Origin of the sequence: Reella acinonychis, assembly GCF_052384575.1 — a bacterium.
Classification (GTDB): Bacteria; Pseudomonadota; Gammaproteobacteria; order Enterobacterales; family Pasteurellaceae; genus JBQSUQ01.
The window spans coordinates 1-57,671 of sequence record NZ_JBQSUQ010000001.1; the positions used below are offsets into that span (position 1 = coordinate 1).

Here is a 57,671-nt window from a genome sequence, read left to right on the forward strand (position 1 = left end):
TTTAAAGAACAATTGCATTCAGCAAGGTTTGAAATAATATCTTTTTCAGATTTTCTCGTCAAGAAAAAATTAAGCTTTTTTTTCACTTAATTTTTCAACATTGCTTACCTTGCGTTGCGGAGGTGCATTATAGGAATATTTTTGTTCCTTGCAAGTGTTTTTTATTATTTTTTTAGGTTTCACTTACCGAATGATGGTTTTTTAATCTTAACGATGGAAATCACATCAAAACGAGGTGTATTTTTAACTTTTTAAGATGTAGTCTGAAATTTTACCTAAGGCAAAAAATGAGTAAATTTATACCGCGCTTTTTTTATGTTATAAAATCAGATGAAATGATTGATTTAGATTTTTGATTAGCTTGAAGAAATGAAAGAAAGTGGTCGGCGAGATAGGATTTGAACCTACGACCCACTGGTCCCAAACCAGTTGCGCTACCAAGCTGCGCTACTCGCCGATAAGATGGGGTGGCTAATGGGACTTGAACCCACGACAACCGGAATCACAATCCGGGGCTCTACCAACTGAGCTATAGCCACCATTGAATTGGCTGTTTGCATTGTCTCCTGGCGCGCTCGACAAGATTCGAACTTGCGACCTTTGGCTCCGGAGGCCAACGCTCTATCCAACTGAGCTACGAGCGCACATTGCGTCGTTGCGGGGCGTATATTAATGATTTCTCGAAATCTTGTCTAGTACTTTTTTTACTTTTTTTAACTTTGCGCACTCATTAGCTGCTAATTTGTTCGATTTGTTTAGAATTTATCTTCTCAATGCATATTACTTCTTTTTACGAAGAAAAATAAATAGCAATCCAAATAATAAACCAATACCAGCGCCAGCTGCTATCCACAAAATGCCATCAAATACCGGCTGGATGGGTTGAGTTGGCGATTTAATATAATAATAAGCAACTAACTTATCATCTAAAGGTGAAACAGACTTCATCATATTTAATTTTGCTGACCAGTTCTCTGCATCTTGAGAGGAATTATTCTGGTTTGCTTTTACAGCTAAATTAATCTGATTAAATAAATTCTTCCATTTAATAATTAATTCATTATAAAGTACAGATTTTGCAGTCGAACTAGTATAGTCAACAAAATTTGCGAGTACTTCCACTGCTTGCTTAGGATTATCTAAAGTAATCTGAATACTATCTGGAATATGTTGGCCTTCATCACCTGCGATAAATTTTGTATTTTCAATTAATTCCTGTAATAAAGCCGCATCTCTTTCTGGCATATTCGTTTGACGTTGTTTATAAAATTCCTGATTTTGCCAGAAAGTTTGGAGATGGTCGTAGGATTGCGCTTGTTTTTTGAAGGCTGAATACACCAAAAGTGCGGTGTCTTTTTCTGTTGTTTTATCTTCTGTTAACGTTTGATACATAGAAGAAAGCGAATAATATGTACCTAATTGCTCAACTCTTGGTTTTTCAAGTTGCACTTCTGCTTGCCACTGCTCTTTTTTCAGCGAATTTACGCCATAACCAATGCCTGCACCAATAGCCGATAATAATAAAATCGTTAAAATATTCTTCAAAAACGTCATATTAATTTTTCCTTAAAATTATTGCGCCATTTTCGCTTTACGTAATGCGCGACGGCGTTGACGTCGAACCCAACGCGTAATTTTCCATGCTTTTGTAATGGAATAAGAATAGAGTAAGAATAAGCCAATAAACAAAATAAACATTAGCCATTCATTAATATAATAAATTTCCCCTAAAATACCAAAACCTGCACAAAGTGCCGCCATAAAAGTAATCACTAAGAATGCTTGTCGATGAGTAAGTCCTGAACGAACCATTAGATGATGAACATGTAAACGGTCAGGTCGGAAAGGGCTTTTCCCTTTACGGACTCGTCGAATAATAATCGCCACCATATCAATTAATGGAATAGCAATAATCCACAAAGCAGTTACGGGATTCATTGGATGCCCTTTACCTTGGGTACTCAGGAGCAGAATCCAAATAATAGTAAAACCAATGAGCGTACTGCCACTATCCCCCATAAAAATTTTATATTTTTTACCAAAAGGGATACAAAGATTAAACATCACATAAGGGATAATCGCGACAATTAAGGCTAAACACCATAGTGCTAAATCTTTTTGTCCATCCAAGTACATCAAAATTCCGACACCAGCAAAAGTCACGCTGGAAAGTCCACCTAATAAACCATCAATGCCATCAATCATATTAAATGCATTAATAATGGCAATGGTGGCAAATACTGTAATAACTACGCCAATTGAACCTAGCGTGAATTTGAATGGCCCCACAATTTGTCCTAAGTGATCCAGCGACAAACGTCCATAATAGATCATTAATACGGATAATATTGCTTGAATTCCAGCGCGCAAAAATGGACTTATATCAAAACGATCATCTAATACCCCAATGGCTAATAAGACGAAAACACTAAACAAATACAGTTGAGGGAGCTTTGTTTGATCCCATTGCAAAAGGTAGAAACAAAGATTACCGACAAATAACGAAATTCCCCCAATTAATGGAATTGCGCCTTGGTGACGTTTACGATAATTCGGCTTATCCACTAAACCAACGGCAATTGCAATTGGACGCATAATGAGAATTGTGCAGAAAGCCGCTAAAAATGTTAATCCTAAATCTAGCCACATACCTTATTAATGCCTTAAAAATAAACATAAAAAATTCTTGCAAAGAATATCACTAATCAAATTGAATTGCAGAATATTTTTTATAAAACAGCAAAATATTCATAAAATTACAGTACAATATGACCATATTTATTGAACATACGCAAAAAGAAGGAAAAACAATGTCAAATTCAACCGCACTTTTTAGTCGTGCTCAACAGGTTATTCCTGGTGGAGTAAATTCGCCAGTTCGAGCCTTTAAAGGCGTAGGCGGAACACCTGTGTTTATTCAAAAAGCGGAAGGCGCTTATATTACAGATAGTGATGGCAAACAATATGTTGATTATGTAGGTTCTTGGGGACCTATGGTTTTAGGTCATAATCATCCAGCGATCATTAAAGCGGTTCAAGATGCTATTCCTAACGGTTTAAGCTTTGGCGCACCAACTGAAGGAGAAATTACATTAGCCGAATTAGTTTGTAAGTTAGTACCATCTATTGAATTAGTGCGAATGGTCAGCTCTGGAACAGAAGCAACAATGTCCGCTATTCGTTTAGCAAGAGGATACACGCAACGAGATAAAATCATTAAATTCGAAGGTTGTTATCATGGCCATTCCGATTCGTTATTAGTCAAAGCAGGATCCGGCGCGTTAACATTGGGGCAACCTAGTTCCCCTGGGGTGCCAGCTGATTTTGCTAAGCACACTATTACTTGCACCTATAACGATATTAATTCGGTTAAAGCCGCTTTTGAGCAATATCCAGATGAAATTGCTTGCGTCATCGTTGAGCCTGTTGCAGGCAATATGAACTGTATTCCGCCTAAAAACAACTTCCTTCAGGGATTACGTGAACTTTGCGATCAATATAAATCAGTATTTATTATTGATGAAGTAATGACGGGCTTTCGCGTTGCTCTAGGTGGCGCCCAATCTTATTATGGCGTAACGCCAGATCTGACTTGTTTAGGTAAAATTATCGGTGGAGGAATGCCTGTTGGCGCCTTTGGTGGTAAACGAGAAATTATGCAACATATCGCACCAACAGGTCCTGTTTATCAAGCGGGTACTCTGTCCGGTAATCCAATTGCAATGGCTGCTGGTCTAGCTTGTTTAACTGAATTATCTAAAGCAGGCAATCAAGAAAAATTAGCTGCACAAACCGAAAAACTGGCTTTAGGTTTAAAAGCACTCGCAGATAAACATAATGTACCATTTACCGTACAATACGTAGGCGGCATGTTTGGTTTATTCTTTACCGAGCAAACAGAAATTAATAATTTCCAAGATGTGATGAAATGCGATGCAAATAAATTTAATCGTTTCTTCCATTTAATGTTAGAGCAAGGTATTTACCTCGCTCCATCAGCTTACGAGGCTGGCTTTATGTCTCTTGCTCATTCCGAACAAGATATTGACCGCACTTTAGCGGCTGCGAATAAAGCATTTGCAGCTTTAACTTAATAACAATTTATCAACCATAAAAAAATCCAACCACAACAGGTTGGATTTTTTATTTACACATTTACTTAGCAATACGTTTGTATTTGATACGATGTGGCTGAGTGGCATCAGCACCAAAAGTTTTCTTTTTCCACTCTTCATAGTCTGTGAAGTTACCTTCGTAGAAGGTCACTTTGCCTTCATCGCCGTAGTCTAAAATGTGGGTAGCTATACGGTCTAAGAACCAGCGGTCGTGGGAAATCACCATCGCACAGCCTGGGAATTCTAAGATCGCATTTTCCAACGCACGCAAGGTTTCCACATCTAAATCGTTGGTCGGTTCGTCCAGTAGCAATACGTTTCCGCCCACTTGCAACAGTTTTGCTAAGTGTAAACGACCACGTTCGCCGCCCGATAATTCGCCGACGCGTTTTTGTTGATCCACGCCTTTGAAGTTGAAACGTCCTACATAAGCACGACTTGGGATTTCAAAATTGCCGATTTTCATAATATCTAAACCGCCAGAAACTTCTTCCCATACAGTTTTCTTGTCATCCATTGCGTCTCTAAATTGATCCACCGATGCCATTACAACAGTTTCGCCCAAGGTAATTGAGCCTGCATCTGGTTTTTCTTGCCCTGAAAGCATACGGAATAAGGTGGATTTACCTGCTCCGTTCGCTCCGATAATACCCACAATCGCTCCTTTCGGAATGCTGAAAGAAAGGTTGTCGATCAAGGTGCGGTCGCCGTAAGATTTGGTTAAATTCTGCACTTCGATCACTTTATCACCTAAGCGTGGGCCAGGTGGAATAAAGAGTTCGTTGGTTTCGTTACGTTTTTGGTATTCGCCACTGTTAAGCTCTTCAAAGCGTGCCATACGGGCTTTGCTTTTCGCTTGACGACCTTTTGGATTTTGGCGAACCCACTCCAACTCTTTCTCAATGGATTTTTGGCGTGCCGATTCAGCAGCCTGCTCTTGTGCTAAACGTTTTTCTTTCTGTTCTAGCCAAGAGGAATAGTTGCCTTCCCAAGGAATACCCTCACCGCGGTCAAGCTCTAAGATCCAACCTGCCACATTATCTAAGAAGTAACGGTCGTGGGTAATTGCCACTACAGTACCTTCGTAGTCATGCAAGAAACGCTCTAACCAAGCTACCGATTCTGCATCTAAGTGGTTGGTTGGTTCATCTAATAACAACATATCCGGTTTTTCAAGCAACAAACGGCACAGTGCAACTCGGCGGCCTTCGCCCCCTGATAAATGTTCAATTTTAGCGTCCCAATCTGGCAAACGTAACGCATCAGCAGCACGCTCTAATTGGTTGTCTAAATTGTGTCCATCATGAGCTTGAATAATCGCCTCAAGCTCTGCTTGTTCCGCTGCTAATTTATCAAAATCTGCATCAGGATCAGCATATAATGCATAAACTTCATCTAAACGTGTTAGCGCATTTTTTACTTCATAAACGGCTTCTTCAATAGCTTCACGCACCGTTTGCTGAGGTTCTAATTTTGGCTCCTGTGGTAAATAACCAATTTTGATCCCCGGTTGCGGACGCGCTTCCCCTTCAATATCTTTATCAATACCCGCCATAATGCGAAGTAAAGTGGATTTACCTGCACCATTTAGACCAAGCACCCCAATTTTTGCACCAGGGAAAAAGCTCAGAGAAATATCCTTTAAAATATGACGCTTCGGTGGCACGACTTTGCCAACTCGGTGCATCGTATAAACAAATTGTGATGACATAATCAATCTCTCAATAATAAATAATGGAAAAAGTGCGGTCTTTTTCACCGCACTTTTTAATGAAAATTGGTTATCGGTTACTTACCAATGACTTCCAAACCGCCCATATATGGACGTAATACTTCAGGCACCGTAATGCTGCCATCTGCATTTTGGTAGTTTTCTAAAATAGCTACCAAAGTACGACCCACCGCTAATCCAGAACCATTTAAGGTATGTACTAAACGAGTTTTCTTGTCAGTTTTTGCACGACAACGCGCTTGCATACGGCGTGCTTGGAAATCCCACATATTTGAACAAGAAGAAATTTCACGATACGTATTTTGTGCTGGTACCCAAACTTCTAAATCATAGGTTTTGCAAGAACCAAATCCCATGTCGCCAGTGCAAAGTAAGACTTTGCGATACGGAAGATTTAATAACTGCAATACTTTCTCTGCATGACCTGTTAATTCTTCAAGGGCTTGCATTGACTTCTCAGGTTCAACAATTTGCACTAATTCCACTTTATCAAATTGGTGCATACGAATTAAACCGCGCGTATCACGACCATAAGACCCCGCTTCAGAACGGAAACAAGGAGTATGTGCCGTCATTTTGATTGGCAATTGCTCCACATCAATGATTTCATCACGCACTAAATTGGTTACTGGCACTTCAGCAGTTGGAATAAGCGCATAAGGCACTTCACCTTCTAATGGTTTAGTATGGAACAAATCTTCGCCGAATTTAGGTAATTGACCTGTTCCATATAAGGTCGCGTGATTAACTAAATAAGGCACATAGGTTTCTAAATAACCATGTTGTTCAGTGTGTAAATCAAGCATAAATTGCGATAAAGCGCGGTGCATTTTAGCAATTTGTCCTTTCATAACCACAAAACGTGCACCACTTAATTTCACACCAGCCGCGAAATCTAAACCACCCGCTAATTCTTCACTAAGGCTAACATGATCTTTAATCTCAAAATCAAATTGGCGAGGCGTTCCCCAACGTAAAATTTCTTTATTTTCTGAGTCATCTTTACCTAAAGGCACTTCATCGGCTGGTAAATTTGGGATAGTCAATGCAATTTTCATTAACTCTTCTTGCACGTCTTCTAATAAGGCTTTTGCTTGGGTTAATTCAATACCCATGCTGTCTACATCAGCTAATAGCACTTCAATATTTTCGCCACGAGCTTTGGCAGCACCAATCACTTTGGAACGCGCATTACGCTCAGCTTGTAAGGTTTCTGTTTTGATTTGTAATGCCTTACGCTGTTCTTCCAATTCAGTGATTTTAGCCACATCTAACTCAAAATTACGTTTTAATTTTAGCTGTTGTGCCACTTCCTCAAGATTATTACGCAATAAATTTGGATCGATCATATACTGTTCCTATTCATAATTAACGCTATATTCGCGTTATTTTATAACGTATTACAAAAATAAACTAGCTAGAATACGGACTATTTCCACCGCACTTTATGACTTTTTTGATCTTGTTCGCGTAGCCAATCTAGTTTTTCTTTGATTTTTATTTCCAAGCCACGATCTGTTGGGAAATAATATTGGCGATCTTTTAATTCAGGAGGGAAATAATTTTCACCAGCAGCATAAGCATTGGGCTCATCATGTGCATAACGATATTCAGCACCATAACCAAGTTCTGCCATTAATGCTGTTGGTGCATTACGTAAATGTAATGGCACATCAAAATCAGCACTTTGTTTAGCTTCTTGCTTCGCCGCATTAAAAGCCTTGTATACGGCATTACTTTTCGGTGCTACAGCTAAATACACGATGGCTTGAGCAATGGCTCGCTCGCCCTCTGCTGCTCCCACTCGCGTAAAACAATCCCAAGCAGCTAAAGCGACTTGCATTGCGCGAGGATCTGCATTTCCCACATCTTCCGAGGCAATAGCAAGCAAGCGTCTTGCGACATAAAGTGGATCGCCACCCGCAGTAATAATGCGAGCATACCAATATAATGCTGCATCTGGCGATGATCCTCGAACAGATTTATGTAGGGCTGAAATCAGATCATAAAAGCGATCGCCTTGTTTATCAAAACGAGCTTGCGATTCACCTAAAATTTCGGTTAATAAAGTGCGGTGCAAAAATTTCACTTTTTGCTCATTTTCATCCGCCATATCCACCATTAATTCTAAGCAATTCAGTGCTAAACGAGCATCACCATGCACATAATCTGCCAAGCTTTGCAATAAATTCTGCTCAAAATCCAACCGCACTTTTCCTAAACCACGTTCATTATCCGCAATGGCTTGTTGTAAAACCTGAAGAATTTCCGCAGAACTCAGCGGTTTCAGCACATATACTTTCGCGCGAGAGAGTAAAGCGCTGTTTAATTCAAAAGAAGGATTTTCTGTTGTCGCACCAATAAAAATAATGGTGCCATCTTCAATATGTGGCAAAAAGGCATCTTGTTGGCTTTTATTAAAACGATGAACTTCATCAACAAACAAAATGGTTGAACGTCCTGCGAAACGATGTTGCTTGGCTCGTTCTATGGCATCGCGAATTTCTTTCACGCCACTGGTTACCGCCGAAATGCGTTCCACTTCAGCATTAATATGGTGAGCAATAATTTCAGCTAAGGTTGTTTTGCCTGTTCCCGGAGGTCCCCAAAAAATCATTGAATGAGGGTGCCCCATTTCAATGGCTTTACGTAATGGCTTACCCACGCCAATTAAATGCGATTGTCCGCAATATTCCTCTAAATTCCGCGGACGCATTCTAGCTGCCAGTGGACGAAAATCATCTTCACTAAAATCTAAGCTGAAATTTGGCATTTCACTTCCCTATAAAATAAAAATGGCAGAGAAATCTCACACCATTTTTATTGTTCTATACGATATTATTTTTTCTTGCGCTGATCATCAAACTCTGCACCTTTCGGCACTGTGAATTGGAAAATGTTGTCAGCAATATTATCATTACGAATATTTCTTAAAATATACAAATTAGATTGTCCATCTTTTTCGATAGTACTAAATCCTTTTAATACACCATTGCTATCAATGCGAATATCAAATTGTTTGATATTGCTTTTTTTAGATTTTGGTTTGAGGACAAAGGTATCCATATTTTGTGTTACAGAATATTGATTCCAATGACTCGCATCATTACTGGTTAATAGCACGAATGGCGTATTATTGACCGCGTCTTTTACCCAATTCGCTGTAACTTGCTCTACAAAAGGATCGTAAAACCACAGCGTTTTACCATCTGAAATAATTTGGCTTTCTTGTGGTGATTTATTATCCATTCTAAACAAATTAGGGCGTTTGATTTGAATTTTACCAGCACCTTGTTGTACTTGCTTACCATCTGCCGAGCTAACATTCTGGTTAAAATCCGCACTAAACACCGACACTTTTTGCAAACGCATTTGCAATTCCGATGCAGCATCCGCTAAAGCCAAAGGTGCTGCTAAAGCAAGAGCTAAAAGTGCGGTGCATTTTTGTAATGTTTTTTTCATTCTACTTTCCTATTCATTAAAAATCAGGACTACGTGAAAGTAATTCACGTTTACCATTGCGCATTTCAGAAACAATACCTTGTTCTTCTAATTGCTCCATAATATTTGCTGCGCGGTTAAAGCCAACTTTTAAACGACGCTGAATAAAAGAGGTTGAGGTCATGCCCGTATTCACCACAATTTCTACAGCGCGGTCAAACAAAGGATCTAATTCATCGGAATCAATACCCAAATCATCGCCTGAATTTTCGTTGTCATCTGCGCTTTCCAAAATAGCAGAAATATAATTTGGTTTTCCTCTGGCACGCCAATCATCTGCAATTCTTGCCACCTCATCATCGGACATAAAGGCACCATGTATACGCACCAAATCCGTTGTGCCATTGCCGAGATACAACATGTCCCCCATTCCAAGCAAAGCTTCCGCACCATTTTGATCCAAAATAGTTCTGGAATCATTACGCTGAACAACGGTAAAAGCGATACGACTTGGAATATTCGACTTAATCAACCCCGTAATCACATCGACAGATGGGCGCTGTGTTGCTAGGATCACATGGATACCAACTGCACGCGCTTTCTGGGTTAAACGAGCAATCAATTCCTCAATTTGTTTACCCACTTGCATCATTAAATCAGCAAACTCATCCACTATGACAACAATATAACTCATTCGTTCTAAAATTGGTGCGGTGGCATCAATGGTATCGCCTGGTTTCCATAATGGATCTGGAATCGCAATTCCCTCATTACGATAGCTATCAATGCGTTCGTTATAGCCTTCAATATTACGCACACGCAAACAAGAAAGAAGATGATAACGTCGCTCCATTTCTTCAACACACCAACGCAGTGCATTTGCTGCTTTTTTCATATCCGTCACAACTTCAGTTAATAAATGCGGAATATGATTGTAAATGGATAGCTCCACAACTTTCGGGTCAATCATAATAAATTTCACTTCTTCAGGCTTCACTCTGAAAAGTAAACTTAAAATCATGGTATTAATCCCTACCGATTTCCCCGAACCTGTCGAACCGGCAACCAATAAGTGCGGCGTTTTGGCTAAATCAATGACGATCGGACGACCGCTAATATCTTTCCCTAATGCCAGTGGCAATAATGCCTTGCTTTGTCGAAATTCTTCACTATCCAACACATCACGTAAAGGCACAATTTGACGGTTTTGATTTGGGGTTTCAATACCAATGTAAGGTTTACCCGGAATAGATTCTGTAACACGAACAGCTTTAAATGTTAACGCGCGAGCAAGATCCGTATCAATTCGACTCACAGCTGACGCTTTTACGCCTGGTTGCAATTCCAATTCATAACGAGTCACCACAGGACCAATCAAAACATCTTTCACAATCGCTTTGATTTTAAAATTCTGCAACTGTTGTTCAATGCGTCTTGAGGTTTCTTGTATCCGCTCTGGTGAAATATTTTGTTGTTGAACAACACGCTTATCCAATAAATCTAATGTTGGTAAATCAGTTAGTGGCTTTTGTTTGGATTGATGATCACCAAACAATTCTGTTAATTTATCAATTGGAATTGTACGCAAACCATTATTTGTCGGTTCAGGTTCAATAACAGGCTCTGCCACATCCAACTTAATGCCCATTTCTTCTGCGCGTTGTAAACGAGTTTGTTCTTTCTCAGTTTCTTGTTGAGCAAATTGTGCGGCTAAATCACGAGAAAGATCATCAAGTGCGGTGGAATTTTCGTTAGTTTCCAGCGGACTAAGCGGCTTGGTTGGCGCTAATCTCACTTCAGGAATTGGATTATCTTGTTCAACCTCTGTTTCTGTCTCTATTGGTAGCACTGGAACAAAAGTAGATTGCGGCGTGTCTTCCAAAGGTTTCATCCAACTTGGTGCCAGTGCTGATGAATCACTGACTTCTGCTGTTGAAATACGTACTTCAGGCAACTGATTTTCTGTAATATCAATCGAAGAAAAATCGTGCAGTTTAATATCATCATATTCCGTATTCACCACTTCTGTTTCCTGCTGTGGATGAATGTTCTCTGGTTCAATATTTTCTACATGATATGTTGAAGGTTGAGTATCAAATAAATCTTCTTGCACCGGTGTTTTGACTTCAACTATTTCTGCTTCTTGTGGCAACACGTCATTCTGTTCAATTGGATCTTCATTTTTCAGGGTGAGCCAATTATAAAAACGGACAATGAGACGGATTAAAGAAGCACCTGAACAAAAGATGAAACCCACCACACTAAATACAATCGCCAATAAAAGCAGACCGAATTTGCCTAAACTTGGCAAGATAGACTTAACTAAGTAACTACCAAGCACACCGCCAGATAAATGAATATTGGTATTTTGAAACAACAAACTAGATAGCGTAGTTAAGCCAATCATTAACGCCACAAAGCCAAACATACGCAAGAAAAAGCGCGTCCAAGTCAAGCTGTCCACACGTTTGGTTCGAATAAAATAAATTGGGGCAATGGTCAATAAGAAAGGCAATAAATTTCCCACATAACCAAAGAGCATGAAAAAGAGATCAATCAACCATGCACCTAATTTTCCTGCTTTATTCTGCACCTCTAATTGATAGCTAGATACAGACCATGCACTATCAAAAGGGCTGTAACTAGACCAAGCAATAATTAAATAAAAGCCGAAAAGTGCGGTTAAAAAAAATAAAAATTCCACCAAATATTGCCTTGGTGTAAAGCCCTCTGTTATTTTTCTGATCATATTATTTCAATTGTAAATAATTGGTTTGTTTCACTTCTTCCATGACGACATAAGTTCTTGTGTCATTTACTCCAGGTAAACGCAACAGGGTTGTACCCAATAATTTGCGGTAAGCCGCCATATCAGCCACACGCGTTTTTAACAAATAGTCAAAATCACCTGACACAAGATAGCATTCATGAATATCATCTAATTCTTGCACCGCGACATTAAATTCTTCGAATACATCAGGTTTACCACGTGTAAGTGTAATTTCAACCAACACTAGCAAAGGCGCATTTAATAATTCTGGGTTTAATAAAGCACGATACCCCATGATAACACCTTGTTTTTCCAAGCGTTTTACTCGTTCCAAACAAGGTGTTGGCGATAAGCCCACTTTTTTGGATAAATCAATATTAGAGATTTTCCCATTACGTTGTAATTCATCAAGAATTTTCAAATCAATGGCATCAAAAGCCTTAGGCAATTTTTTTTCCATGAAAGTTCACCTATTATTCATTAATTGTAAAATAGCCATATAATACACTATTTTAAGATAAAATATCAGCATATTATAAAATCAATTATTGGCTAAAAAATCACTGATAATAACATTTGATCCCACATTACAGTTTCTCTATAATGCCAATTTTCTGTTGGAGTTATTATGTCAAACCTTATCTTATTACATATAGCAAGTGCTTTCTTATGCTTATTGCTATTAATTATTCGCGGCAGTATGCAACTGTCTAAACAAGACTGGCGTGCAATAAAACTATTGAAAATATTACCGCACTTAGCAGATACCTTATTGCTAACTACCGCTGTCGCTTTAGTTTATTTCTTTGGCTTTAACTTGTGGATTGCAGCTAAAATTGCTTGCTTTGTTGCCTACGTATTTTTTGCTGTGAAATGGTTTAGCAAAAAAGCGGTACAACCTAAACCTATTTTCTTTTTATTAGCAATCCTCAGTTTGATCAGTGCTATTTATCTTGGCTATTCACATTAATTACACATAAAAAGAAACCGCACAATAAAAGTGCGGTTTCTTTTTCTCTCTTTTTAGCCTCCAGCCAATTTGACTTTGAACCCTTTGGCTTCCAGTAATTGTTTTAATAATTCACGTTTATCGCCCTGAATTTCAATGTTTCCGTCTTTGACTGCTCCACCACATCCACAGCGTTTTTTTAATTCGGCAGCAAGCAATTTAAGTGCATTATCATCAAGATCTAATCCTGTAATAACAGCCACACCCGCTCCCTTACGTCCACTGGTTTGGCGTTGAATGCGTACAATACCATCACCCTTCGGTCGCTCCGTTTGAGGTTTTTCTTGCTTAATCCGCCCAACTTCAGTGGAATAAACTAAATTATTCATAACAATTAAACATTTGCTAAAGAAGCATTAATAGAACGTAATACTTCTGCAGGGTTTTCAGCTTGTGTAATTGGGCGACCAATTACTAAATAATCGGATCCAGAACGAACTGCCGCAGCAGGAGTCATAACACGACGTTGATCACCAAATTCACTACCAACAGGACGAATTCCCGGTGTAATAAGTTTGAAATTTTCACCGCAGTTTTTACGTAAAATTTCCACTTCTTGTGGCGAACAAACCACGCCATCTAACCCAGCACGTTGAGTTAAATGAGCTAAACGAATCACTTGCTCCATTGGCGATGCATTAATCCCAATTTGCAGTAAATCCAAATCTTCCATACTGGTTAATACCGTTACACTAATCAATAAAGGCGCATCTTTACCATAAGGTTCTAAGATTTTCTTTGCATCTTCCATCATGCGTAAACCGCCACTTGCATGCAAATCAACCATCCACACGCCTAAATCAGCCGCAGAACGCACTGCTCTTGCAACAGTATTTGGAATATCATGGAATTTCAAATCAAGGAATACATCAAACTGACGTTCATGTAATTGTTTGACAAAGTTTGTGCCTAAAGTAGTAAACATTTCTTTACCTACTTTTAAACGGCATAAGCTCGGATCAATTTGATCTACCAAGCTTAATGCTTCACGTTCAGTTTCATAATCAAGTGCAACAATAATTTTGTTATCCATACTGAATATCCTTTATGATAAATGATAAGTTTAATTTAAATTCTCAGTTCCTCGCGTTGGTTTAACGCTTTCCCATTGGCGACAAGAAGGGCAACACCAAATTAATTTGTGACTTTGATAACCGCAATTAGTACAACGATAATCAAATCCTTGCTTAATATGTTCTCCCACCATTTTGTGTAATAAGGTCAAACTGTCTTTGGCTCGTCCTTCTTCTGCATCATCAATTTGATATTGAATAAAACGATGAAATAAAAACATATTTGGGTGAGTTGCCATTCGTTGATAAATTTTGCTTTGTGCAGTAGCTCGACTATCTTTTTGCTCAATTAAATCAGCAAGAGCTAAATCAACACTGCTACTGGCACTCAATTGATTCGCCCGAATTAAAAATAATTCAAAAGACTCTAATTGCTGTAATTGTTGATAACAATGTTTGAGAGCTGGTAATACTTCGCCAATATAATCAGGATTTTGATGTAATACATTTTCTAAAATAGGCACCGCACTTTGCCAATTTTTCTCTTGAATAAAGAGATCGCCCAGCATGATAGAAGCTCGAACACAACTTGGTGAAACCTTTAATGCTTGTTCAAGGATAGCTTGGCTTTTTTCTTTATTCTCTGACATGATGCTACGCGCATATTCACAATAATATTGCGCCAATTCCATATTATCTTCTTTAGGCGATATTTTCGCTAATTTTTCAGCGACATTTACCGCTTTTTTCCATTCTTTCGTCTTTTGGTAAATAACAGCTAATTGTTGTAATGCCCCCTCTGCAAAATCAGGTTCATCAACTAACATAATATATAGACTTTCAGCACGATCAAAAAAGCCTACCGACATAAAATCTTTTGCTAATTGTTGTTTTGCCAGTAATTTTTGTTCAAAAGAATAATTAGGACTACGGTCTAGTGCTTGATGAATACGTAATGCACGATCAACTTCACCACGCGAACGGAATAAATTACCTAAGGTCAATTCTGCCTCAAACTGAGAACCTTGCTCAATGTCATTTTCGGTTTCCTGCTTTTCCAGCATGTGCAAAAATAAATCGACGGCTTTTTCAGTTTGATTTGATAAAAGAAAATTAACACCCGCGACATAATCGCGGGAGAGTTTATTACTCACATCTTCCTGATCTTTTTTTGCACTACGATGTCCCATATACCAGCCATATGCGGCAGCAATAGGTAAAAGTAGGAAGAGTAATTCAATCATTATTAAGCAGCCTTATTAAGACTTGCTGTTAATTCATTAATTTGTTGAGTTTGACGCTTAATTTGGCGAGATAATGCCATATTTTTAATTCGAATTTTTAGGTAGAAAATACCGGTAATTAACCAACCTAAAATTAATCCTAAGCCAAACAAAATCGCTACGAGTGTTGATAGCTTAAATTCATTTTCCGCAATAATATAATTAAAGCTTATGACTTGATCATTATTCGCTCCAACCGTTATAGCAACAAGCACCACTGCTAAAGCAATAACAAATCCTAAAAGATATTTAAACATAACATTCCCCTTTGTTAAATCTGTTCCATTATGCCAAAAATAAAAACAAAAAACGACACTTTAATAGTGCCGTTTACCATTTATTTTTGAGGGTTCTTATTTATTTACGCGTTCTCTTAATTCTTTACCCGTTTTAAAATGTAATACAGACTTCGCTTGAAGTTTAACACTCTCGCCTGTTTTTGGGTTACGTCCCATACGCGCTTTACGAGAATGTAATGAAAAACTACCGAAACCACGAATTTCAATGCGATTACCTTCTTCTAAGGTTTTGGAAAGCTGCTCTAAAATTTCTTTTACCGCACTCTCAACCACTTTTACACCAATAGAAGGATGCTTTTGAACCAATACTTCAATCAACTCTGATTTTGTCATGATATGTTCCTTGTTTTCATCAATAAAACAACGTAATTATTCTTAAGATAAGAAAATGTATAATTAAGTTGTTCAACTGCGGTGTCTTTTTTAAGACTTTTAGTATAAGAGTGGTGTGCTTTTGCACACCACTTTAATTTATGTAAGTGAATTATTCACCTTTTGCAGCTTGGAATGCCGCTGCCATTGCATTTGGAACTGCAACTTCTTCTTGTTTGCTGTTCACACTTGCAACTGCTGCTGCTTCTTCAGCTTGATCTTTCGCTTTCACTGATAAGTGAACGATACGCGCTTTACGATCTACACCAGTGTATTTCGCTTCAACAACATCGCCTTCTGCAACTTCGCTTGTTAAATCTGCTGCGCGGATATAACCTTCAACGCCACCAGCTAATTCAACTTTAGCGCCTTTTGCAGTTGCTTCAACTACAGTTGCAGATAATACTGCACCTTTTTTGTTTACTGCAACAAAGTTGTTGAATGGATCATCTTCAAGTTGTTTGATACCTAAAGAGATACGCTCTTTCGCAGAATCAACTTGTAATACAACTGCTTCTACTTCGTCACCTTTTTTGTAGTTACGTACAGCTTCTTCACCTTGAACATTCCAAGAAATGTCAGATAAGTGAACTAAACCGTCGATACCGCCTTCAAGACCGATGAAGATACCGAAATCAGTGATTGATTTGATTTTACCTGAAACTTTATCACCTTTATTGTGAGTTTCAGCGAATTGTAACCATGGGTTAGGTTTGCATTGTTTTAAACCTAAAGAAATACGACGACGTTCTTCATCGATTTCTAATACCATTACCTCAACAACATCACCTAAGCTAACTACTTTAGATGGGTGGATGTTTTTGTTTGTCCAATCCATTTCAGAAACGTGAACTAAACCTTCAACGCCATCTAAAATTTCAACGAAACAACCGTAATCAGTTAAGTTAGTTACTTTACCTGTTAATTTGCTATCTACTGGGTGATTTTGAGCGATTGCAACCCAAGGATCTTGACCTAATTGTTTTAAGCCTAAAGAAACACGAGTACGATCTTTATCAAATTTTAATACTTTAACAGTGATTTCATCGCCAACATTCACGATTTCGCTTGGGTGTTTAACACGTTTCCAAGCCATATCAGTGATGTGTAATAAACCGTCAACGCCGCCTAAATCAACGAATGCACCATATTCAGTTAAGTTTTTAACAACACCTTTAACTTCTGAACCTTCAGCTAAGTTCGCTAATACTTCATCACGATCTGCACTGCTTTCTGATTCAATTACTGCACGACGAGAAACAACAACGTTATTACGTTTTTGATCTAATTTGATAACTTTGAATTCTAATTCTTTACCTAATAAGTGATCTGCTTCACGAGTTGGACGAGTGTCAACTAATGAGCCTGGTAAGAATGCACGAACGCCGTTTAACTCAACTGTGAAGCCACCTTTAACTTTACCGTTGATTAAACCAACAACACTTGCTTGTGCTTCGAATGCTTTTTCTAATTCAATCCAAGATTCGTGACGTACTGCTTTCTCACGTGAAAGTTTAGTTTCACCGTAACCATCTTCAACAGCATCAAGCGCAACGTTTACTACGTCGCCAACTTTAACGTCAACTTCACCCTGTGCATTTGCGAATTCTTCAGCTGGGATACGTGCTTCAGATTTTAAACCTGCGTCTACATATACAAAGCCTTTTTCGATAGCAACAACAGTACCGTTGATAATTGCACCTAAACGTTGAGTTTCAAGGTTTTTTAATGATTCTTCAAAAAGTTGAGCAAAAGATTCTGACATATTTAATCTTCTTTAATTTAAGTTAATAACGTCCACCTATAAATCCATCACAAGTGGGGTTGATAGTAAAAGCCTATTCATCCTTGAATAAACCAATGAAATAAAACCGAAATACTTTATTTATCAATACGTTGATGAATATAATTCAACGCTTTTTCAATGACCTCTTCGATACTTAACTGCGTACTGTCTAGCAACAACGCATCATCAGCTGGTTTCAATGGCGCAACTGCTCGATTTCTGTCACGAAAATCACGATCTTTTATCTCGGTTAAAATCTGGTCAAAGTTACCATTAATTCCTTTATTTTGCAACTGTTTAAAGCGTCTTTTTGCACGTTCTTCTGCACTTGCGTCTAAAAAAAGTTTAACTTGCGCATTTGGGAATACCACAGTACCCATATCACGACCATCCGCAATTAAGCCTTTATCCGTCGCAAAATCCTTTTGTAATTGTAAAAGTGCGCTGCGAACCAGTGGAAAAACCGCAATTTTTGAAGCAGCTTCAGCCACTTCTTGTGTACGAATTTGTCCGCTGACATCTTCGCCTGATAGCATAATTTTAACTTCACCACCCTGTGGTAAAAATTGCACATTAAGCTGACTTGCTAATTGTGCTAAAGCTAATTCATCAGATAAATCCACCGCACTTTTTAATGCAGCAAGCGCAGTTACGCGGTAAATGGCGCCACTGTCTAATAATGCGAAACCTAATCGCTCCGCTAAGGCGTAGCATAATGTGCCTTTACCTGCGCCACTTGGACCATCTACAGTAATAATCGTTGACATATTTCCCCCATAAAAACCTGAGTATTATAAAGGTGCACTCTTCTTTGTCAATTTGATAAAAAGGCACCGTTTAACGATGCCTTATTCAATTTAAATTGCCCAATCACTTGCGTAGAATGCAACCAATGCAATCGCAATAATGACCGTACCTAAATTTAATTTTTTGACTTCTCCGCTAATGACTCGTCCAATCACTAATGTTGCAAAACCAAGCATAATCCCTGTTACGATATTTGCAGTTAATACAATAAACACCGCACAAACAAGTCCACTCATTGCACCAATAAAATCATCAAAATCTAATTTGCTCACATTACTTAACATAAGCAAACCAACGTACATTAAAGCTGGTGCTGTTGCATAAGGAGGAACTAAAGAAGCTAAAGGTTGGAAAAATAACATCAATAAGAAACCGATCCCAACCACAACTGCTGTTAAGCCAGTTTTGCCACCAACAGCTGTTCCTGCTGCAGATTCAATATAAACGGCTGCAGGTGCAGTACCGAATAAGCCTGACAAAATAGAACCTAATGAATCTGAGGTTAATGCTTTACCACCATTGATAATTTGCCCCTCTTTATCTAATAAATTCGCTTGTCCCGCTACTGCGCGAATGGTACCTGTTGCATCAAAAATCGCTGTCATAACTAAAGCGAAAACCGCAGGTAAAATCACCATATTTAAACCGCCTTCAGCAGCAAAAATGGCTCCCATAATATCAAGATTTAAAAATTGTGAATTCTCACCAAAGGTTGGCATTTTGAAGAAACCTGAATAAGTCACTTCAGGATCAAAAATTAAACCAATAATCGTGATTGCAATAATCACCCATAAAATGCTGCCTTTGATTCTTAAACGTTCTAAACCAATAATCGCCGCTAGACCTAATAATGCCATTAACACAGGGAAAGAAGTAAATTGCCCCATTTTCACCGGCAATCCTGCTTGGTTACTTACTACCAATCCCACACCATTTGCTGCAATTAATAATAAAAATAAACCAATACCAATACCTGCGCCTTGTGCAATACTTTCTGGTAGATTACGCAAAATCCATGCGCGAATCCCCGTCACAGAAATCACTGTAAAAATCACACCCATTAAGAAAATAGCACCTAATGCCACTGGCACTGGAATTTGTTGACCCAATACCAAACTAAATGCAGTAAATGCGGTTAAGGAAATTGCACAACCAATTGCCATGGGTAAATTTGCCCATAAGCCAATTAAAATGGAACCCAATCCCGCCACTAAACAAGTCGCAATGAAAACAGATTCTGCAGGAAATCCTGCTTTGCTTAACATTCCCGGTACAACAATAATGGAATACACCATTGCAAGAAAGGTGGTTAAACCCGCAATAATTTCTTGACGAACACTTGAACCTCGCGCGGAGAGTTCAAAAGTTTTCTCTAAAGACATAGATTTTCCTTCATATAATGAAATAAATTAAAGTGCGCGTATTTTACCTCAATCATTGAAATAGTAAACGTTTGCGTAAAAATTCTGTTGAAAAAAATAGGCGGATTTTAACCGCACTTTTATTATTTCTTTGCCAAAAAGCACAAAGGTTTTTATACTACCGCTAATTCATCAACGAATAAGGAAAAGATTATGGCAATTTTAGTCACTGGCGGTGCCGGCTACATTGGTTCACATACAGTTGTAGAATTATTAAACGCAGGCAAAGAAGTTGTGGTATTAGACAATCTTTGCAATTCATCAGCGAAATCTCTGGATCGTGTTGCGCAAATTACAGGAAAATCCGTTACTTTCTACTTAGGTGATATTTTAGATACCGTATTACTACAAAAAATCTTTGCAGAGCATAAAATTGAAGCTGTCATGCACTTTGCTGGCTTAAAAGCGGTTGGTGAAAGCGTAAAAAAACCGGCTGAATATTATTTAAATAATGTTACTGGTTCGCTATTGCTCGTACAAGAAATGAAAAAAGCGGGCGTATATAATCTGGTTTTCAGCTCATCTTCTACTGTTTATGGTGATCCTGAAGTTATTCCAGTGACAGAAGATTGCAAAGTGGGCGGCACAACCAATCCTTACGGCACATCCAAACTTATGGTTGAGCAAATTTTGACAGATATTGTGAAAGCCGATCCGCAATTTAGTATTACCTTATTACGTTATTTCAACCCTGCTGGTGCCCATGAGAGCGGTTTAATTGGTGAAAACCCAAATGGTATCCCAAATAATCTCATGCCATATATTGCTCAGGTCGCTGTGGGTAAATTACCGCAATTATCCATTTTTGGTAATGATTACGATACGCCGGATGGTACAGGCGTACGTGATTATATTCATGTGGTTGATTTAGCTATTGGCCATGTCAAAGCACTTGAACGTCATGAAAACGACGGCGGATTACATATTTACAATTTAGGCACTGGTGTAGGCTATTCAGTGTTAGATATGGTAAATGCCTTCGAGAAAGCCAACAATATTAAAATTCCATACGTCTTTGCACCACGTCGTGCGGGCGACATTGCCATCAACTATGCTGATGCATCTCGTTCTGCCAAAGAATTAGGTTGGAAAACAGAACGTAATTTAGAACAAATGATGAAAGATACTTGGAATTGGCAAAAAAATAACCCTAACGGTTATCAAGACTAGCTTACAAAAGTGCGGTAATTTTGACCGCACTTTTTATTCCTTTTGTGCTCACTAAATTTACATCCAATATGACGTCAACAAAAACAAGCTTATTCAAACAAATTTTCAGCCGTAATATGCTGATTTGTATCTTTACTGGTTTCAGTTCGGGGCTACCATTATACATTATTGCCTCATTACTCCCCGTTTGGCTGCGTTCTGAAAAAGTTGACTTAGAAACTCTCGGTTATTTCACCGCAGTTATGCTGCCTTTCACTTGGAAATTTCTTTGGGCGCCGTTGTTAGATCGCTATATTCCGCCATTTTTAGGACGTCGTCGCGGTTGGATGTTCATTTCACAAGTTTTACTTATTATTTCCTTAGCTTCCTTTGGGTTGATTTCACCTCAATCACAACAAGGATTAACCCTCATCGCAGGATTGGCAACGTTATGTTCTTTTTTCTCCGCCAGTCAGGATATTGTGCTAGATGCTTATCGTCGAGAAATATTATCCGATGAAGAATTGGGTTTAGGTAATTCCATTCATGTTAATGCTTATCGTATTGCAGGTTTAGTGCCAGGGTCGTTGTCGCTGATTTTGTCAGATTATTTACCTTGGAAAACAGTGTTTATTATCACCGCACTTTTCATGTTGCCTGGTATATTGATGACATTATTCCTTAGTAAAGAACCGCAAATTGAATTAGGCAAGCAACGAACATTAAAAGAAAATGTCATTGAACCTTTCAAAGAATTCTTCACCCGTAAAGGTATTTGGGCTGCGATTGGCATACTGGTATTTATCTTTTTATATAAACTGGGTGACAGCATGGCAACCGCGCTTATTTCACCATTTTATTTAGACATGGGTTATAGCAAAACACAAATTGGTATTGTGGCTAAAAATGCGTCCTTATGGCCAATGGTCGCCGCCAGTATTGTTGGTGGAATTATTATGTTACGCATTGGCATAAATCGAGCACTATGGCTGTTTGGTTTTGTGCAAATCATCACCATTCTTGGTTTTGCTTGGTTAGCGAAACATGGACATTTTGACCAAATTGGCACTTATGAAATTACCGCATTAAGCCTTGTTATCGCCGCAGAATACATTGGCGTTGGATTAGGCACTGCTGCATTTGTTGCTTTTATGGCAAGGGAAACCAACCCACTTTACACCGCTACACAATTAGCGCTTTTAACCAGTTTATCTGCATTGCCAAGAGTCACTTTTAATACTCAAGCTGGGGCTTGGATTAAGGCGCTTGGTTATTATGATTATTTTTGGCTTTGTTTCTATTTAGCCATTCCAGGCATGATCTGCTTATTTTGGGTCGCGCCTTGGAATGAGAAAACAGACAAATAAAATCAGATTTATCAAACTGTATTTATTGACTTAGCAAGCTATGCTATTTATGATCCAGACTTTGTTTATTGATATGAGGTTCGTATGAAAATTATTCTTTTGGGGGCACCTGGTGCAGGAAAAGGAACACAAGCACAATTTATTATGAATAAATTTGCTATTCCACAAATTTCAACAGGTGATATGCTACGTGCAGCGATTAAAGCAGGAACAGAATTAGGCAAACAAGCAAAAACCTTGATGGATGCAGGACTGTTAGTACCAGATGATTTAATTATTGCATTAGTAAAAGATCGTGTATCACAAGAAGATTGTGCAAAAGGTTTCTTATTAGACGGTTTCCCTCGCACCATTCCACAAGCAGACGCATTAAAAAATGTCGGCATTAAAATTGATTATGTTTTAGAATTCGATGTGCCAGATGAAGTGATTGTAGAACGCATGTCAGGTCGTCGTGTACACCAAGCTTCAGGTCGTTCTTACCACATCATTTACAACCCACCAAAAGTGGAAGGCAAAGACGATGTAACAGGCGAAGATTTAATTATTCGTGCGGATGATAAACCAGAAACCGTATTAGATCGTTTAAAAGTGTATCACAACACAACAAAACCATTAGTAGATTACTACCAAGCTGAAGCGAAAGCAGGCAACACACAATATTTCCGCTTAGACGGTACACAAAAAGTGGAAGATGTTAGCAAAGAATTAGACAAAATCTTATCTTAATTCTCTCTCAAACAAAAAGTGCGGTGAATTCCACCGCACTTTTTTATTGCTCAGCAAACTCAAGATTGATGCGTTACAAGCCAACAGTTATGAATTTGTTTATTACGTTCAAAATCGAGTGGCAAGGTTTGCGCTGAAATTTCCACCGCATGCAATCCTAATTCAGCTAAACCATCAAAATTCATTTTAAATCCACGTTTATTGTTTGAAAAAACAATAGTGCCATTTGCACGTAAAATGCGTTTTAATTGCTTCATTAATTGAATATGATCGCGTTGTACATCCCAGCTGTCTTCCATTCGTTTAGAATTAGAAAACGTTGGCGGATCAACAAAAATCAAATCAAATTGACGATCACATTTGGCTAACCATTGCAAACAATCTGCTTGTATCAATTTATGTTGCTTGCCTTCAATATCATTTAACAATAAATTTTGTTCCGCCCAGTTTAAATAGGTGTTAGACATATCAACAGTCGTGGTTGATTTTGCGCCACCTAATGCAGCATGAACAGTTGCAGAACCCGTATAAGCAAATAAATTAAGGAAATCTTTTCCTTTTGCCATTTCGCCGACCATTTTACGCGTAATGCGGTGATCTAAAAATAATCCTGTATCCAAATAATCCGTTAAATTCACCCACAATTTCGCACCATATTCATTGACGTAGAAATAATCGCCTTTGTTGGCTAATTTTTCATATTGATTGGTGCCTTTTTGTTTTTGGCGCACTTTTAAAACAAGCTTATTCGTTTCAACACCCGTTACTTGTAATGTTGCTGTTACCGCGTCCAATAAACGTTGGCGCGTTTTATTCTCATCAATATTTTTCGGTGCTGCATACTCTTGCACCACGATGTGATCGCCATAACGATCCACCGCTAAATTATAATCAGGTAAATCAGCATCATATAAACGATAAGCGTCCAACCCTTGCTGCTTCGCCCATTTTTCAATTTTCTTGATATTTTTTTGTAAGCGGTTAGCAAAATCGGTTGCCACCATTAAAGTGCGGTCAAATTCTACCGTATTTTGCACCGCACCTTGCGCTGAAGTTTGCTGAGCAGAGCGAGACGAGATGTGATAATTCTTCTGCACACAATCAAGCGGACCATTTTTCGCTTTAAATTGACGATGGGAACGTAATCGCAAACAATCCAATAACGCTGGCTCGCCACTAAAAATAGACACATTCCAATCGGAAAATTCCATTTTTAATCGTTGACCTAACACTGAATACAATGCAATTAACGCTGGCGTTGTGCCTAATCGTTCACCATAAGGCGGGTTACAAATTAAAGTGCCTTGTTGTTCTGGACTAGGATTTTTTAATGCCGCCACATCCTGTTGCTGCCATTGAATTAAATGTGCCACTCCAGCATTCTTGGCATTTTGTTTGGCTTTTTGCAACACTCGATGATCTAAATCAAAACCAAAGAAATTTTTTTGAATTTGTTGATTCGTTTGCTGTTCTGCTAGTTCTATTGCTTCCTGTTTGACTTTATCCCAAGCTGCTTGATTATGCCCTTGCCATAAATCAAATCCCCAATGCATACGATATAACTGCGGTGCAATTTTCGCTTGCATTTGTGCTGCTTCAATTAACAAGGTCCCAGAACCACACATAGGATCAACTAATACCGTACCTTGTTGCCATCCTGAACGCAAGACAATTGCCGCTGCTAAAGTTTCTCTTAAGGGTGCTGCACCAGTATCTTCGCGATAACCACGCATATGTAATGCATCACCGCTTAAATCCAGGGAAATCACCAGTTGTTCACGATTTAAATAAGCATGAATACGAATATCAGGATTATCCTTATCAACATTTGGGCGCGCTTTACCATTGCGTTCAAAATAATCCACAATCCCGTCTTTCACACGCATCGCACCAAATTGGGTATGACGAATATCTGCATTTGTTCCATTAAAATCCACCATAAAGTGAACGCGCTCATCAAAATGCGCTAACCATTGATAGCTAACCACTGCAGAATACAAATCTAAATCGCTATAAATTTTGGTATTAATTAAGGGCAACAAAATGCGAGAGGCTAAACGCGACCACAGTAAGGTGCGATATAAGGTTTCATCGTCTGCATAAAAATGCACACCACCTTGACTAATTTGACAATCTTTAGCACCAAGATCTATTAGTTCGACTTTTAATAATTCTTCAAAACCACGAGCAGTTGTGGCAAAAAGTTGTTTCATTGAGTAGATTCTCTATGATAAGGAAAATTTGCGCGATTATAGCATAGATTACGCTGTTCTTGTTGCATAAACGCTGTTTGCAATAATTCCTTGGTATAGATAAAGAAAAAGGGACATAGTAACCATGTCCCTTGTTCGCAAAGATGAATATTATTTCAAACAATCTTTGTAGCTATCTGCTGTAAATTGTAAGAAATTGGTATAAGCATTTTTACCTAATGAAATACTGTCACCCATTGGGTCTAAACGACCAACTTTAACGCCAGTTCCTTTGCTTAAGGTATCAATCACTTTTGGTGTAAATTGCGGTTCAGCAAATAAACAAGCCACTTTATGTTCTTCAATTTCTTCTTTGATTTTTGCTAAAGTTTTCGCACCCGGAGCCACTAATGGATTAATAGTAAATGCGCCAGCCTGTTTTAAATCATAGGCATCATTGAAATAACCATAAGCATCATGGAACACGTAGAAACCTTTACCTTTTACTGCTTCAAGTTCAGCTTTAATTTTGCTGCTTTTTTCAGCTAAAGTGCGGTTAAAATCCGCGTAGTTTTGTTCAATTTTCGCTTTTTGCTCTGGGTAGATTTCCACTAATTTATTTGCTAGTTGTTTAGCAACTAATTGGCTAATTTCAGGTGAATACCAAACATGCCAGTTTACCGTTAAACCATTTTCATCTACTTCATGATGATGGCCATGATGGTGGTGCCCATGATGTTCATGTTTGTGGTCATCATGCTCGTGTTTGTGCTCATGATGTTCATGGTCATCATGTTCGTGATCATCTTCATCATCGTGATGATGGTGTTCTGACTTAGATAATAACTCAGTTACGCCTTCAATCTCAGCAATGGTAACACGTTTATTTGGCGCGACTTTTTCAACACTTTTACTTAAGAAACCATCTACATCTTTGCCAATCCATAATAATAAATCTGCTGATTGAATTTTTTCCACATCAGAAAGTTTTAAATGATAATCATGTGGTGAAGCGCCTGCTGGCACGATGATTTTAGTATCAGTAACACCATCAGCGATGGAAGAAGCAATAAAACCTAATGGTTTAACAGAAGTCACAATGCTCGCTTGTGCAGTTGCAGATAAGGTAAATAATGCTACTGCTGCAGCAACTTTGTTCAATTTAGACATAATATTTTCCTTATAGATAAAATAAAGTGCGGTTAGCTTACTCCGATCCTTTATAAAAAGCCATCTTTTTTTTTGATAAAAAATAAGAGCCTAGCGCAATAATTTATCTATCACTCTGGAAACCGCAAAGAAGCCAAATGTCGCAGTAATCATAGTTGCAGCACCAAAACCATTACTGCAGTTCATAGTGGCAGAGATTTCACAATTCTCACTCATCTGAGGAAAAATCAACGGTTGTGTTGAGAATACGCAGTCAATACCAAATTTACGCTTAGGATTTTGGCTAAAATGATATTCTTTGCGTAAAATTGACCGCACTTTTGCAGCTAGCGGATCTTGAATTGTTTTACTTAAATCAGCAATCTGAATCTGAGTAGGATCGGTTTGCCCACCCGCACCACCAATAGTGATTATTTTGATTTTATTCCGTTTACAATAAGCAATTAAAGCCGCTTTTGTTTTCACCGAATCAATGGCGTCAATCACATAATCATATTGCTGATTGAGATAACTCGTTAAATTTTCACTAGAAAGGAAGTCATCAATAATCTGTACTTCACATTCAGGATTAATCAGATTAACACGCTCTTTCATCGCTTCGGTTTTTAATTTGCCAATATTGCCACTCAGCGCATGAATTTGACGGTTAATATTGGTGACACAAATATCATCCATATCAATCATGGTAATCTTGCCAATACCAGAACGGGCGAGCGCTTCCACCACCCAAGAACCCACGCCACCAATACCTATGACGCAAATATGCGATTGGCGTAATTTCATTAAACCTTGTGGCGTATATAAACGTCCAATGCCGCCGAAGCGTTGTTCATAATTATCTATTCGTTGCATAATCGTTATAAAAAATGAGCACGAGAAAACTCGTGCTTATTCTGTTATCTTAAAATCCAAACGCGGCCATAATGTTTGGATAAACCTGAAATATGTCCTGCTTGGTCACCAATTCCACGATATAAGTCAAAATGGTGTCCTTTTACTGCGCCGCCTACATCTAAAGCAACCATTAAATGTAGTTTATGCTCTCCTGTCCAATTACCTGCATTATCCATTTGCGGAACTTCTACTAATAATACAGACCCCATTGGCACTAAATTACGATCTGAAGCAACAGAGGCCATGGTTACTAAAGGCACACCAGCCGCCCCTTTCACTTTACCTGTTGGATCATTTTTAAAGAAAACATAGGATTGGTTGCGTTCTAATAAAGATTGTAAGCGTGATGGATTGCGTTCTCCCCAGTCACGAATGGCTTGAATGGACATTTTCTCTTTCGGAATTTCTCCATCTTCAACCAACAAACGACCTACCGCTGTGTAAGGGAAACCATTTTGTCCTGCATAAGCAAAATAATTTAAATTGCCATCACCAAAATCCACATATCCACTGCCCTGAACACCTAATAAGAAATTCTCTAACATGGAATCTGTATAAGCTAACTCAAGCCCTTTTCCTTCCAAAGCGCCGGCATAAATTTGTGAGCGTGTAAAACGCTTATGTTTTGGCATAGCATAAATTGGATTCACATATTGCCCTTGTGGAGAACGGCGTGCATGAATCACAGGTGAATAATAACCTGTCATTAACACATTTTGGTAGCCATCTTCCCCTGACATAATTTGCGGTCGAATACCAAATTGAGCAAGCTCATTCACATTGGCACCTGAAATAACCCATTGCTGAATTTTACTGTAATTCTGAGCAAAATTTGCGGTAATACGACTTGAATAGTTGCGTACATTAGAAAGCTGAGTTAGAAAATCGCCTTGATTTATCACCGCACTATTATTTTCCACACGAGCAACTGAAGTAAAAGGCGCACTACTATAAGTGCGTCCTTGATATTTCGCACCAAATTGTTGTAAATCGCCATTCCCAACATTCGTCTTTCTTGTTTTCTGTGATGGAGACGAAGAACAAGCGGCTAATAAAACCGCACTTAACATCGTTACACCGATTCTCAATGCCGTTTTTTTATTAAAAAATTTCATAAAATGCCCAAATTGATAAACTTAAAAATGAATTGGCTATCCTATCAAACTTTCGCCCTGTCCCCTACTATTTTTTAAGCTTTTCGTTTATTTTTAAGGCAAACAAAAAGCCTCAACATAATTTTTTGTTGCATTAAATTTTTAAACGAGTATATTACGCCAAATCAGACGCGGGGTGGAGCAGCTTGGTAGCTCGTCGGGCTCATAACCCGAAGGCCGTCGGTTCAAATCCGGCCCCCGCAACCAGAATTTAAAAAAGGCGTTAATCAATGATTAACGCCTTTTGTTTTTATACGAACGCCTGTAAAGTAGCGGATAATTTTTCCATTCCTTCCCTAATCTCTTGCTGAGAAATATTTAATGCGGGAGCAAAACGCAATACATTTGGTCCTGCGACTAAAATCATTAAACCATTCTCCGCAGCTACTTTAACAAACTCCGCCGATTTACCACGATATTTTTCCACCAATTCCGCGCCAATCAATAAACCTTCGCCACGAATTTCATTAAATAGTGCAAATTTTTCATTTAATTTGACTAATTCGGCTTTGAAGAAAGCAGAAGTGCGGTCAATTTCTGATAAGAATTTTGGATCCGCAATGATATCAATAACTTTCTCAGCAACAGCGCAAGCCAAAGGATTTCCCCCAAAAGTCGTGCCATGCACACCAGGGGCAAAACTTTTGGCAATTTCTGTTGTTGTCAGCATGGCACTGATTGGAAAGCCATTTCCTAATGCTTTGGCAGTCGTTAAAATATCTGGCACCACACCATATTTTTGATAAGCATATAATGCACCAGTACGCCCAACGCCCGTTTGTACCTCATCAAAAATCAGCAATGCTTGATGTTGATCGCAAAGTTCTCTTAACCCTTGTAAGAAGTCTTTTGTCGCAGGGATAATGCCACTTTCGCCTTGAATTGGTTCAACGATAATCGCACAAGTATGGTCGCTAATGACTGATTTCACACCGTCTAAATCGTTAAACTCTACATGAATAATATCCGCAGGTTTTGGTCCAAATCCGTCTGAATATTTAGGTTGACCAGCAACACTCACAGTAAAAAAGGTGCGACCATGGAAACTTTGTTTAAAGGAAATAATCGTGGATTTTTGATAACCATAATGATCCACTGCGTAACGACGAGCTAATTTCAACGCCGCCTCATTCGCTTCAGCACCTGAATTAGCGAACATAACACGCTCAGCAAAAGTATGCTCAACCAACTTTGATGCCAATGCCAATGTAGGTTCGCTAGTAAACCAGTTGCTTGAATGCCATAATTTTTCGCCTTGTGTTTTTAATACCGACACAATCTCATCAGGGCAATGTCCTAATGAATTCACCGCAATACCACTGGTAAAATCAATATATTCTTTATTATCTTGATCCCACACTCTGCTTCCTTTGCCTTTTACTGGGATAAAATGAGCAGGGTTATAATTTTGGATCATCACTTGCTCAAAGTGTTGGCGAGTATAGCTTGCCATATTGCGTTCCTTATGAATTTATTGATTAATCATTCAATGATTATGCATAAGAATTCATTTTAAGTAAATAAAAAACCAAAACTTGCTAAAAATCCACCGCGCTTTTCGTTCTTCATCTATTACATTGCACAAATAAGCTCATAAAATTATCAACCCAGAATAGAAAATCATTCAACATGAACGGGATTTATCAATGAATAGAAAAAAGTATAATGAGACCATAACAAAATAAAGCAGTTATGTTTCACAATTAACAAAGGATTTAAAAATGAAAAAAGTAGCAAATATTCATAATGCGCCACCGAAACATTGGGTCGGTAATGGTTTCCATGTTCAATCTATGTTCAGTTATGGAGATAAAGATAAAAATCTTGATCCATTTCTACTAATGGATTACAACCCACCACGCTATTTTGATGGTGGACGAAAATCTGATTTTCGTGGTGTTGGTGAACATCCACATCGTGGATTTGAAACCGTTACTATTGCTTATCAAGGCGAAGTAGCACATGCTGACTCTTACGGTGGCGGCGGTATTATCGGCACTGGAGATGTACAATGGATGACCGCTGGTTCTGGTTTAATGCATGAAGAATTCCATTCGGAAAATTTCTCTCAACAAGGGGGGATGTTCGAGATGGTACAACTTTGGGTGAACTTGCCTAAAGCCCACAAAATGACAACGCCAAAATATCAGGCTATTAAATCAGAAAATATTCCAGTGCTTGAATTAGCTGATTCCGCAGGAACCGCCCGTATTATCACAGGTGAATTAGAAGGCGCTATCGGTCCAGCAAGTACTTTCAGCCCAATTAATATGTGGGATGTTCGTATGAATGCAGGTAAAAGCCATACTTTCGCAGTACCTGAAAGCCATAACCTAATTGTGTTGGTATTGGAAGGTACAGTGCAATTTAATGGTAATGAAATTGCTCATCGTGGTGAATTAGTTACCTTTGAAAAAGGCGGTGCAGATGTGCAAATAGAAAGCAACAATGAATCTAAATTATTGATTTTAACTGGAGAACCATTAAATGAACCTGTGGTAGGTTATGGGCCATTTGTGATGAATAGTAAAGAGGAAATCTTACAAGCTATCAAAGATGTGCAAATGGGCACTTTCGGCAAAATCGAACATAGTAATGCTCATCAAAGCTAAACCAAACAAAAGCCCAGCTAAATGCTGGGCTTTCCTCTCAATTTAATTAGTACCACCGACGGTAATTTTCTCGATTTTACAAGCGGGTTGTCCCACACCAACAGGCACACTTTGACCATCTTTACCACAAACACCAATGCCATGATCAATTTCCATGTTGTCTGCCACCATAGAAATTTGTTGCATAACTTCAATGCCATGTCCAATCATGGTTGCGCCTTTGATTGGTTTGGTAATTTTGCCTTTTTCAATTAAATAGGCTTCTGACATAGAGAAGGTGAATTTACCCGATGTAATATCCACTTGCCCACCACCAAAGTGCGGTGCAAAAATGCCTTGTTCGACAGAAGCAATTAGATCCTCAAATTTACTCTGCCCTGCCAACATATAAGTATTTGTCATTCGAGGCATTGGTAAATGCGCATAGGATTCGCGGCGACCATTTCCCGTTGGTGCAACGCCCATTAAACGCGCATTCATTTTATCTTGCATATAACCTTGCAAAATGCCTTCTTTAATCAAGACATTATATTGACCAGGCACGCCTTCATCATCAACAGTCAATGAACCTCGACGGTTAGGTAAGGTACCGTCATCCACAATTGTACAAAGTGGCGATGTGACTAATTCGCCAATTTTCCCCGTAAATAAAGAACTTTCTTTACGATTAAAATCACCTTCTAAACCATGACCGACAGCTTCGTGTAATAACACGCCCGGCCAACCGGCACCTAACACCACTGGCATTAAACCTGCAGGTGCTGCAACGGCTTCTAAATTCACTAAGGCTTGACGTACGGCTTCTTTAGCAAAATAAATCGCGCGTTGCTCGCCCATATAGGGTTCAAAGAACCAATCTAATCCGACTCTCGCGCCAACACCTGCACTGCCTCGCTCACGTTTACCCTCTTTTTCCACCATAACAGAAATAGATAAACGAATTAAAGGGCGAATATCTGCCGCTAATGTACCATCTGTTGCAGCAACCAACATTTCTTCATAAAGTGCGGTCAAATTTGCGGTTACTTTGGTGACATAAGGGCTTTCAGCTCGTGCAGTACGATCCACTAAATGCAATAACTCAATTTTTTGTTCTTTTGTTAACGTATTTAATGGATTAATCGCCCCATAACGCTGAATGGCATTCACTTCATTAAAAGTGAGTGGTTTAATGATATTGCCTTGGCTTGCTGCTGCAATACCTTTTACTGCATTAGCACATTGTTGCAAATTAGCTAAATTAATTTGATCCGAATAAGCAAACCCTGTTTTCTCACCACTGATCGCACGTACGCCCACGCCTCGATCAATATGAAAACCGCCTTCTTTGATAATGCCATCTTCTAGTACCCAGTTTTCATCTTGGCTTAATTGAAAGTATAAATCCGCATAATCAATTTGACGGTGCGACATTAAGTCAAAAATATTGGGCAAATCATTTAATGAAAGATTGCTTTGTGTCAGTAAACTTGCCTGAACCTGATTTAACATATAATTCTCATTGTATTCATAAAAAAGTGCGGTGGATTTTAGCACAGTTTTAAAACTTTGTTAAAATCCACCGCAGTTTAAATGGCTAAATGTATAAGGCTACATCACAACCACATCGAATTGGTCCTGATTATAAAATGCTTCAGGACGAACCTGTACTTTTTTACCAATAAAGACCTCAATTTCTGCTAGCAAACCATGGCTTTCTTCCTTGATCAAATAATCAGCAACCGCTGGCGAAGCATAAACCGTAAATTGTTCACTGGAAAATAAATGATGAACCCGAATAATTTCACGCATAATTTCATAGCAGACCGTTTCAACGGTTTTTAAATAGCCACTTCCTTTACAAGCAGGGCATTCGCCACAAAGCACATGCTCCAAACTCTCGCGCGTACGCTTGCGCGTCATTTCCACTAAACCTAATTGAGTGAACCCATTAACATTGGTTTTCACTGGATCTTTCGCTAGCGCTTCTTCTAAAGATTGCAATACACGTTGTCGATGTTCTTCAGATTGCATATCAATAAAATCAATAATAATAATACCGCCCAAATTCCGCAATTGAAGCTGTTGTGCGATGGCTCGAGTGGCTTCAATATTGGTATTGAAAATAGTTTCTTCCAAATTACGACTGCCGACAAATGCGCCAGTATTAATATCAATGGTGGTCATGGCTTCTGTCTGTTCAATAATAAGATAGCCACCAGATTTTAGATTGACCCGCTTATCTAAAGCCGTATTAATGGCAGCTTCTACACCGTACACATCAAATAAAGGCTGATTACCCGAATACACTTCTAATTTATCCGTTAATTCAGGGATAAATTCTTCCGTAAATTCTTTTACTTGAGCAAAACAAAGCTTGGAGTCAATATGAATTCTCTCAATGCCCTGACCTATAAAGTCGCGTAAAATACGTTGTGTTAACGCAAGTTCGCCATAAATCATTGAACGCGTAGGATATTTTCCTTTACGTTCCATTACTTTACGCCATACACGTTTTAGAAAATCGGCATCTTGTTTTAATTCTTCTTCAGAAACGCCTTCTGATGCGGTACGAATAATATAGCCACCTAATTCATCACAATAAGGCTCTACCAAGTTTTTCAAACGAATACGTTCTTCTTCACTTTCAATACGTTGTGAAACACCCACATGACTATTTTCAGGCATAAATACGAGATAACGTGAAGGCAAAGTAATATCTGTTGTTAAACGTGCACCTTTAGTACCAAGGGGATCTTTCACTACCTGTACAACAATATCCTGACCTTCATGAACTAATTGACCAATATCTTTGACAATAAATTTCTTTTTCTCGTTTTCATCCACACATTCTGTGTGCGACACAATATCCGAAGCGTGCAAAAAAGCGGCTTTTTCTAACCCAATATCCACAAATGCAGACTGCATACCAGGTAAAACGCGAGTAACGCGTCCTTTATAAATATTCCCCACAATGCCTCGTTTCGCTTGACGCTCAATATGAACTTCTTTGAGCACGCCCATGCTAATTAAGGCAATCCGCGTTTCGTTAGGAGTAACATTGACTAACAATTCGACAGAATTCATTAAAACACCCAAATTTTTAGTTAAATTCAATTTATGCATAGGATAACTAAAAGCAAAATAGAAAAACAAGCACAAATAATGTAAAATGTGCGTTTCCTCAAATTTCTTATATTTTTTATTTGTTACTGTGTAGTATTTGGAGAATAAACATGTTTGGATGGGATCCAACTTTAGTCACATTTACCATTTATATTGTCGGCATGTTAGCCATTGGCTTACTTGCCTATCGCTATACTAATAACTTATCGGATTATATTTTAGGCGGTCGCCGTTTAGGTAGCTTTGTTACCGCAATGTCTGCTGGAGCTTCAGATATGTCTGGTTGGTTATTAATGGGCTTACCTGGGGCCGTTTATGCAGCAGGTTTAGTTGAAGGCTGGATTGCAATTGGCTTAACCATTGGCGCTTATTTAAACTGGCTGTTTGTTGCTGGTCGCTTACGCGTTCATACAGAATTTAACCATAATGCCCTAACTCTACCGGAATATTTCCACCACCGTTTTGGTACGCGATTTTTAAAAATTATCGCTGCAACCATTATTTTAGTCTTCTTTACTATTTACTGTGCGGCAGGCGTTGTTGCTGGAGCTAAATTATTCCAGAATCTCTTTTCTGTGCCATATTCCACCGCACTTTGGTATGGTGCTTTAGCCACAATTGCTTACACCTTTATTGGTGGTTTCCTTGCTGTAAGCTGGACAGACACCATTCAAGCAACATTAATGATTTTCGCCCTTATCCTCACACCCGTTTGTGTCGTGTATTCATTAGGTGGCATGGATAATCTCTCTGTGGTGTTAGCACAAGCGGAACAAACATTAAACAAAGATTTCACTGATTTATTCACAGGGCAAAGCCTACTTGGCTTATTAAGTTTATCCGCTTGGGGTTTAGGCTATTTTGGTCAACCACATATTTTGGCACGCTTTATGTCAGCAGATTCAGTAAAATCTTTAAATAAAGCGCGTAGAATCAGCATGACATGGATGGTGCTATGCTTAGTGGGTGCTATTGGTATCGGCTTCTTTGGCATCGCTTACTTCCATGCAAATCCTCAAGTAGCTGGTGTTGTTAATCAAGAAAATGAACAAGTCTTTATTGAACTAGCAAAATTATTATTCAACCCTTGGATTGCGGGCATTTTACTTTCAGCTATTTTGGCAGCGGTAATGAGTACATTAAGTGCTCAATTACTCATTTCCTCTAGCGCAATTACAGAAGATTTTTACAAAGGCTTTATTCGTCCAAAAGCAAGTGAGCGAGAACTCGTTTGGTTAGGTCGTGCAATGGTATTAATTATCGCAGCTATCGCTATCTGGATTGCTCAAGATGAAAAAAGTGAAGTGTTAAAAATCGTTCGCTTTGCTTGGGCTGGTTTTGGTAGTGCATTTGGTCCTGTGGTGTTACTCTCATTGTTCTGGAAGCGAATGACTGCTGCTGGCGCAATGGCAGGGATGTTTACTGGCGCAATTATTGTATTCCAATGGAAAAATTGGGTACCAGAAGGCAGTACTTGGTATTCTGTATATGAAATGATCCCCGCATTCAGTTTAGCCACTCTTGCAGTTATCATCGTTTCATTGTTATCAAAACAACCTGATGACAGCATTATGGAAACCTTTGATAAAGCAAACGAAGCTTACAAAAATGCTCATTAATCACTTAACGGGAGCCATTGGCTCCCCTTTTATTCAACACACAATATGATTGATTTTCGTCCTTTTTACCAACAAATAGCCACTTCGCCATTATCTTCTTGGCTAGAAACTTTGCCTTTGCAACTCAAACAATGGGAAAAACAAACCCATGGTGATTATGCAAAATGGGCAAAAATCGTTGATTTTCTACCGCAGTTATCCGCCGACCAAATTGACTTAAAAAGTGCGGTGAAATCGGAGCAAGTTTTACCTTTATCTGATGGTGAAAAGCAACGCTTAGTTTATCATCTTAAACAACTCATGCCTTGGCGAAAAGGCCCTTATCATTTGTTCGGTGTGCATATTGATACTGAATGGCGTTCCGATTTTAAATGGGATCGAGTCCTCCCACACTTATCACCTCTTAAAGATCGCCTGATTTTAGATGTAGGCTGCGGCAGTGGATATCATATGTGGCGCATGGTGGGCGAAGGTGCCAAAATGGTGGTTGGCATTGATCCAACAGAATTATTCCTTTGTCAATTTGAAGCCGTGCGCAAATTACTGAATAACGATCGCCGCGCGAACTTAATTCCTCTTGGCATTGAGGAAATGCAGCCTTTAGGTGTCTTTGACACCGTTTTTTCCATGGGTGTGCTTTATCATCGCAAATCGCCATTAGATCATTTAACTCAACTCAAAAATCAACTTCGTAAAGGCGGAGAATTAGTGTTAGAAACGCTGGTGATTGATGGCGATATAAATACTGTTTTAGTGCCAATAGATCGCTACGCTAAAATGAAAAATGTTTACTTCATTCCTTCTGTGCCTTGCTTAATTAATTGGCTTGAAAAGTCAGGTTTCCAAAATGTACGTTGCGTTGATGAAGCTATTACGACTTTGGAAGAACAACGTAAAACCGATTGGTTAGAAAATGAAAGCTTGGTGGATTTTTTAGATCCACAAGATCATAGTAAAACCATTGAAGGTTATCCAGCTCCCAAAAGAGCGGTTATTATTGCCAATAAATAGACAACAAAAAATCCTCCAATTTGGAGGATTTTTTATCGCCTTAACTAAATAAAGGTTATTTGCTATAACGTTTGAAAATAAGGGTTGCGTTAGTACCGCCGAAACCAAAGCTATTTGACATTACCGTTTGTAAACCTGCATTTTCTACGGTTTGTGTCACAATATTTAAATCTTGAGCTTGTTCATCAAGAGTTTCGATATTGATACTTGGTGCAATAAAGTCGTTATCTAACATTAATAATGTGTAAATCGCTTCATGTGCACCCGCAGCACCTAATGAGTGACCTGTCATTGATTTAGTTGAAGAAATGGCTGGTTTTTGTTCGCCAAATACATTACGAATTGCACCTAATTCTTTCACATCACCAACTGGTGTTGAAGTACCATGTACGTTAATGTAATCAATTGGACTATCTACTGTTGCTAGCGCTTGCTTCATACAACGTTCCGCACCTTCACCACTTGGTGCTACCATATCATAACCGTCTGAAGTTGCACCATACCCAACAATTTCCGCGTAGATTTTAGCACCACGTGCAAGTGCATGTTCTAATTCTTCAACCACTACCACTGCACCGCCACCAGCGATAACGAAACCATCACGATTTGCATCATAAGCACGTGAAGCTTTTGTTGGTGTATCATTATATTTAGAAGACACTGCACCCATTGCATCAAATTCAGTCGCACATTCCCAAGATAGTTCTTCTGCACCACCGGCAAAAACCACATCTTGTTTGCCTAATTGGATTAATTCTAACGCGTGACCAATACAGTGAGCTGAAGTTGCACAAGCAGAGCTAATAGAATAGTTCACACCACGAATTTTATAAGGTGTTGCCAAACAAGCTGACACACTTGATGCCATGGTTTTAGTTACTGCGTAAGGACCAACACCTTTTACGCCACGTGGACCTCTTACGGCATCACATGCTACTAATTGGCTGTGAGCAGAACCAGTACCCGCACCAATAACTAAACCAGTGCGATCATTAGATACTTGATCTTCCGCTAAACCAGAATCTTCAATCGCTTCTTTCATAGCTAAATAGGCATAGGCTGCCGCATCGCCCATAAAACGATACACTTTACGATCGATAAGTTCTGCTGGATTTAATTTAATCGTACCGGCAATTTGGCTACGCATACCCATTTCCGCAAACTCAGGCACAAACTCAATACCTGATTTTCCTGCTTTTAATGAAGCAAGTACTTCTTCTTTATTGTTACCGATACTCGAAATAACGCCAAATCCAGTGATTACCGCTCTTTTCATATTCTTTTTTCCTTACTCAATGAGAATGCTATTTTTGTTGGCTAAATTACTATGAAATAAAAATATTTCAAGCAAAAATTGATTTGTTCGACCAGTATATAAATTTCAGCTATTATAGCAAATCACCACATTATAAAAAAGGAATAAAACATTATGCTGCTTGTGCGTCCCGCGGAAATTCATTTTAATCAAGACAATACCCCTGTATCGACTTTTTTTGATGATGTGTATTTTTCCAATCAAGATGGTTTAGCAGAAAGTCGCTATGTGTTTCAAGAAGGCAACCAACTCTGGCAAAGATGGGTAGATTCAACACAAACTCATTTTACTATTGCAGAAACTGGCTTTGGTACAGGATTGAATTTTTTTGCTGTTACCTCCTTATTTCGTCAATTCCGTCAACAACATCCCGAGGCAAAATTAACGCGCTTATTTTTTATTTCTTTTGAAAAATACCCTATCCCATTACAACAATTAAAACTTGCACATCAAGCTTATCCTCAATTCCAAGCACTTAGCCAACAATTGCAGCAACATTGGGTTGAGCCTATTGTGGGTTGTTACCGTTTTCATTTTGAAGAAACCAGTTTAGATCTTTGGTTCGGCGATATTCAACAAAATCTACCGCAGTTAGGCGACTATATGTTGAATAAAATCGACGCTTGGTTTTTAGATGGCTTTGCACCAAGTAAAAATCCTGATATGTGGAATGAACAACTTTATCAACAAATGTTTGCTTATACTCGCCCACAAGGTACTTTTGCGACCTTCACTGCAGCAAGTGCGGTGCGAAAAGGCTTAGAATCCGCAGGATTTTGCGTGCATAAACGCAAAGGCTTTGGTAAAAAACGAGAATGTATTTGGGGCATAAAACTCGATGAAAATGCACCGCAGTTTTCAGCACCTTGGTATTTGCCCCAATCAGTAAAAAACAATGAAATTGAAGATGTTGCAATTATCGGTGGTGGTATTGCCTCTTTATTTACCGCACTCTCTTTATTAAAACGTGGTGCCAAAGTCACCCTTTATTGTGAAGATGAACAACCTGCACTCAATGCTTCAGGTAATAAACAAGGTGCCTTTTATCCACAATTAAGTGATGACGATGAGCGAAACATTCGTTTTTATATTCATGCCTTTGAATACGGTATCCAACAATTACATTGGGCAATTTCACAACAGATTGAATTTGAACATGATTTTTGTGGCGTGGCATTGTGCGGATATGATGAAAAAAGCATGAAAAAATTAGACAAAATCGCGCAATATGGTTGGCATTCTAATTTATATCAACCACTTAATGCAGAACAATTAAGTGAAGCTGTCGGTTTACCCGTCAATTGTCATGGTGGCTTTATTTCTCGAGGTGGGTGGTTAGCTCCCCGCCAATTTGTACAAAATGCCTTTGCTTATTTACAACAATTAGGACTTGTCATCAAAACTCAACAAAAAATCACCGCACTTTTACAACAACCATCAGTGTGGATATTGGAAAATGATCGCAATGAACAATTTACCCATCAAGTTCTCGTGTTAGCAAATGGTCATCAACTCACTGAGTTTGAACAAACCAACGATTTACCACTCTATCCAGTGCGTGGGCAAGTCAGTCAAATTCCTACTTCTGAAAATTTATTGAAGTTAAAATCAGTGGTTTGTTACGACGGCTATTTAACGCCCGTAGATCAAAGCAAAACAAGCCATTGTATTGGTGCAAGCCATATTCGCGATAATGCAAATCGTGATTTTAGCCTAATTGAACAGCAACAAAATCAACAAAAAATTCAGCAAAATTTAACCGCACTTTGGACCAATGATGTGGACACATCTGGTAATCAAGCTCGCATTGGCATTCGTTGTTCAGTTAGAGACCGTGTGCCAATGTTCGGTAATGTGCCTCATTTCAGCCAACAGCAAGAGCAATATCATAATCTATATAACTTGCGCCGCAGAAAACAAGATATTCCTGTTGCAGCTACTTATCCCAATCTTTATATGATTGCGGCTTTAGGTTCAAGAGGATTAACATCGGCACCTTTATTGGCAGAATCCCTTGTTTCACTTATTTATAACGAGCCATTGCCTTTAAGCCAAGATATTGTGCATAACCTCAGTCCAAATCGGAGCTGGCTGAGAAAATGGTTAAAAGGTTCGGTGGTAAAATAAATATAAAAAAATAAGGGCGAACTAAATTCGCCCTTTAATCTTACAAATCAACTACTTAATTTGTTGTTTAATCATATCTGCAATTAATTCAGCTTCTGGTCCTAAAATCACTTGTAAACCATTTTCAGCTAATTTCACATTACCTTTTGAACCCAATTCTTTTAATTTATCTTCATTAATTTTATTGCGATCAACCAGCTCTAAACGTAAACGTGTGATACAAGCGTCAATGGTTTTAAAATTATCTTTTCCGCCTAATGCATCAATAAAGCTTGCTGCACGTTGTTCACGAGAACGATTTTCATGTTTTTCTACAACAACTTCTGTTTCATCGTCTTCGTTACCTGGTGTTTTTAAGTTGAATGCTTTGATAACAGCGCGGAAAATCACGTAATAAAGTACAGCAAAAACAAGACCTTGTACTAACAACATATACCACTGTGTCGCTAATGGATTTTGTGATGAAAGCACCATATCCACCAAACCAGCACTAAAGCCAAAGCCTGCCATCCATTGCATTGTTGCAGCAATAAATACAGATAAACCGGTCAATAGTGCATGGATCACATATAACACTGGCGCCACAAACATAAATGCAAATTCTAATGGCTCAGTTACACCAGTAAAGAATGATGCTAATGCTGCTGCGATCATTAATGAAGCCACTTGTGCTTTTTTACCTGGTTTTGCACTATGATAGATTGCTAATGCTGCTGCTGGTAAACCAAACATCATCACAGGGAAGAAACCAGCTTGGTACATACCAGTTACCCCTAAAACTGCGGTGCCATTTGCAAGAGATTGTGCGCCACCTAAGAAATTAGGAATATCATTAATGCCTGCTACGTTAAACCAGAATACGGAGTTTAATGCATGGTGTAAACCAACTGGGATAAGTAAACGGTTTAAGAAACCATAGATACCCGCTCCTGTTGCACCTAAATCTGTAATAGATTTACCAAATCCAACTAAACCATTAAAAATAACAGGCCATAGATACATTAAAATGAAAGAAACCACGATCATCACAATAGAAGTCACAATCGGCACTAAGCGTTTACCGCTAAAGAATGCTAAGGCTGGTGGTAATTCCACTTGATAGAAACGGTTATATAATTCCGCAGAAATCACACCCACTAAAATACCAATAAATTGGTTATTAATTTTGCCAAATGCTGCTGGTACTTGATCTGTCGGAATATTTTGTAATTGAGCAACAGCACCAGGTGATAATAAGGTGGTTACAACTAAAAAGCCAACTAAACCAGATAATGCTGCAGAACCATGTTTATCTTTAGACATACCAAAAGCAACACCAACTGCAAATAAAATCGCCATATTATCAATAATGGCGGCGCCTGATTTAATCAAAAATGCGGCTAACTGACTTTCACCGCCCCAGCCATTAGGATCAATCCAATATCCAATACCCATTAAAATCGCTGCTGCTGGTAATGCTGCCACAGGAACCATTAATGCTTGTCCAATTCTTTGTAAATAACTTAGCACACTCATAGGAACTCCTCGTTTTATCGATCTTTAATTTCAATATTGTTGAGAATTTTGTAAACGGTTACTCAACTGTTTTTTACTATATGCCGATTATTTCTGAGTGCAAATTAAAACTATCAATTTCGTGATCTGCGTCACTAAAAAAATCAACTAAATTTATAAAAAAGCTATTTTTTATAAGAAAAATAAAGGTTACTTATTCAAAATAAGTAACCTTTAATATCATCAATAAAACTTAAGAAATGTAATAGATATCAAGCAAGCAGGCGTTCTACAAGTTGAGTATAAATATTCACACCTGTCACTAATTGGCTTTCATCAAAATCAAATTCAGCTTCATGATGTCCAGCAGTACGATCAGCACCAATAATAAAGTAAATAGCCTTTCCACCTCTGTCTTGTACACGTCTGCCGAGAATTGTTGCATCCTCACTAGCATTAAATGCATAGTCTTTTGTGGAATCGGTTACATCTGGTTGAGCAATGGCGATTTCCTCAATTAATTTCACTAATTCAGGATCATTATTCATATCCACCGCTTCGCCCATAATCTCCGTTTCATAGCTTACATCAAAACCAATGGCGATACCTTTTGCAATTTGCATAACCTGATCAACCATATATTGATTAATCTCTTTATTTTCTCCCCGCACTTCTAGCTGAATTTCCGCTCTGGATGGGATCACGTTGCGTCCTTCACCCGCTTTCAATACACCCACATTAATGCGCGTCATTCCTTCGCCATGTCGAGCAATGCCATGAAGTTGCGTGACCGTATGCGCTGCTGCAAGTAACGCATTCCGCCCTGTATGAGGTGAAGCACCCGCATGAGCCGGCAAGCCTTTATAGCGGATATCAATTTTAGTGGTTGATAAGAAATTACGCGGATTGGCTAACACCGTTCCTGTGCTTGCACAAAAGCTAATATGTGAGCTCGCAAAATAATTTGCGTCATCAATTACACCACTAGCAGCAATAGCAGCCGCACCTCGTACGCCCTCTTCTGCTGGTTGGAAAACAATTTTAACCTTACCATTAAATTTATCTTTATTTTGCGATAGCCAAAGAGCAGTACCTAATCCAATCGTAATATGCCCATCATGTCCGCAAGCATGCATAAAGCCATCATTTAAAGAAGCAAATCCTAACTGATTAGGCAGATGATTTTCGGCTTTGGTTTCTGTCACATTCACACAATCAATGTCAAAACGTAGAGCAACTGTTTTGCCCGGTTTACCTGAATCAATAATAGCCACACAGCCCGTATAACCATTCATTCGATCCAACCATTTTTGATTTGCGCCATAAGCAACTGCATTCGCAATTCCTTTTTCTACAACGGCTAAATTACGTCCTCGCACATATTCTGGATTAATAATTTGATCGCCTAATAAAATTTCCGCTCCCATTTGCTCCAAATAGTCAGCAATACGAGTTGTTGTCCAAAATTCTGACCAACCGGTTTCAGGGAAACGATGAAATTCTCGACGCCATTGAATTAACTGTTCACTCATAACAAATTCCTCTTTTGTCTTTACTTATTTCATAATAAAGAAACAAATAAGCACCGTAACATAAACAAAGTGCGGTGCATTTATACAAAGTTTTAAAACTTTATAAAAAATCACCGCACTTTTAACTCTTAAAAAGGGATTTTAAAATCGCCCATTACAACATAAATAATGCTAAGAATAGCGTTGCTAGTACCATACCTGGTGCGGTACGTTTTACCATTTCAACAGGGCTTACCATTGCTAAGCCAGCACATACGATGGTTACACCTGCAATTGGAGAAGCGGTACGACCAATTGCACCCGCAATTGCAGCCGCCATACCTAAATTAACGTGGGTATAGCCTAATTCAACTGCATGTGGTGTTACTGCTGTATTGAAAGCAATCGCTGCCGCATCGCCGGAACCTGTTACTAAGCCCATTAAGAATGGACCGATAGTCGCGCCCCAACGGACAAATTCAGTAGAATGTTTTAAGAATTCAATAGCAGAATCAACCGCACCTGTTGATTTTAAACCTGCCACAAATACGCTTGCAGCCACGATAATACCTAATACGTTAGCATAAGCATTACCCATACCATTGAAGAATTCGTTGGTAATTTTAGCTGGCGAAATACGTGTTACAAGAATAGCGTAGATAGAACCAATTAACATGGCTTGTGGTACGCCCATTTTTGTCCACTCTAAACCAGATACTTTTTGTAATGAGGTGCCACCGATAACCAAAATCACTAATGGCACTAAAGGCGCTAAAGCATATAATGGATTCACTTTCGCAAATTTAGTTTCTGAATTTTGATTCTCGTTTAAATAAGCTTGACGATGAACTTCACCATAATCTTTCAACACAATCGCTAAAATGGTTAGCACCACTGCACCAATCGCACCAGCAATAATAGTATAAGGCGCGTGAGAAAGGTTAACTTCAGTGATGGTTAATTTTGACATTTCACTGATCATCGCAGAATGTGAAGAACCCGGGCTCATCATTGAACCAAAAGTCCCTGCCAGAATTGCTGCACCTGCAGTTGCTGGACGAACGCCCGCACTTTTCAATACAGGAATTAAAGTGGCGCCCACTGCTGCTGCACAACCTGCCGCAGATGGAATAGCAATATTAATGAAGAAAGTAATGATTGTCGCAATTGGAATTAAAAAGAATTTCAATCCACTCAATGGTTTAGTGAGTAAATGTACTAAATGCGTATCACATTCTGTATATTTCATTACATAGGCAAAACCCATACTTGAACAGATTGCCATAATTAAACCGCCAGAAGTCATTTGCTTAGCAAAAGCATCTAACGCCCCCATTGGATTTAAAGTGACTACCGCCATAATTAAACCAACACCAATTAAAACCGTTCGGGTTTCATACTTCTTAATCAATAAATAAATAGTCACAATAATACCTAGTATTGCGACTAAAGACTTAAGTTCAGCCATATTTATACTCCTTAATAATTAAATTTAGAATTTTTTGCTAATGTGGTTAATTGCATATTTTCGCTAAAACGTAAAATATCCGCTTCGCCCAATACGGTAGCTTGTTCGCCTTGAATATGTAATGCAGTACCTTCTGGCAAGGCATAAACGAATGAAGTTGGATTAACAATTAAAAATTCGCTCAAACGTTCCTCACGACTTTCACCATTATGTCCTTGCATTTTGCCAGAGATAAAGTGCGGATTAATTTGATGAGGGAATAGATTTAATGCATCAAAAGAAGGTGGGTAAGTAATTGGCATATCGTTGGTGGTCATAATGGAACTACCTGCAACATTTGCCCCTGCACTCCAACCAAAATAAGGCGTGCCAGCATTCACTTTCTCGCGAATTGCTGGCAGCAAATGATGTTCGTACATCCCTTTTAATAAACAGAATGTATTACCACCACCAATAGCAATCACATCAGCCTGTTCAATGATATCCGTATGCTTATTGCCTCGATGAACAGAAACAATCTCCATATCTAAACTAGCTAATGCTTGTTGCACTGTTGTTTCATATTCATCATAGGTACGACGAACTCCTGCATAAGGTACAAATGCAATTTTTTTGCCACGATAATTCGCTAAAAATTGATCTAACCATGGAAGAGTGTGAACTAAATAGGCAGTATCCTTGTATTTTGAACCACTCATGAGTAACATATTTTTCATTTGAGAATTCTCCTTATTTCATTTTCGCTTTATTATGCAATGAATTAGAAAAAACTAAAAATGAACTTCTCTATTTCTTGACCTGTGTCACAAAATTAACTTGATAGGAGCTTATCCATGTCTATTAATCTCTCTCGAATTCAAAACACCATTGAAAAATTAGCAACTATGACTTCGGTTGAGGGTGAATTAACTCGTTTAGCCTTTAGCCCCGAAGATCAAATTGCTCATCAACATGTTGTTGATTTATGCAAAGACTATGATTTACAAATTCGTACTGATGAAATTGGTAATCTATTTATTCGTCGAGTAGGCGTTGAAGATCATTTGCCAGCAGTTGCCTTCGGTTCTCATATTGATACAGTCGTAAATGCCGGAAAATTTGATGGTCCTTTAGGATCTATTGGCGGACTAGAAATCTTATTACAAGCTTGTGAGAAAAATATTAAAACCAGATACCCTTTAGAGCTGATCATTTTTAATTGTGAAGAATCAAGCCGCTTTAATTACGCCACTCTTGGCAGTAAAGTCATGTGTGGTATTGCAAATCAGCAAAGCTTATCTCATTTACGCGACAAACAAGGAAACGACCTCGCAAAAGCACTTACTGACATTGGATTAGATATTAATCAGATTGATCAATGCAAACGTCATGCCAATGAATTCAAATGCTTCTTTGAATTGCATATTGAACAAGGCCCTCGTTTAGAAAATGAAAACAAAACCATTGGCGTAGTCACAGGTATTGCTGCACCGATTCGTAGCATTGTAAAGATTAAAGGACAAGCGGATCATTCAGGTGCAACAGCAATGCATTATCGTCATGATGCTTTACTTGGCGGTGCAGAATTAGCTCTCGCCATAGAGCAAGCGGCAATTGAAGCAGGACATTCAACTGTTGCTACTGTTGGTAATTTAACCGCTAAACCTGGCGTGATGAATGTCGTCCCAGGCTATTGTGAATTATTAGTAGATATCCGCGGTATTCATACTGAAGCAAGAGAATCTGTCTTTACCAAATTACAACAACAAATTGAGCAAGTTGCAGCTAAACGTGGATTAGAAATCGAATTACAACTCATTTCTAAAGATCAGCCTATTTTATTGCCTGACAATATGATCAACGCCATTAGTCAAGCTTGTGAAACCCTAAATTATAGCTATGAAATTATGCCTAGTGGTGCAGGACATGACGCAATGCACATGGCAACCTTATGCCCAACGGGTATGATTTTTGTCCCATCTCATTTGGGAATCAGTCACAATCCATTAGAATTCACTGAATGGAAAGATATTGAAGCAGGGATCAAAGTACTGCAATCTGTGGTATTAGCCCAAGCCGAAGTGCTTGATTAAACCCAAAGTGCGGTGAAAATTTGGTGAGTTTTGCTATGAAGGAGAAAGATGACAAGAATTAATGTTGTGCCTGTTGAGGAATTGTGCGATCAGCATTTGCTGGCGGAACATCGTGAACTCACGAGAATCCCAAATGCCGTAGCCAAAGGGAAATATCACTTACGTGGTCAACCCTTAGACTATAAGTTAGGCGAAGGGCATGTGCGTTTTTTCTTTAATAAATTAACGTTTCTCAAAAAACGTTATGATGAATTACATCAAGAATGTAAAAATCGAGGCTTTAATGTGCAATATATTTGGCCGGAAAATGTACCTAAAGAGGCGAATCTCTGGCTAGATTATATCCCAACAGAACAAGCCCTAATCATCAATCGCCAACGTATTCAAGAGAGAATGCCTGTAAAAGCCAGATTTACGTCTTCCTCTTAAAGCAAGCGCTTAGAAATCCAATTTCTAAGCGCTTTTCTTCTAATCAGATTCAAAATTTTTCCGCCGACTTAAATATAATTTGTCATTTTTTTATTTCTGTCATCATTCTGTCATATTTCTTTTCTACACTGCACTCTGTGAATGGTTAGTTATCAACAAAACGGAGAACAGTATGTTAATCAAATTTAATCAATCACTTGCCATTTTAAGTCTTGGCGCGGGTCTAGTTCTATCAGCTAATGCTCAAACGATTACTGGCGCAGGAGCTTCATTCCCTTATCCAATTTATGCCAAATGGGCAGCGTTATATGAACAAGAAACGGGGCATAGAGTTAATTATCAATCGATTGGCTCAGGCGGTGGGCAACAACAGATTATTGCGAAAACTATTGATTTCGGTGCCTCTGATGATCCAATGAAAGCAAAACAATTAAATGAAAATGCATTGCTTCAATTTCCAGCTATTATTGGTGGTACTGTACCAGTAGTAAATTTAGCAGAAATTCAATCAGGCAAATTACAGCTTTCAGGAGAGATTTTAGCAGATATCTATTTGGGTAAAATTACGAAATGGAACGATCCAGCCATTGTAAAACTCAACCCAACACTAAATTTACCCGATAAAAATATCATTGTAATCCGTCGCTCAGATGGTTCGGGTACAACATTTGGTTGGACAAACTATTTATCAAAAGTATCTTCAGAATGGAAAACAAAAGTCGGTGAAGGAAAATCTGTTAAATGGCCTGTCGGGCAAGGTGGGAAAGGTAATGAAGGTGTCGCTGCTTATGTTAAGCAACTCAAAAATTCAATTGGATATGTAGAATATGCTTATGCTAAACAAAATGGGCTTTCTTGGGTGAGTTTACAAAATGCAGCTGGTAAATTTGTATCACCATCCAAAGCTAGCTTTATGGCTGCTGCAAGTCATGCAGATTGGGAAAATGCCGAAGGAATGGGAGTGCTTTTAACCAATGAAAAAGGTGATGAGGCTTGGCCTATCACAGCATCGAGTTTCATTTTAGTGCATAAATATGCGGATAAACCTGCACAAACCAAAGCAGTGTTTGATTTCTTTGATTGGGCATTTAAGCAAGGGGATCAAGCTGCGGAAGAACTCGATTATGTACCAATTCCTGAAAATGTGGTAACAAAAATTAAAGCGACATGGAAAGCTGAAGCAAAAGATCAGCAAGGGAAACTATTGTATCCCTAAATCGATTGAGGATGGCTGAGTAAAAGTCATCCTTCCCTTTTTGCATAAGATGAGTTTATTACCATGTATTTTTGTAGAAATAAGAATCAATGTTTAAACCATAAAGGTATGGAATGGCTATTTCATCAATTAACTCGCCTATTTGCATTGTTAGTATTTCTGATGTTAGCAGCAATATTGGTCTCATTAGTTATTGGAAGCTGGGAATCAGTTAGTACTTTTCATTTTGGCTTTCTATGGGATAGCGAATGGGATCCAGTAAAAGAGCAATACGGAGCAGTAGTCCCAATTGTTGGAACCCTGATTTCCGCAGGGATCGCACTCATTATTGCGGTACCTATTTCTTTTGGTATCGCTGCATTCTTGACCGAACTTGCACCTCGCTGGATACAAGCACCAGTCAGTACTGCCATTGAAATGTTAGCTGCAATTCCCTCTATTATCTATGGTATGTGGGGGCTGTTTGTGTTTGTACCCCTTTTCCAAGAATATATTCAACCAACTCTCATTGCGTTTTTCGGCGAACTTCCTCTATTAAGTGCGGTATTTTCTGGCGCACCTTTTGGAATTGGCTTATTCAGTGCAGGATTAGTTCTTGCAATTATGATTATTCCTTTTATCGCTTCAGTAATGAGAGATGTATTCAGTGTGGTCCCCCCGCTAATGAAAGAATCAGCTTATGGATTAGGTTCAACCACTTGGGAAGTGATCTGGAAAGTGATTCTGCCTTACACCAAAACTGGAGTGATTGGGAGCATTATGTTGGGACTAGGACGAGCATTAGGAGAAACAATGGCAGTTACTTTTGTTATTGGTAATGCTTTCCAGCTTCCCGATTCAATCTTTTCCCCCTCCACTTCAATTGCCTCTGCGATTGCGAATGAATTTAACGAAGCTAGTGGACTACAAAAATCAGCCTTAATGGAATTAGGTTTAATTTTATTCTTAATGACTTCGATTGTACTGATTGCTTCTCGGCTATTAGTTTTACGCACCGCAAAAGGAAGGAAATAATCAATGAAATATTTACAAAATTCCCGTTTTCATTGGCGAAAATGTTGTAACAACATCATGCTAACTTTAGCTTATAGCGCAGTGATTTTTGGTCTATTTTGGTTAATTTGGATCTTATCTACATTAATCTTAAAAGGCTTACCAGCACTTTCCATCCAATTATTTATTCAAAATACACCTGCTCCAAATGAAACAGGCGGACTTTTCAACGCGCTGATAGGTTCAATTTTAATGGTTTCTGTCGCAACATTGATTGCCACTCCTATAGGACTTTTAGCCGGCACTTATTTAAGTGAATACGGACGTTATTCTTGGCTAGCAAGGATAACAAGATTTTTGAATGATATTCTTCTTTCTGCCCCTTCAATTATTATAGGCTTATTTGTTTACGCTATTTATGTTGCACAAGTTAAACACTATTCAGGCTGGGCTGGTTCTATAGCTTTAGCCATTTTGGTTATTCCAGTCGTGGTTCGTACCACTGACAATATGTTGAATTTAGTCCCCAATAATTTACGTGAAGCTGCAGCAGCCTTAGGATGCCCACAATGGCGAATCATCACTATGATTTGTTATCGTGCTGCTCGTTCGGGTATTTTGACTGGTGTATTACTTTCTATTGCTCGAATTTCAGGGGAAACAGCTCCTCTGTTATTTACCGCACTTTCAAACCAATTTATGTCGTGGAATATGAATGAACCTATGGCAAATCTCCCCGTTGTGATTTACCAATACGCAGCTAGCCCGTTTAATGATTGGAATAACTTAGCTTGGGCAGGCGCAACCTTAATTACTCTTTTCGTGCTGACCTTAAATATCTTGACCCGACTCAACATTAAAAAATAGGGAAAACTATGACTACACTACTCAACATTGATGCCAAATTAACGATTAAGCAGCTTAATTTTTACTATGACCATTTTCACGCACTGAAAAATATTAATTTGCCAATTGCTAAGAATAAGGTAACTGCATTTATTGGGCCTTCTGGCTGTGGTAAATCCACATTGCTACGTACCTTTAATCGAATGTTTGAACTCTATCCAAACCAAAAAGCAACAGGACAGATTTTATTAGATAATGAAAATTTACTCACTACTGATACGGATATTGCGATCATTCGCTCTAAAATTGGCATGGTCTTTCAAAAGCCAACACCTTTTCCGATGTCTATTTATGATAATGTTGCCTTTGGAATTCGCTTGTTTGAGAAATTACCCAAATCTGAATTGAATGATCGCATTGAATGGGCGTTAACCAAATCTGCATTATGGAACGAAGTGAAAGATAAATTACACCAAAGCGGCGACAGCTTATCTGGAGGTCAGCAACAACGATTATGTATCGCACGAGGTATTGCTGTAAAGCCCGAAGTATTGTTATTAGATGAGCCTTGCTCTGCATTAGATCCGATTTCAACAATGAAAATTGAAGAACTGATTTCTGAACTCAAACACGATTACACTGTGGCGATGGTGACACATAACATGCAACAAGCAGCACGCTGCTCTGATTATACCGCCTATATGTATCTTGGCGAATTGGTAGAATTTGGGACAACTCAACAAGTATTTGAACAGCCTAAACACCAGCAAACTGCCGATTACATTTTAGGCAAAATGGGGTAAAATACATCACATACATAATCAGTTACTAAATTTTACCAATGAATTTTAAATACAGGTTATGAAATATCATGAAAGGCAAAATTCTGATTGTTGAAGATGAACATTCTATTCGAGAGATGATCGCTTTCTATTTAACTCATCAAGAATATGAAGTCATTACAGCAGAAAATTATCTAAGTGCGGTTAAAAAATTAAACGAAAATCCCAAACTGATTTTATTAGACTGGATGTTACCTGGACGTTCAGGTATACAGCTCATTGACTATCTCAAAAAGCACGAAGAAAGCGCCAAAATACCCATTATAATGCTGACAGCTCGTAGCGCCGAAGAAGATTGCATTACTTGTTTAAATGCTGGAGCTGATGATTATATAACCAAACCATTTTCGCCTAAAATTTTACTCGCCCGAATTGAAGCTCTTTGGCGACGAACATATGATCCGCCAAGTACAATCCTCTGCATAGATAACCTCAGTATTGACCAAGAAGCTCAACGTGTTTTCTGTGACAACAAAAATATTGAACTAAGCCATACAGAATATAAACTTTTGCATTTTTTTATGTCGCATGCTGAAAAAGTGTATAGTCGAGAACAGTTACTTGATTTTATTTGGGGAAATGATAATTATGTAGAAGACAGAACAGTTGATTCTTATATCCGTCGTTTACGCAAAAGCTTAGAACCTTACAAGTTTGATCGCTATATACAAACAGTTAGAGGTTCAGGATATCGTTTTTCTAGCCACTTTGATGACTAAAGATGAAATTTAATTACCCTATTATAAAAAATGTGATTTTACAGCTAGTACTAACAGGAAGTATTTCTTTTTTATTTAGCTTATTCAGCAAAACTTTCTCATTTTGGTTCATTATTAGCTTGTTACTGCTCATCATTTGGCATAATTATAATGAAGCAATCTTATTACAACTCCTCAATCCGAACAAACCAAAGCCTAAAAAACAAAAAAGAACGGCAATAGAATACATTTCTCAAACCGCTGCATATTATCAAGAGAGTAACCGAAGAGATAAAATAAAAACATTACGTTTATTGTCCAAACTAAATCGTAATATTAAATATCTTCCCGATGCAGTGATTATTTGCAAAAACAATGGCGATATATCATGGTGTAATCAATCCGCTCAGCAACTATTCGAATTTTTTTGGGAAAAGAAAGTCAATAAAAGTATATTTAATGTCATTTTTTATCCTGAATTCAGACCTTACTTTCAACAAGAGAATACTCAACGTCCCCTCGTTTTATTAGATCATAATAAGCGCTATATTGAGCTTCACTTAAATAGATATGACAATGCGTCACTTCTCATCATCGCAAGAAATGTCACTTCATTCGTTCGATTACTTCATAGTAGACAAACTTTTTTAGCCAATATTAACCATGAATTAAGAACACCTTTAACTGTTCTGCAAGGTTATTTAGAAATGTTAGAGTCTGATCCTCATAACAACGAATTATATGAACAATCGATATCAGCAATGAAAGCACAGAGTCAAAGAATGGCTAATTTAATTCAACAATTAGGCATTTTATCCAAAATAGAAAATTCAAATAATACTGAACATTGTGCAGTGAATGTATCTGACATCATAATTTCACTGAAAAAACATTCATCAATTTTACAACAAGCCCACCGAATTCATTATGAAATAGAACCGGATATTTATGTTATGGGCGATGAAAATCAAATACAGAGTGCGATATCAAATTTAATCTATAATGCCTTACGCCATTCAGGTGATAATGCGTTTATAGAGGTTTCATGGAAACGTTGTGAACAAGGGGCACAATTTATCATTAAAGATAATGGTGTTGGCATTGAAGCGAAACATTTAGCACATCTAACAGAACGATTCTATCGAGTAGATGAATCTAGGAGTAATGAAACTGGAGGAAGTGGGCTAGGACTTGCCATAGTTAAGCACGCCTTAGAACAACACAACAGCCAGCTTCAAATTCTAAGTGAGGTAAATAAAGGTAGTGAATTTTCTTTTATTCTTAAGGAAGAAAAGCAGCTTACTTGAACTTCATTAAAATATGAATTTTCTCCTTATAAATCCAACGTTAAATACTCGCAATCACATTCAAAATCCGTTTGTCGGAAATGGGGTATTTTGTGCCCAGTTGTTGGGCGAATAAACTCACTCGTAATTCCTCGATCATATAAGGAATTTCTTTCACCTCATCAGAGTGCGGTTTGGATTTAGGCAGTTTTGCCAGTAGCTGTTGATAGGCTTGGCTCACTTGTTCCACTCGCAACATCGCCGCCCGATCACGATTGACATCTTGTAACAATTTATCAAGACGTTTATCAATGGCGGTGAGATAACGTTGCACATCATTTAAGCGGGCATAACCTGTTTTTTGCACAAAGCCGGGATAAATCAAACCACTCAATTGCACTTTAATATCAGACAGGGCAAATGCCATGGTGAAATCCATTTTGCCTTTTAAGCGTTTGTTTAACTCGTAAGTTAAGGTCAAAATCTGTTCCACTTGTTTGGCAATGTCCACCGTGGTTTCATTGAGGTTTTCACGAATAAAATCACGCAGTTTATCGAAATCCGATTCGTTCCAAACCAATCCACCAAAATCGCCGATCAGTTTATCCACCGCACAAGCGATACAGTCATCAATCAGTTCTAACACTCGCCCAAATGGGGTGAAATACAAACCGAGTTTTGATTTATTCGGGAGCTTTTCGTGCAGATATTTAATGGGGGAAGGCACATTCAGTAACAATAAACGGCGTAAACCTTGTTGCATTGCCACTTGTTGCTCAAATTCCGTTTCAAACAGTTTAATGCCAACGGCATCTTCTTCATCCACAATGGCAGGAAAGGCTTTAACGGTGAATCCACGTTTTTTCTGTTCATAACATTGTGGCAACTGATCAAAGTTCCAAAGGTGAATGCCACTTTGTTCTATGCCGTCGTCTGCCACCGCCGCAATACTTTCTTGCACCTGATCTTTAAGTTGGAATTTCAGACTGTCTAAATCCATAGATTCCGCTATTTTTTTGCCTTTATCATCAATCACTCGGAAAGTCATTTTTAAATGGCTGGGTAACTGATCCAATTGCCAACTTTCAGGCTCAACGCTGACGCCTGTCATACGGCGAAGTTCATAAATCAGGCTTTCTAATAGCGGTTTTTCAAAGGGTTTTGCTCGTCCTAAAAACGCCTCAGCATAATTGGGGGCGGGCACGAAATTTCGGCGTAACGATTTGGGTAAAGATTTAATCAAGGCAATAATTAATTCTTTGCGTAAACCTGGAATTTGCCAATCAAAGCCTGTCATCTCCACTTGATTCAATAAGGGCAAGGGAATATGCACGGTAACGCCATCGGCTTCCGTTCCCGGCTCAAATTGATAGGTGAGTTTGAATTTTAAATTGCCTTGATGCCAGAAATTCGGGAAATCCAGTTCGCTGACTTGCTCTGCATTGTCTTTGGTTAAAAAGGCTTTTTCAAAATTGAGCAATTCAGGATCTTGTTGACTGGCTTTTTTCCACCAGCTATCAAAATGTCGTTGAGACACCACTTCCGTGCCAATTCGTTGATCGTAAAAATCAAATAAGGTGCGTTCATCCACCAAAATATCACGGCGGCGACTTTTATGTTCTAAATCTTCGATCTCTTTGATTAACTTGCGATTTTGGTGAAAAAACGAATGCTTCGTGAACCAATCCCCTTCCACTAACGCCGATTGAATAAAAATTTCACGGCTAATTTGCGGATCGATAGATCCATAATTCACAGGGCGATTTGCCACAATGGGCACACCATAGAGGCTGACTTTTTCATCCGCCATCACTGCCCCTTTGGATTTTGACCAACGAGGTTCCGCATAAGATTTTTTGACTAAATGGGTTGCCAGTGGCTCAATCCATTCTGCCTCAATATCTGCCAGCATTCGTCCCCAAAGCTTGGAGGTTTCCACCAATTCTGCCGCCATCACCCATTTTGGCTGCTTTTTAAACAGAACAGAATTCGGGAAAATAGCAAAATGGGCATTGCGTGCACCTAAATATTGGCTCTTTTCAGCTTCTTTCATCCCAATGTGAGACAGCAAACCGCTTAAAAGTGCGGTATGAATTTGTGCATATTCCGCAGGTTGTGAATTAATCGGTAAGCCCATTTCTCGCACAGTTAAACGAATTTGATGATAAATATCTTGCCATTCACGAATACGTAAATAATTCAGATAATCCTTTTGGCATAAACGGCGAAATTGGTTTTTCGATAAGTCTTTTTGTTGTGTTTGGATAAATTGCCATAAATTAACAAAGGCTAAGAAATCGGATTTTTTATCAGCAAAACGGCGATGTTTATCATCGGCGGATTGTTGTTTTTCTTGCGGTCGTTCACGAGGATCTTGAATGGATAACGCCGACACAATAATCATCACTTCGTGCAAGCAATTATATTTTACGGCGGTCAGCAACATTTTGGCTAAACGAGGATCCACTGGCAATTGTGCCAATTGTCTGCCCGTTTGGGTTAATTGCCGTTTTTCACCGAATTTGGTTTTAACAAACTGGAACGCCTCTAATTCTTCTAACAGTTTGATACCGTCTTGAATGTTGCGTTTATCGGGTGCATCCACAAAGGGAAAAGCATCAATGTCATCTAAGCCCAGTGCGGTCATCTGTAAAATAACGGAGGCAAGATTGGTTCGCAAAATTTCAGGATCGGTAAATTCAGGGCGGTTATTGAAATCCTCTTCTGAATACAGGCGGATACAAATCCCTTCGCTCACCCGACCACAACGCCCTTTCCGCTGATTAGCTGAGGCTTGTGAAATAGGTTCAATGGGCAAACGTTGTACTTTTGTGCGATAACTATAACGAGAAATTCTGGCTGTACCCGGATCAATCACATATTTAATCCCCGGAACAGTTAAAGAGGTTTCTGCTACGTTGGTGGCAAGCACAATACGGTTTAAACCTGAAGGATGAAAAATTTTATTCTGTTCTTGTGCAGACAAACGGGCAAAGAGCGGTAAAATTTCCGTGTGTTTTAAATCTTGTTTTTGTAATGCCTCGGCGGTATCACGAATTTCACGCTCACCATTCAGAAAGATCAAAATATCGCCACGCCCTTCCGCCTGCAATTCATCTACCGCATTTAAAATACCTTGCAATTGGTCTTGATCTTCTTCGATAATTGGGCGATAACGCACTTCAACAGGATAGGTTCTGCCTGACACTTCAATAATCGGGGCGTTGTTAAAATGCTTGGAAAAACGTTCCACATCAATGGTAGCAGAGGTAATGATCACCTTTAAGTCAGGGCGTTTTGGCAACAACTGTTTGAGGTAACCGAGAATAAAATCATTGTTTAAACTGCGTTCGTGGGCTTCATCAATAATTAAGGTATCGTATTGATTCAGGAAAGGATCGTGCTGAATTTCCGCCAATAAAATCCCATCTGTCATTAATTTAACAAGGGTATTTTCACTGATTTGATCGTTAAAACGCACTTTATAGCCCACCAAATCGCCCAGTTCCGTTTTCAGCTCTTCCGCAATTCGTGTGGCAACGGAACGTGCGGCAATGCGGCGAGGTTGGGTATGTCCAATAAAGCCTTTCGTGCCTAAGCCTAATTCCAAGCACATCTTGGGCAATTGGGTGGTTTTTCCTGATCCCGTTTCCCCAGCAATTACCACTACTTGATGTTGTGAAATCAAGGCTTGAATTTCTGCTTTGCGTTGGCTCACAGGTAAATTTTCTGGAAATTCAATATTTTTCACCGCACTTTTGCGTTGAGTTAAACGTAATTGTGCTTGCTGGATTTGAATTGAAATTTCATCAATAATTTGTTGCTTTACTTCTTCATTCCTAACCTGAGTTAACCCTTTAATACGCGCAAATAAACGACGCTGATCGATCAACATCATATCTGTTAATTGATTTAGTAAGGATTTCTGCTGTTCTGTAAAAACAATTTTCTTTTTCTTCATAATCTGCATAGCTGAACTAAAAGGACGCCAATGCGCCCTTTATATCATTTACTTTCCACCAATCAATAAGGATAAAATGCCCCCAGCAATTAAAGGACCAACGGGAATTCCGCCTAAAAACGCAACACCAGCAATGGTACCAATTAACAATCCTGTCAGTAGCAAAGGCTGTGTTCCCATTAAATTGACACCTCGACCTCCTAACCAAGCCACTAAAATGCCAACCGCTACGGCTAACCACATTTTCCAATGTAATAGTGCAGCAAAATTGGGTAAAGGAATTTTACCCGATACAATAGGGCTTAAGACGCCAATAGTAAGAATAATAATACCAATACTTAAACCATATTTTTCAGTAAAAGG

Annotated in this window: 47 protein-coding genes and 4 tRNA genes (1 of these 51 running past the window's edge); 18 read left to right on the top strand and 33 right to left on the bottom strand. The window is 38.6% G+C overall.

Going from position 1 to position 57,671, the window contains the following annotated elements:
- Window positions 1–380: 380 nt before the first annotated feature.
- The 5 genes from ACT2CV_RS00005 to wecA form a co-directional block, all read right to left on the bottom strand.
- A tRNA-Pro gene (locus tag ACT2CV_RS00005) sits at window positions 381–457 on the bottom strand.
- Between the two features lie 6 nt (window positions 458–463).
- A tRNA-His gene (locus ACT2CV_RS00010) sits at window positions 464–539 on the bottom strand.
- Between the two features lie 28 nt (window positions 540–567).
- A tRNA-Arg gene (locus tag ACT2CV_RS00015) sits at window positions 568–644 on the bottom strand.
- Between the two features lie 136 nt (window positions 645–780).
- Window positions 781–1,554: a chain-length determining protein gene (locus ACT2CV_RS00020; RefSeq protein WP_464973958.1), complete on the bottom strand. Its 774-nt coding sequence runs from the start codon at window positions 1,552–1,554 to the stop codon at window positions 781–783.
- Between the two features lie 18 nt (window positions 1,555–1,572).
- A complete protein-coding gene (wecA, locus tag ACT2CV_RS00025) occupies window positions 1,573–2,649 on the bottom strand; it encodes a UDP-N-acetylglucosamine--undecaprenyl-phosphate N-acetylglucosaminephosphotransferase (RefSeq protein WP_464973957.1) in 1,077 nt (358 codons plus the stop codon).
- Window positions 2,650–2,810: 161 nt separating this feature from the next.
- Between wecA and hemL the strand changes: the two genes are divergently transcribed.
- Window positions 2,811–4,094 (top strand): glutamate-1-semialdehyde 2,1-aminomutase, encoded by a 1,284-nt coding sequence (hemL, locus tag ACT2CV_RS00030; protein WP_464973956.1) that lies wholly within the window; start codon window positions 2,811–2,813, stop codon window positions 4,092–4,094.
- Window positions 4,095–4,155: 61 nt separating this feature from the next.
- Here the strand turns inward: hemL and ettA are convergent, their stop codons facing one another.
- The 6 genes from ettA to lrp all read right to left on the bottom strand — a co-directional run bounded on the left by ettA (window position 4,156) and on the right by lrp (window position 12,518).
- Window positions 4,156–5,826 carry an energy-dependent translational throttle protein EttA gene (ettA, locus tag ACT2CV_RS00035; RefSeq protein WP_464973955.1) on the bottom strand — a complete coding sequence of 557 codons (1,671 nt, stop codon included), beginning with the start codon at window positions 5,824–5,826 and terminating at the stop codon, window positions 4,156–4,158.
- Between the two features lie 77 nt (window positions 5,827–5,903).
- A complete protein-coding gene (gene serS / locus ACT2CV_RS00040; RefSeq protein WP_464973954.1) occupies window positions 5,904–7,196 on the bottom strand; it encodes a serine--tRNA ligase in 1,293 nt (430 codons plus the stop codon).
- An 80-nt stretch (window positions 7,197–7,276) separates the two neighbouring features.
- Entirely contained in the window at window positions 7,277–8,620 is a 1,344-nt protein-coding gene (locus tag ACT2CV_RS00045) for a replication-associated recombination protein A (RefSeq protein WP_464973953.1), read from the bottom strand.
- Window positions 8,621–8,685: 65 nt separating this feature from the next.
- Entirely contained in the window at window positions 8,686–9,309 is a 624-nt protein-coding gene (gene lolA / locus ACT2CV_RS00050) for an outer membrane lipoprotein periplasmic chaperone LolA (RefSeq protein WP_464973952.1), read from the bottom strand.
- A 16-nt stretch (window positions 9,310–9,325) separates the two neighbouring features.
- On the bottom strand, window positions 9,326–12,037 hold the full coding sequence (locus ACT2CV_RS00055) for a DNA translocase FtsK (RefSeq protein ID WP_464973951.1): 2,712 nt from the start codon (window positions 12,035–12,037) through the stop codon (window positions 9,326–9,328).
- Window position 12,038: 1 nt separating this feature from the next.
- Window positions 12,039–12,518, bottom strand: a complete 480-nt coding sequence (gene lrp, locus ACT2CV_RS00060; RefSeq protein WP_464973950.1) for a leucine-responsive transcriptional regulator Lrp — start codon at window positions 12,516–12,518, stop codon at window positions 12,039–12,041.
- Window positions 12,519–12,686: 168 nt separating this feature from the next.
- Here lrp and ACT2CV_RS00065 point away from each other — a divergent pair, with 168 nt between their 5' ends.
- Entirely contained in the window at window positions 12,687–13,028 is a 342-nt protein-coding gene (locus tag ACT2CV_RS00065) for a SirB2 family protein (RefSeq protein ID WP_464973949.1), read from the top strand.
- Window positions 13,029–13,081: 53 nt separating this feature from the next.
- Here ACT2CV_RS00065 and yciH read toward each other — a convergent pair whose 3' ends face one another.
- The 8 genes from yciH to ACT2CV_RS00105 all read right to left on the bottom strand — a co-directional run bounded on the left by yciH (window position 13,082) and on the right by ACT2CV_RS00105 (window position 20,009).
- Window positions 13,082–13,396 (bottom strand): stress response translation initiation inhibitor YciH, encoded by a 315-nt coding sequence (yciH, locus tag ACT2CV_RS00070; protein WP_464973948.1) that lies wholly within the window; start codon window positions 13,394–13,396, stop codon window positions 13,082–13,084.
- A 5-nt stretch (window positions 13,397–13,401) separates the two neighbouring features.
- Window positions 13,402–14,100 carry an orotidine-5'-phosphate decarboxylase gene (gene pyrF / locus ACT2CV_RS00075; protein WP_464973947.1) on the bottom strand — a complete coding sequence of 233 codons (699 nt, stop codon included), beginning with the start codon at window positions 14,098–14,100 and terminating at the stop codon, window positions 13,402–13,404.
- Between the two features lie 30 nt (window positions 14,101–14,130).
- The gene (lapB, locus tag ACT2CV_RS00080) at window positions 14,131–15,324 is read right to left on the bottom strand and encodes a lipopolysaccharide assembly protein LapB (RefSeq protein WP_464973946.1); all 1,194 of its coding nucleotides are present in this window, start codon (window positions 15,322–15,324) and stop codon (window positions 14,131–14,133) included.
- Between the two features lie 2 nt (window positions 15,325–15,326).
- Entirely contained in the window at window positions 15,327–15,620 is a 294-nt protein-coding gene (locus ACT2CV_RS00085) for a LapA family protein (protein WP_464973945.1), read from the bottom strand.
- Window positions 15,621–15,716: 96 nt separating this feature from the next.
- Entirely contained in the window at window positions 15,717–15,995 is a 279-nt protein-coding gene (locus tag ACT2CV_RS00090) for an integration host factor subunit beta (RefSeq protein ID WP_464973944.1), read from the bottom strand.
- 151 nt (window positions 15,996–16,146) lie between these two features.
- Window positions 16,147–17,799 carry a 30S ribosomal protein S1 gene (gene rpsA / locus ACT2CV_RS00095; protein WP_464973943.1) on the bottom strand — a complete coding sequence of 551 codons (1,653 nt, stop codon included), beginning with the start codon at window positions 17,797–17,799 and terminating at the stop codon, window positions 16,147–16,149.
- Between the two features lie 116 nt (window positions 17,800–17,915).
- Window positions 17,916–18,587, bottom strand: coding sequence for a (d)CMP kinase (gene cmk / locus ACT2CV_RS00100; RefSeq protein WP_464973942.1), 672 nt, complete (start codon window positions 18,585–18,587; stop codon window positions 17,916–17,918).
- 90 nt (window positions 18,588–18,677) lie between these two features.
- A complete protein-coding gene (locus ACT2CV_RS00105; RefSeq protein WP_464973941.1) occupies window positions 18,678–20,009 on the bottom strand; it encodes an NCS2 family permease in 1,332 nt (443 codons plus the stop codon).
- Between the two features lie 192 nt (window positions 20,010–20,201).
- Here ACT2CV_RS00105 and galE point away from each other — a divergent pair, with 192 nt between their 5' ends.
- The 3 genes from galE to adk all read left to right on the top strand — a co-directional run bounded on the left by galE (window position 20,202) and on the right by adk (window position 23,293).
- A complete protein-coding gene (gene galE, locus ACT2CV_RS00110; RefSeq protein ID WP_464973940.1) occupies window positions 20,202–21,218 on the top strand; it encodes a UDP-glucose 4-epimerase GalE in 1,017 nt (338 codons plus the stop codon).
- A gap of 68 nt (window positions 21,219–21,286) precedes the next feature.
- Window positions 21,287–22,564 (top strand): AmpG family muropeptide MFS transporter, encoded by a 1,278-nt coding sequence (locus tag ACT2CV_RS00115; protein ID WP_464973939.1) that lies wholly within the window; start codon window positions 21,287–21,289, stop codon window positions 22,562–22,564.
- 84 nt (window positions 22,565–22,648) lie between these two features.
- Window positions 22,649–23,293: an adenylate kinase gene (gene adk / locus ACT2CV_RS00120; protein ID WP_464973938.1), complete on the top strand. Its 645-nt coding sequence runs from the start codon at window positions 22,649–22,651 to the stop codon at window positions 23,291–23,293.
- A gap of 59 nt (window positions 23,294–23,352) precedes the next feature.
- Here the strand turns inward: adk and rlmKL are convergent, their stop codons facing one another.
- The 4 genes from rlmKL to mltA form a co-directional block, all read right to left on the bottom strand.
- Complete coding sequence (gene rlmKL, locus ACT2CV_RS00125) at window positions 23,353–25,506, bottom strand: bifunctional 23S rRNA (guanine(2069)-N(7))-methyltransferase RlmK/23S rRNA (guanine(2445)-N(2))-methyltransferase RlmL (RefSeq protein WP_464973937.1); 2,154 nt, start codon at window positions 25,504–25,506, stop codon at window positions 23,353–23,355.
- A gap of 150 nt (window positions 25,507–25,656) precedes the next feature.
- Window positions 25,657–26,655 carry a zinc ABC transporter substrate-binding protein ZnuA gene (gene znuA, locus ACT2CV_RS00130; RefSeq protein ID WP_464973936.1) on the bottom strand — a complete coding sequence of 333 codons (999 nt, stop codon included), beginning with the start codon at window positions 26,653–26,655 and terminating at the stop codon, window positions 25,657–25,659.
- A 90-nt stretch (window positions 26,656–26,745) separates the two neighbouring features.
- Window positions 26,746–27,507, bottom strand: coding sequence for a tRNA cyclic N6-threonylcarbamoyladenosine(37) synthase TcdA (gene tcdA, locus ACT2CV_RS00135; RefSeq protein WP_464973935.1), 762 nt, complete (start codon window positions 27,505–27,507; stop codon window positions 26,746–26,748).
- A gap of 44 nt (window positions 27,508–27,551) precedes the next feature.
- A complete protein-coding gene (gene mltA, locus ACT2CV_RS00140) occupies window positions 27,552–28,664 on the bottom strand; it encodes a murein transglycosylase A (protein ID WP_464973934.1) in 1,113 nt (370 codons plus the stop codon).
- 169 nt (window positions 28,665–28,833) lie between these two features.
- Between mltA and ACT2CV_RS00145 the strand changes: the two genes are divergently transcribed.
- Window positions 28,834–28,910, top strand: a tRNA-Met gene (locus ACT2CV_RS00145).
- Window positions 28,911–28,953: 43 nt separating this feature from the next.
- On the opposite strand, the gene ACT2CV_RS00150 is transcribed toward ACT2CV_RS00145, so the two are convergent.
- Complete coding sequence (locus ACT2CV_RS00150) at window positions 28,954–30,156, bottom strand: aspartate aminotransferase family protein (RefSeq protein WP_464973933.1); 1,203 nt, start codon at window positions 30,154–30,156, stop codon at window positions 28,954–28,956.
- A 268-nt stretch (window positions 30,157–30,424) separates the two neighbouring features.
- Between ACT2CV_RS00150 and ACT2CV_RS00155 the strand changes: the two genes are divergently transcribed.
- Complete coding sequence (locus tag ACT2CV_RS00155) at window positions 30,425–31,315, top strand: pirin family protein (RefSeq protein WP_464973932.1); 891 nt, start codon at window positions 30,425–30,427, stop codon at window positions 31,313–31,315.
- 42 nt (window positions 31,316–31,357) lie between these two features.
- Here the strand turns inward: ACT2CV_RS00155 and tldD are convergent, their stop codons facing one another.
- The gene (gene tldD, locus ACT2CV_RS00160; protein WP_464973931.1) at window positions 31,358–32,806 is read right to left on the bottom strand and encodes a metalloprotease TldD; all 1,449 of its coding nucleotides are present in this window, start codon (window positions 32,804–32,806) and stop codon (window positions 31,358–31,360) included.
- A gap of 99 nt (window positions 32,807–32,905) precedes the next feature.
- Entirely contained in the window at window positions 32,906–34,381 is a 1,476-nt protein-coding gene (gene rng, locus ACT2CV_RS00165) for a ribonuclease G (RefSeq protein ID WP_464973930.1), read from the bottom strand.
- Between the two features lie 149 nt (window positions 34,382–34,530).
- Between rng and putP the strand changes: the two genes are divergently transcribed.
- Together putP and cmoB are read left to right on the top strand one after the other, a co-directional pair.
- Window positions 34,531–36,039: a sodium/proline symporter PutP gene (gene putP, locus ACT2CV_RS00170; RefSeq protein WP_464973929.1), complete on the top strand. Its 1,509-nt coding sequence runs from the start codon at window positions 34,531–34,533 to the stop codon at window positions 36,037–36,039.
- A 45-nt stretch (window positions 36,040–36,084) separates the two neighbouring features.
- A complete protein-coding gene (cmoB, locus tag ACT2CV_RS00175) occupies window positions 36,085–37,050 on the top strand; it encodes a tRNA 5-methoxyuridine(34)/uridine 5-oxyacetic acid(34) synthase CmoB (RefSeq protein ID WP_464973928.1) in 966 nt (321 codons plus the stop codon).
- A gap of 55 nt (window positions 37,051–37,105) precedes the next feature.
- Here the strand turns inward: cmoB and fabB are convergent, their stop codons facing one another.
- Entirely contained in the window at window positions 37,106–38,326 is a 1,221-nt protein-coding gene (gene fabB, locus ACT2CV_RS00180) for a beta-ketoacyl-ACP synthase I (protein WP_464973927.1), read from the bottom strand.
- Between the two features lie 153 nt (window positions 38,327–38,479).
- Here fabB and mnmC point away from each other — a divergent pair, with 153 nt between their 5' ends.
- A complete protein-coding gene (mnmC, locus tag ACT2CV_RS00185; RefSeq protein WP_464973926.1) occupies window positions 38,480–40,492 on the top strand; it encodes a bifunctional tRNA (5-methylaminomethyl-2-thiouridine)(34)-methyltransferase MnmC2/FAD-dependent 5-carboxymethylaminomethyl-2-thiouridine(34) oxidoreductase MnmC1 in 2,013 nt (670 codons plus the stop codon).
- A 51-nt stretch (window positions 40,493–40,543) separates the two neighbouring features.
- Here the strand turns inward: mnmC and nagE are convergent, their stop codons facing one another.
- The 4 genes from nagE to pepE all read right to left on the bottom strand — a co-directional run bounded on the left by nagE (window position 40,544) and on the right by pepE (window position 45,681).
- Window positions 40,544–42,007: an N-acetylglucosamine-specific PTS transporter subunit IIBC gene (gene nagE, locus ACT2CV_RS00190; protein WP_464973925.1), complete on the bottom strand. Its 1,464-nt coding sequence runs from the start codon at window positions 42,005–42,007 to the stop codon at window positions 40,544–40,546.
- Window positions 42,008–42,258: 251 nt separating this feature from the next.
- A complete protein-coding gene (locus ACT2CV_RS00195; RefSeq protein WP_464973924.1) occupies window positions 42,259–43,518 on the bottom strand; it encodes a M20 family metallo-hydrolase in 1,260 nt (419 codons plus the stop codon).
- 154 nt (window positions 43,519–43,672) lie between these two features.
- The gene (gene dcuC, locus ACT2CV_RS00200) at window positions 43,673–44,965 is read right to left on the bottom strand and encodes a C4-dicarboxylate transporter DcuC (RefSeq protein ID WP_464973923.1); all 1,293 of its coding nucleotides are present in this window, start codon (window positions 44,963–44,965) and stop codon (window positions 43,673–43,675) included.
- An 11-nt stretch (window positions 44,966–44,976) separates the two neighbouring features.
- Window positions 44,977–45,681 (bottom strand): dipeptidase PepE, encoded by a 705-nt coding sequence (pepE, locus tag ACT2CV_RS00205; RefSeq protein ID WP_464973922.1) that lies wholly within the window; start codon window positions 45,679–45,681, stop codon window positions 44,977–44,979.
- Window positions 45,682–45,798: 117 nt separating this feature from the next.
- Here pepE and ACT2CV_RS00210 point away from each other — a divergent pair, with 117 nt between their 5' ends.
- The 8 genes from ACT2CV_RS00210 to phoR all read left to right on the top strand — a co-directional run bounded on the left by ACT2CV_RS00210 (window position 45,799) and on the right by phoR (window position 53,368).
- A complete protein-coding gene (locus tag ACT2CV_RS00210; protein WP_464973921.1) occupies window positions 45,799–47,037 on the top strand; it encodes an allantoate amidohydrolase in 1,239 nt (412 codons plus the stop codon).
- 48 nt (window positions 47,038–47,085) lie between these two features.
- Window positions 47,086–47,466 (top strand): pyrimidine dimer DNA glycosylase/endonuclease V, encoded by a 381-nt coding sequence (locus ACT2CV_RS00215; RefSeq protein WP_464973920.1) that lies wholly within the window; start codon window positions 47,086–47,088, stop codon window positions 47,464–47,466.
- 172 nt (window positions 47,467–47,638) lie between these two features.
- Window positions 47,639–48,682 carry a phosphate ABC transporter substrate-binding protein PstS gene (gene pstS, locus ACT2CV_RS00220; protein ID WP_464973919.1) on the top strand — a complete coding sequence of 348 codons (1,044 nt, stop codon included), beginning with the start codon at window positions 47,639–47,641 and terminating at the stop codon, window positions 48,680–48,682.
- 63 nt (window positions 48,683–48,745) lie between these two features.
- Window positions 48,746–49,696 carry a phosphate ABC transporter permease subunit PstC gene (pstC, locus tag ACT2CV_RS00225; RefSeq protein ID WP_464973918.1) on the top strand — a complete coding sequence of 317 codons (951 nt, stop codon included), beginning with the start codon at window positions 48,746–48,748 and terminating at the stop codon, window positions 49,694–49,696.
- 3 nt (window positions 49,697–49,699) lie between these two features.
- Window positions 49,700–50,542: a phosphate ABC transporter permease PstA gene (gene pstA, locus ACT2CV_RS00230; protein WP_464973917.1), complete on the top strand. Its 843-nt coding sequence runs from the start codon at window positions 49,700–49,702 to the stop codon at window positions 50,540–50,542.
- An 8-nt stretch (window positions 50,543–50,550) separates the two neighbouring features.
- Window positions 50,551–51,324 carry a phosphate ABC transporter ATP-binding protein PstB gene (pstB, locus tag ACT2CV_RS00235; RefSeq protein WP_464973916.1) on the top strand — a complete coding sequence of 258 codons (774 nt, stop codon included), beginning with the start codon at window positions 50,551–50,553 and terminating at the stop codon, window positions 51,322–51,324.
- Window positions 51,325–51,392: 68 nt separating this feature from the next.
- Window positions 51,393–52,082 carry a phosphate regulon transcriptional regulator PhoB gene (gene phoB / locus ACT2CV_RS00240; protein WP_464973915.1) on the top strand — a complete coding sequence of 230 codons (690 nt, stop codon included), beginning with the start codon at window positions 51,393–51,395 and terminating at the stop codon, window positions 52,080–52,082.
- A 2-nt stretch (window positions 52,083–52,084) separates the two neighbouring features.
- Window positions 52,085–53,368, top strand: coding sequence for a phosphate regulon sensor histidine kinase PhoR (gene phoR, locus ACT2CV_RS00245; protein WP_464973914.1), 1,284 nt, complete (start codon window positions 52,085–52,087; stop codon window positions 53,366–53,368).
- A 40-nt stretch (window positions 53,369–53,408) separates the two neighbouring features.
- On the opposite strand, the gene hrpA is transcribed toward phoR, so the two are convergent.
- Window positions 53,409–57,308, bottom strand: a complete 3,900-nt coding sequence (gene hrpA / locus ACT2CV_RS00250) for an ATP-dependent RNA helicase HrpA (protein ID WP_464973913.1) — start codon at window positions 57,306–57,308, stop codon at window positions 53,409–53,411.
- 48 nt (window positions 57,309–57,356) lie between these two features.
- Window positions 57,357–57,671 carry the 3' portion of a DUF441 domain-containing protein gene (locus tag ACT2CV_RS00255; RefSeq protein WP_464973912.1) on the bottom strand. Its footprint extends 138 nt past the window's final position, so only the last 315 of its 453 coding nucleotides appear in the window; its start codon lies off the right edge, out of view — the gene reads right to left on this strand; the stop codon is at window positions 57,357–57,359.

Bases quoted from the DNA above. Each gene is read 5' to 3' on its own strand.
- ACT2CV_RS00020 (WP_464973958.1), bottom strand. From the start codon at position 1,554: ATGACGTTTTTGAAGAATATTTTAACGATTTTATTATTATCGGCTATT.
- wecA (WP_464973957.1), bottom strand. From the start codon at position 2,649: ATGTGGCTAGATTTAGGATTAACATTTTTAGCGGCTTTCTGCACAATT.
- hemL (WP_464973956.1), top strand. From the start codon at position 2,811: ATGTCAAATTCAACCGCACTTTTTAGTCGTGCTCAACAGGTTATTCCT.
- ettA (WP_464973955.1), bottom strand. From the start codon at position 5,826: ATGTCATCACAATTTGTTTATACGATGCACCGAGTTGGCAAAGTCGTG.
- serS (WP_464973954.1), bottom strand. From the start codon at position 7,196: ATGATCGATCCAAATTTATTGCGTAATAATCTTGAGGAAGTGGCACAA.
- ACT2CV_RS00045 (WP_464973953.1), bottom strand. From the start codon at position 8,620: ATGCCAAATTTCAGCTTAGATTTTAGTGAAGATGATTTTCGTCCACTG.
- lolA (WP_464973952.1), bottom strand. From the start codon at position 9,309: ATGAAAAAAACATTACAAAAATGCACCGCACTTTTAGCTCTTGCTTTA.
- ACT2CV_RS00055 (WP_464973951.1), bottom strand. From the start codon at position 12,037: ATGATCAGAAAAATAACAGAGGGCTTTACACCAAGGCAATATTTGGTG.
- lrp (WP_464973950.1), bottom strand. From the start codon at position 12,518: ATGGAAAAAAAATTGCCTAAGGCTTTTGATGCCATTGATTTGAAAATT.
- ACT2CV_RS00065 (WP_464973949.1), top strand. From the start codon at position 12,687: ATGTCAAACCTTATCTTATTACATATAGCAAGTGCTTTCTTATGCTTA.
- yciH (WP_464973948.1), bottom strand. From the start codon at position 13,396: ATGAATAATTTAGTTTATTCCACTGAAGTTGGGCGGATTAAGCAAGAA.
- pyrF (WP_464973947.1), bottom strand. From the start codon at position 14,100: ATGGATAACAAAATTATTGTTGCACTTGATTATGAAACTGAACGTGAA.
- lapB (WP_464973946.1), bottom strand. From the start codon at position 15,324: ATGATTGAATTACTCTTCCTACTTTTACCTATTGCTGCCGCATATGGC.
- ACT2CV_RS00085 (WP_464973945.1), bottom strand. From the start codon at position 15,620: ATGTTTAAATATCTTTTAGGATTTGTTATTGCTTTAGCAGTGGTGCTT.
- ACT2CV_RS00090 (WP_464973944.1), bottom strand. From the start codon at position 15,995: ATGACAAAATCAGAGTTGATTGAAGTATTGGTTCAAAAGCATCCTTCT.
- rpsA (WP_464973943.1), bottom strand. From the start codon at position 17,799: ATGTCAGAATCTTTTGCTCAACTTTTTGAAGAATCATTAAAAAACCTT.
- cmk (WP_464973942.1), bottom strand. From the start codon at position 18,587: ATGTCAACGATTATTACTGTAGATGGTCCAAGTGGCGCAGGTAAAGGC.
- ACT2CV_RS00105 (WP_464973941.1), bottom strand. From the start codon at position 20,009: ATGTCTTTAGAGAAAACTTTTGAACTCTCCGCGCGAGGTTCAAGTGTT.
- galE (WP_464973940.1), top strand. From the start codon at position 20,202: ATGGCAATTTTAGTCACTGGCGGTGCCGGCTACATTGGTTCACATACA.
- ACT2CV_RS00115 (WP_464973939.1), top strand. From the start codon at position 21,287: ATGACGTCAACAAAAACAAGCTTATTCAAACAAATTTTCAGCCGTAAT.
- adk (WP_464973938.1), top strand. From the start codon at position 22,649: ATGAAAATTATTCTTTTGGGGGCACCTGGTGCAGGAAAAGGAACACAA.
- rlmKL (WP_464973937.1), bottom strand. From the start codon at position 25,506: ATGAAACAACTTTTTGCCACAACTGCTCGTGGTTTTGAAGAATTATTA.
- znuA (WP_464973936.1), bottom strand. From the start codon at position 26,655: ATGTCTAAATTGAACAAAGTTGCTGCAGCAGTAGCATTATTTACCTTA.
- tcdA (WP_464973935.1), bottom strand. From the start codon at position 27,507: ATGCAACGAATAGATAATTATGAACAACGCTTCGGCGGCATTGGACGT.
- mltA (WP_464973934.1), bottom strand. From the start codon at position 28,664: ATGAAATTTTTTAATAAAAAAACGGCATTGAGAATCGGTGTAACGATG.
- ACT2CV_RS00150 (WP_464973933.1), bottom strand. From the start codon at position 30,156: ATGGCAAGCTATACTCGCCAACACTTTGAGCAAGTGATGATCCAAAAT.
- ACT2CV_RS00155 (WP_464973932.1), top strand. From the start codon at position 30,425: ATGAAAAAAGTAGCAAATATTCATAATGCGCCACCGAAACATTGGGTC.
- tldD (WP_464973931.1), bottom strand. From the start codon at position 32,806: ATGTTAAATCAGGTTCAGGCAAGTTTACTGACACAAAGCAATCTTTCA.
- rng (WP_464973930.1), bottom strand. From the start codon at position 34,381: ATGAATTCTGTCGAATTGTTAGTCAATGTTACTCCTAACGAAACGCGG.
- putP (WP_464973929.1), top strand. From the start codon at position 34,531: ATGTTTGGATGGGATCCAACTTTAGTCACATTTACCATTTATATTGTC.
- cmoB (WP_464973928.1), top strand. From the start codon at position 36,085: ATGATTGATTTTCGTCCTTTTTACCAACAAATAGCCACTTCGCCATTA.
- fabB (WP_464973927.1), bottom strand. From the start codon at position 38,326: ATGAAAAGAGCGGTAATCACTGGATTTGGCGTTATTTCGAGTATCGGT.
- mnmC (WP_464973926.1), top strand. From the start codon at position 38,480: ATGCTGCTTGTGCGTCCCGCGGAAATTCATTTTAATCAAGACAATACC.
- nagE (WP_464973925.1), bottom strand. From the start codon at position 42,007: ATGAGTGTGCTAAGTTATTTACAAAGAATTGGACAAGCATTAATGGTT.
- ACT2CV_RS00195 (WP_464973924.1), bottom strand. From the start codon at position 43,518: ATGAGTGAACAGTTAATTCAATGGCGTCGAGAATTTCATCGTTTCCCT.
- dcuC (WP_464973923.1), bottom strand. From the start codon at position 44,965: ATGGCTGAACTTAAGTCTTTAGTCGCAATACTAGGTATTATTGTGACT.
- pepE (WP_464973922.1), bottom strand. From the start codon at position 45,681: ATGAAAAATATGTTACTCATGAGTGGTTCAAAATACAAGGATACTGCC.
- ACT2CV_RS00210 (WP_464973921.1), top strand. From the start codon at position 45,799: ATGTCTATTAATCTCTCTCGAATTCAAAACACCATTGAAAAATTAGCA.
- ACT2CV_RS00215 (WP_464973920.1), top strand. From the start codon at position 47,086: ATGACAAGAATTAATGTTGTGCCTGTTGAGGAATTGTGCGATCAGCAT.
- pstS (WP_464973919.1), top strand. From the start codon at position 47,639: ATGTTAATCAAATTTAATCAATCACTTGCCATTTTAAGTCTTGGCGCG.
- pstC (WP_464973918.1), top strand. From the start codon at position 48,746: ATGTATTTTTGTAGAAATAAGAATCAATGTTTAAACCATAAAGGTATG.
- pstA (WP_464973917.1), top strand. From the start codon at position 49,700: ATGAAATATTTACAAAATTCCCGTTTTCATTGGCGAAAATGTTGTAAC.
- pstB (WP_464973916.1), top strand. From the start codon at position 50,551: ATGACTACACTACTCAACATTGATGCCAAATTAACGATTAAGCAGCTT.
- phoB (WP_464973915.1), top strand. From the start codon at position 51,393: ATGAAAGGCAAAATTCTGATTGTTGAAGATGAACATTCTATTCGAGAG.
- phoR (WP_464973914.1), top strand. From the start codon at position 52,085: ATGAAATTTAATTACCCTATTATAAAAAATGTGATTTTACAGCTAGTA.
- hrpA (WP_464973913.1), bottom strand. From the start codon at position 57,308: ATGAAGAAAAAGAAAATTGTTTTTACAGAACAGCAGAAATCCTTACTA.